Source organism: Acidisarcina polymorpha (genome assembly GCF_003330725.1).
Taxonomy (GTDB): domain Bacteria; phylum Acidobacteriota; class Terriglobia; order Terriglobales; family Acidobacteriaceae; genus Acidisarcina; species Acidisarcina polymorpha.
Window position 1 is genome coordinate 461372 of sequence record NZ_CP030840.1, and the last position, 57671, is coordinate 519042.

46 protein-coding genes, 1 tRNA gene and 1 pseudogene (2 of these 48 running past the window's edge) are annotated in these 57671 nt (G+C 58.1%); 30 read left to right on the forward strand and 18 right to left on the reverse strand.

What is annotated here, in order from left to right:
• A protein-coding gene (locus ACPOL_RS02065) for a hypothetical protein (RefSeq protein ID WP_114205586.1) crosses the window boundary here: on the reverse strand, positions 1–318 show its 5' portion. It extends 261 nt beyond the left edge of the window; only the first 318 of its 579 coding nucleotides appear in the window; the start codon lies at positions 316–318; the stop codon falls past the left edge of the window.
• Positions 319–773: 455 nt separating this feature from the next.
• Here ACPOL_RS02065 and ACPOL_RS02070 point away from each other — a divergent pair, with 455 nt between their 5' ends.
• From ACPOL_RS02070 to ACPOL_RS02080, 3 genes are all read left to right on the forward strand, one after another.
• Entirely contained in the window at positions 774–2009 is a 1236-nt protein-coding gene (locus ACPOL_RS02070; RefSeq protein WP_114205587.1) for a hypothetical protein, read from the forward strand.
• 229 nt (positions 2010–2238) lie between these two features.
• A complete protein-coding gene (locus ACPOL_RS02075) occupies positions 2239–2622 on the forward strand; it encodes a PilZ domain-containing protein (RefSeq protein ID WP_236657176.1) in 384 nt (127 codons plus the stop codon).
• A gap of 17 nt (positions 2623–2639) precedes the next feature.
• Positions 2640–3407 (forward strand): response regulator transcription factor, encoded by a 768-nt coding sequence (locus ACPOL_RS02080; protein WP_114205588.1) that lies wholly within the window; start codon positions 2640–2642, stop codon positions 3405–3407.
• Between the two features lie 46 nt (positions 3408–3453).
• Here ACPOL_RS02080 and ACPOL_RS02085 read toward each other — a convergent pair whose 3' ends face one another.
• Both ACPOL_RS02085 and ACPOL_RS02090 read right to left on the reverse strand, forming a co-directional pair.
• Positions 3454–3927, reverse strand: a complete 474-nt coding sequence (locus ACPOL_RS02085) for a MarR family winged helix-turn-helix transcriptional regulator (RefSeq protein WP_114205589.1) — start codon at positions 3925–3927, stop codon at positions 3454–3456.
• Positions 3928–4021: 94 nt separating this feature from the next.
• Positions 4022–4630: a YceI family protein gene (locus tag ACPOL_RS02090; protein WP_114205590.1), complete on the reverse strand. Its 609-nt coding sequence runs from the start codon at positions 4628–4630 to the stop codon at positions 4022–4024.
• A 156-nt stretch (positions 4631–4786) separates the two neighbouring features.
• Here ACPOL_RS02090 and ACPOL_RS02095 point away from each other — a divergent pair, with 156 nt between their 5' ends.
• The 3 genes from ACPOL_RS02095 (at position 4787) to ACPOL_RS02105 (ending at position 9620) form a co-directional block, all read left to right on the forward strand.
• Positions 4787–6016 carry an MFS transporter gene (locus ACPOL_RS02095; protein ID WP_114205591.1) on the forward strand — a complete coding sequence of 410 codons (1230 nt, stop codon included), beginning with the start codon at positions 4787–4789 and terminating at the stop codon, positions 6014–6016.
• A gap of 218 nt (positions 6017–6234) precedes the next feature.
• Complete coding sequence (locus tag ACPOL_RS02100) at positions 6235–7896, forward strand: carboxypeptidase regulatory-like domain-containing protein (RefSeq protein ID WP_161557139.1); 1662 nt, start codon at positions 6235–6237, stop codon at positions 7894–7896.
• Positions 7893–9620: a carboxypeptidase-like regulatory domain-containing protein gene (locus ACPOL_RS02105; RefSeq protein WP_114205593.1), complete on the forward strand. Its 1728-nt coding sequence runs from the start codon at positions 7893–7895 to the stop codon at positions 9618–9620. Before ACPOL_RS02100 ends, ACPOL_RS02105 begins: the two co-directional genes overlap by 4 nt.
• 137 nt (positions 9621–9757) lie before the next feature.
• Here the strand turns inward: ACPOL_RS02105 and ACPOL_RS02110 are convergent, their stop codons facing one another.
• On the reverse strand, positions 9758–10384 hold the full coding sequence (locus tag ACPOL_RS02110) for a PadR family transcriptional regulator (RefSeq protein WP_114205594.1): 627 nt from the start codon (positions 10382–10384) through the stop codon (positions 9758–9760).
• Positions 10385–10589: 205 nt separating this feature from the next.
• On the opposite strand from ACPOL_RS02110, the gene ACPOL_RS33380 reads away from it, so the two are divergent.
• Together ACPOL_RS33380 and ACPOL_RS02120 are read left to right on the forward strand one after the other, a co-directional pair.
• Complete coding sequence (locus ACPOL_RS33380; protein ID WP_161557140.1) at positions 10590–11807, forward strand: tetratricopeptide repeat protein; 1218 nt, start codon at positions 10590–10592, stop codon at positions 11805–11807.
• Positions 11808–11831: 24 nt separating this feature from the next.
• Positions 11832–13601, forward strand: a complete 1770-nt coding sequence (locus ACPOL_RS02120) for a chloride channel protein (RefSeq protein ID WP_114210561.1) — start codon at positions 11832–11834, stop codon at positions 13599–13601.
• A 110-nt stretch (positions 13602–13711) separates the two neighbouring features.
• Here ACPOL_RS02120 and ACPOL_RS02125 read toward each other — a convergent pair whose 3' ends face one another.
• A complete protein-coding gene (locus ACPOL_RS02125) occupies positions 13712–17674 on the reverse strand; it encodes an Ig-like domain repeat protein (protein ID WP_114205595.1) in 3963 nt (1320 codons plus the stop codon).
• Positions 17675–18212: 538 nt separating this feature from the next.
• Here ACPOL_RS02125 and ACPOL_RS02130 point away from each other — a divergent pair.
• Entirely contained in the window at positions 18213–19838 is a 1626-nt protein-coding gene (locus tag ACPOL_RS02130; protein WP_114205596.1) for a hypothetical protein, read from the forward strand.
• Positions 19839–20106: 268 nt separating this feature from the next.
• On the opposite strand, the gene ACPOL_RS02135 is transcribed toward ACPOL_RS02130, so the two are convergent.
• From ACPOL_RS02135 to trxB, 5 genes are all read right to left on the reverse strand, one after another.
• On the reverse strand, positions 20107–21555 hold the full coding sequence (locus tag ACPOL_RS02135) for a sodium:solute symporter family protein (RefSeq protein ID WP_114205597.1): 1449 nt from the start codon (positions 21553–21555) through the stop codon (positions 20107–20109).
• A 71-nt stretch (positions 21556–21626) separates the two neighbouring features.
• Positions 21627–21932, reverse strand: a complete 306-nt coding sequence (locus ACPOL_RS02140) for a DUF167 domain-containing protein (RefSeq protein ID WP_114205598.1) — start codon at positions 21930–21932, stop codon at positions 21627–21629.
• Positions 21929–22648 (reverse strand): YggS family pyridoxal phosphate-dependent enzyme, encoded by a 720-nt coding sequence (locus ACPOL_RS02145; protein WP_114205599.1) that lies wholly within the window; start codon positions 22646–22648, stop codon positions 21929–21931. Before ACPOL_RS02145 ends, ACPOL_RS02140 begins: the two co-directional genes overlap by 4 nt.
• Positions 22649–22712: 64 nt before the next feature.
• Positions 22713–23156, reverse strand: coding sequence for a hypothetical protein (locus ACPOL_RS02150; RefSeq protein WP_114205600.1), 444 nt, complete (start codon positions 23154–23156; stop codon positions 22713–22715).
• 87 nt (positions 23157–23243) lie between these two features.
• Complete coding sequence (gene trxB / locus ACPOL_RS02155) at positions 23244–24179, reverse strand: thioredoxin-disulfide reductase (RefSeq protein WP_114205601.1); 936 nt, start codon at positions 24177–24179, stop codon at positions 23244–23246.
• A 108-nt stretch (positions 24180–24287) separates the two neighbouring features.
• Between trxB and ACPOL_RS02160 the strand changes: the two genes are divergently transcribed.
• The 5 genes from ACPOL_RS02160 (at position 24288) to ACPOL_RS02180 (ending at position 29239) form a co-directional block, all read left to right on the forward strand.
• Positions 24288–24488, forward strand: a complete 201-nt coding sequence (locus ACPOL_RS02160; protein WP_114205602.1) for an allantoinase — start codon at positions 24288–24290, stop codon at positions 24486–24488.
• Between the two features lie 176 nt (positions 24489–24664).
• Entirely contained in the window at positions 24665–26962 is a 2298-nt protein-coding gene (locus tag ACPOL_RS02165; protein ID WP_114205603.1) for an IPT/TIG domain-containing protein, read from the forward strand.
• The gene (locus tag ACPOL_RS02170) at positions 26913–27596 is read left to right on the forward strand and encodes a hypothetical protein (RefSeq protein ID WP_114205604.1); all 684 of its coding nucleotides are present in this window, start codon (positions 26913–26915) and stop codon (positions 27594–27596) included. Before ACPOL_RS02165 ends, ACPOL_RS02170 begins: the two co-directional genes overlap by 50 nt.
• Before the next feature lie 236 nt (positions 27597–27832).
• A complete protein-coding gene (locus tag ACPOL_RS02175; protein WP_114205605.1) occupies positions 27833–28576 on the forward strand; it encodes an SDR family NAD(P)-dependent oxidoreductase in 744 nt (247 codons plus the stop codon).
• Between the two features lie 90 nt (positions 28577–28666).
• Positions 28667–29239 (forward strand): DUF2062 domain-containing protein, encoded by a 573-nt coding sequence (locus tag ACPOL_RS02180; protein ID WP_114205606.1) that lies wholly within the window; start codon positions 28667–28669, stop codon positions 29237–29239.
• Here ACPOL_RS02180 and ACPOL_RS02185 read toward each other — a convergent pair.
• A complete protein-coding gene (locus tag ACPOL_RS02185) occupies positions 29223–30200 on the reverse strand; it encodes a S1/P1 nuclease (RefSeq protein WP_201759256.1) in 978 nt (325 codons plus the stop codon). The genes ACPOL_RS02180 and ACPOL_RS02185 overlap by 17 nt on opposite strands.
• Before the next feature lie 239 nt (positions 30201–30439).
• On the opposite strand from ACPOL_RS02185, the gene ACPOL_RS02190 reads away from it, so the two are divergent.
• Positions 30440–31501: a 1,9-bis(guanidino)-5-aza-nonane synthase gene (locus ACPOL_RS02190; RefSeq protein ID WP_114205607.1), complete on the forward strand. Its 1062-nt coding sequence runs from the start codon at positions 30440–30442 to the stop codon at positions 31499–31501.
• 54 nt (positions 31502–31555) lie between these two features.
• Here ACPOL_RS02190 and ACPOL_RS02195 read toward each other — a convergent pair whose 3' ends face one another.
• The 4 genes from ACPOL_RS02195 to ACPOL_RS02210 are packed head-to-tail and all read right to left on the reverse strand — an operon-like array spanning position 31556 to position 36393.
• A complete protein-coding gene (locus ACPOL_RS02195; RefSeq protein ID WP_114205608.1) occupies positions 31556–32677 on the reverse strand; it encodes a DegT/DnrJ/EryC1/StrS family aminotransferase in 1122 nt (373 codons plus the stop codon).
• On the reverse strand, positions 32677–33834 hold the full coding sequence (gene neuC / locus ACPOL_RS02200) for a UDP-N-acetylglucosamine 2-epimerase (RefSeq protein WP_114205609.1): 1158 nt from the start codon (positions 33832–33834) through the stop codon (positions 32677–32679). Before neuC ends, ACPOL_RS02195 begins: the two co-directional genes overlap by 1 nt.
• Positions 33831–34982: a polysaccharide biosynthesis protein gene (locus ACPOL_RS02205; RefSeq protein WP_161557141.1), complete on the reverse strand. Its 1152-nt coding sequence runs from the start codon at positions 34980–34982 to the stop codon at positions 33831–33833. The genes neuC and ACPOL_RS02205 overlap by 4 nt, the downstream gene beginning before the upstream one ends.
• Positions 34975–36393 (reverse strand): amidase, encoded by a 1419-nt coding sequence (locus tag ACPOL_RS02210; RefSeq protein WP_114205611.1) that lies wholly within the window; start codon positions 36391–36393, stop codon positions 34975–34977. The genes ACPOL_RS02205 and ACPOL_RS02210 overlap by 8 nt, the downstream gene beginning before the upstream one ends.
• Before the next feature lie 157 nt (positions 36394–36550).
• On the opposite strand from ACPOL_RS02210, the gene ACPOL_RS02215 reads away from it, so the two are divergent.
• On the forward strand, positions 36551–40135 hold the full coding sequence (locus tag ACPOL_RS02215) for a CRTAC1 family protein (protein ID WP_236657178.1): 3585 nt from the start codon (positions 36551–36553) through the stop codon (positions 40133–40135).
• Positions 40136–40137: 2 nt separating this feature from the next.
• Here the strand turns inward: ACPOL_RS02215 and ACPOL_RS02220 are convergent, their stop codons facing one another.
• The gene (locus ACPOL_RS02220; protein WP_114205612.1) at positions 40138–41805 is read right to left on the reverse strand and encodes an adenosine deaminase family protein; all 1668 of its coding nucleotides are present in this window, start codon (positions 41803–41805) and stop codon (positions 40138–40140) included.
• Positions 41806–41869: 64 nt separating this feature from the next.
• On the opposite strand from ACPOL_RS02220, the gene ACPOL_RS02225 reads away from it, so the two are divergent.
• A complete protein-coding gene (locus tag ACPOL_RS02225) occupies positions 41870–44419 on the forward strand; it encodes an amylo-alpha-1,6-glucosidase (protein WP_236657179.1) in 2550 nt (849 codons plus the stop codon).
• A gap of 126 nt (positions 44420–44545) precedes the next feature.
• A tRNA-Phe gene (locus ACPOL_RS02230) sits at positions 44546–44620 on the forward strand.
• 71 nt (positions 44621–44691) lie between these two features.
• Here ACPOL_RS02230 and ACPOL_RS02235 read toward each other — a convergent pair.
• Together ACPOL_RS02235 and ACPOL_RS02240 are read right to left on the reverse strand one after the other, a co-directional pair.
• Positions 44692–45813, reverse strand: a complete 1122-nt coding sequence (locus ACPOL_RS02235) for a tyrosine-type recombinase/integrase (RefSeq protein ID WP_114205614.1) — start codon at positions 45811–45813, stop codon at positions 44692–44694.
• Positions 45814–45826: 13 nt separating this feature from the next.
• Complete coding sequence (locus ACPOL_RS02240) at positions 45827–46051, reverse strand: helix-turn-helix domain-containing protein (protein WP_161557142.1); 225 nt, start codon at positions 46049–46051, stop codon at positions 45827–45829.
• 387 nt (positions 46052–46438) lie between these two features.
• On the opposite strand from ACPOL_RS02240, the gene ACPOL_RS02245 reads away from it, so the two are divergent.
• From ACPOL_RS02245 to ACPOL_RS02305, 12 genes and pseudogenes are all read left to right on the forward strand, one after another.
• Positions 46439–47389 carry a LysR family transcriptional regulator gene (locus ACPOL_RS02245; protein WP_114205616.1) on the forward strand — a complete coding sequence of 317 codons (951 nt, stop codon included), beginning with the start codon at positions 46439–46441 and terminating at the stop codon, positions 47387–47389.
• 121 nt (positions 47390–47510) lie between these two features.
• On the forward strand, positions 47511–47855 hold the full coding sequence (locus ACPOL_RS02250) for a hypothetical protein (protein WP_114205617.1): 345 nt from the start codon (positions 47511–47513) through the stop codon (positions 47853–47855).
• A gap of 15 nt (positions 47856–47870) precedes the next feature.
• Positions 47871–48134, forward strand: a complete 264-nt coding sequence (locus ACPOL_RS02255) for a VirB3 family type IV secretion system protein (RefSeq protein ID WP_114205618.1) — start codon at positions 47871–47873, stop codon at positions 48132–48134.
• Positions 48115–50484, forward strand: a complete 2370-nt coding sequence (locus ACPOL_RS02260; protein WP_114205619.1) for a VirB4 family type IV secretion system protein — start codon at positions 48115–48117, stop codon at positions 50482–50484. Before ACPOL_RS02255 ends, ACPOL_RS02260 begins: the two co-directional genes overlap by 20 nt.
• A 29-nt stretch (positions 50485–50513) precedes the next feature.
• Positions 50514–51347 (forward strand): TrbG/VirB9 family P-type conjugative transfer protein, encoded by an 834-nt coding sequence (locus ACPOL_RS02265; protein WP_114205620.1) that lies wholly within the window; start codon positions 50514–50516, stop codon positions 51345–51347.
• Between the two features lie 2 nt (positions 51348–51349).
• A pseudogene (locus tag ACPOL_RS02270) lies at positions 51350–52680 on the forward strand (TraB/TrbI/VirB10 family type IV secretion system protein).
• Between the two features lie 280 nt (positions 52681–52960).
• Positions 52961–53746 (forward strand): hypothetical protein, encoded by a 786-nt coding sequence (locus ACPOL_RS02280; protein WP_114205622.1) that lies wholly within the window; start codon positions 52961–52963, stop codon positions 53744–53746.
• Positions 53747–53758: 12 nt separating this feature from the next.
• Positions 53759–54007: a hypothetical protein gene (locus tag ACPOL_RS02285; protein ID WP_114205623.1), complete on the forward strand. Its 249-nt coding sequence runs from the start codon at positions 53759–53761 to the stop codon at positions 54005–54007.
• 17 nt (positions 54008–54024) lie between these two features.
• On the forward strand, positions 54025–54942 hold the full coding sequence (locus tag ACPOL_RS02290) for a type IV secretion system protein (RefSeq protein WP_114205624.1): 918 nt from the start codon (positions 54025–54027) through the stop codon (positions 54940–54942).
• 174 nt (positions 54943–55116) lie between these two features.
• Positions 55117–55923, forward strand: coding sequence for a VirB8/TrbF family protein (locus tag ACPOL_RS02295; protein ID WP_114205625.1), 807 nt, complete (start codon positions 55117–55119; stop codon positions 55921–55923).
• Positions 55920–56888, forward strand: a complete 969-nt coding sequence (locus ACPOL_RS02300) for a TadA family conjugal transfer-associated ATPase (protein ID WP_114205626.1) — start codon at positions 55920–55922, stop codon at positions 56886–56888. Before ACPOL_RS02295 ends, ACPOL_RS02300 begins: the two co-directional genes overlap by 4 nt.
• A 531-nt stretch (positions 56889–57419) precedes the next feature.
• Positions 57420–57671 carry the 5' portion of a single-stranded DNA-binding protein gene (locus ACPOL_RS02305; RefSeq protein WP_114210564.1) on the forward strand. Its footprint extends 123 nt past the window's final position, so the window shows 252 of its 375 coding nt (coding positions 1–252); the start codon lies at positions 57420–57422; the stop codon falls past the right edge of the window.

The following is a 57671-nucleotide window of genomic DNA, read 5'->3' on the forward strand; positions in this document are numbered from 1 at the left end:
TGGCGCGGGAAGGCCGGGGCCAGCTATTTCGATCACACTCATGCTGCGCGTTGGAACCTTCGGCGCGGGCAAACCAGGGCCGGCTACTTCCACACCGATGCTACGCGTCGGAACCTTCGGCGCTGGAAGGCCAGGGCCGGCTACTTCGATCACACCCATGCTGCGTGTCGGCACCTTGGGAGCAGGCAGGCCGGGGCCGGCTATCTGGGGTATAGGCCGGGGAGTAAAGTGCGTCTCAGAAGCATCCTTAGGAGAGTTAAACAGCAGAAACGCGCTGACTACGGCAAAAACGCTCGAGCGAACAGTCTTGATCGGCATGGGAATCTCCTCAGGTGATATTGTTGAACTTAGTGGCAAATAGGGATGGTTGCAGCGATGTTACCTGACTAATTAGGGAACCGACGCCTTAGGGAACCGACGCCGGTCTAGCGCATACGTCGGGCAGTGCCGGCAGCCAAGCAGCAGGAAAGTGGAATCGCTATAGCCGAGAGAGGCCGCAACGCCTTCGTTTTTCAGGGATCGTGGCCAAGGTGGCACGGATCTTCAGTCGTTAATGGTAATCTCGTGTTATCAACATGCATGACTCTAGTACTTCTGACAAGAGCCAAATAGACCAATCTTGTAATACTGTATTCCGACTTATATCTACGAAAATTACACATTTCCTCTAACCGGTCTATCCTGGTACTTTGAATTTTCTCTTTATGGAACTTCTCGCGCTGCTCCATAAGGGATATCCGTGGGGCGCCCGCTTGAGGTAATCGGAAAACCTCGTGATCCGGAAATTCCGCCAGGATTTCAATCGTCAATATCGACCCGAACTCTACTCCAACCTCTTGGCCTCGTTGGAAAGAGCAACTGGTGGGCCAATCGAGTTTCGCGTGGCCGAAAGTCCCTGTTTTTTTTCGATGGAATTGATGGAACACATCGCTGCGATCGGCAGTGAACTCACCCGCAGGCTGGTGGATGATCCTGATTATCTCTGGCGCTCCCGAGCTGCCATTCCAGACGCTTACCGGATGCCGGAGCAGTCGGAGCATCCGCACTTTATGACTGCGGATTTTGGCCTGGTGCGCACCCCTCAGGGGGAACTCGAACCGAGGCTCGTCGAACTCCAGGCATTTCCCTCCATCTTTGCCTATCAATGCCTTCTGGCCGAGGCCTATCGCGAAACCTATGCACTCGATGACGGCCTCGATCCGTTCTTGGGCGGCCACACGGAAAACAGCTTCTGGAGGCTTTTTTCTCGTGTCATTCTTGGCGACCATGATCCTGAAAACGTCGTCCTCAGCGAGGTGGATCCGCTCCACCAAAAGACGCTGCCTGATTTTCGGCTCACAGCCGACCGTCTCGGCATTTCCATCGTTGATATTTCGGAACTGGTGAAAATCGAGCAGGCTGGAGGGCCGCCGAAACTTTTCCGCCGCGATGGGCATCGCCTGGTGCCCGTGCATCGGATTTATAATCGGGCGATCGTCGATGAACTCGTTCGAAGGAACATTCAACTCCCGTTCGACTATCGCGAGCCAATCGACGTGGAGTGGGCGGGCCATCCGAACTGGTACTTTCATATCAGCAAATTCTCGCTCCCTTTTCTCCACCATCCCGCGGTTCCTCCTGCCGTCTTTCTCAATGAATGGCTCGAAGGTAGGGAGCGGGATCGTCTACCCGCCGATCGCGATCTCTTGATCTTGAAACCGCTCTTCTCCTTTGCTGGAAAAGGAATCCAGTTCGCCCCTTCGGACGAAGATCTGCTCAGCATTCCTGAGCCGGAACGCGGGGGGTACCTACTCCAGGAGAGGGTCCAGTTTGAGCCAGTCATCGACACCCCTTTCGGCATGACTCAAGCCGAAATCCGAATTCTTTACCTATGGCCCGATGGGGGAGACTTGGATCCGGTTCTATCGTTGATTCGGCTCGGCCGCGGCAAGATGATGGGCGTAGACCATAACCGGGATCAACAATGGGTCGGAGGATCAGCCGCCTTTTGTCCGCCGCGTGCATCCTGACGACGCAAACAGTAGCAACCCTACTCAGCTAAGTCTTTGGGAATTTCTCCGCAGGAGGTACGGCTCGAACACCAGACAGCAGTTATACGGAAAGTGTCTCTCAGGCTTCTACAAACCTGATGGGTGGATGCAGATTGCTTTCCCAATGATAGCCGAATCAATTAATTTTGGTGGCCTTGGTCCACTACATGTAAACTTAGGTAACTCGTGATCAACGAGAAAGACAGTTATGGTAGTAGAAGAGGTCACTTGCTGGATGCTCACCAAAATGGGACCAGAGATAGAACTCGTATCCCTTCCGGAAAATCCAGGAGCGGTGGAAGTGCGTTGTGCGGTGCGATTTCCCTTGTGTCTGCCGATCCAGGTAATTACCGCCAAAGGGGCTTACGACGCAATCACCGAAAATATCTCAGCCAGTGGTGTGTTGTTTCAGTCACGCGAAGATCTAGGCGTCGATAGCCGAGTAGAGTTTCTCCTCAAAATGCCTGCCAGCGTGATTGGCGCCGAAGATGACGTGACCCTTCACTGTGTTGGTAGAGTCGTACGTTCTTATTTGGAACAAGAGCACTATCATGCCGCTGCTGTAATTGACGATTACCGTTTTAGCCACTAACGCTGTCTGGCGAGTTTATGGTAACGACCAATACCGAATTCTTCGAGGAGATTCCATCGGAGGACGGCCTTGCGGCTGCCACCCAGAGTCTTCCATTGATCCGTGTCATTCTCGCCGACTCTCAGGCGATCTACCGCGTCGGCATCCGCAAGATCTTCGCGTTAGAGGACGATATTCGCGTCGTCGCTCAGGTGGATACGCTCGAGAGCCTTCATGCCGCAGTCCAGAGATTTCCTTCGGATATTGTGCTGCTCGAAGGCAGCCTCCTAACAGGCAAGACCGATGCCATTCCGGACCTCATGCGGCTCGCTCCGCAAGCGAAGGTCATCGTTCAGGCCCTGGCGGCGGATGAATCGAATACAGTCGAGTTATACCGGCGAGGGGTGCGAGGCATCATTCCCCGCTCCATTTCTCCCGACCTGCTGGTGAAATGTGTTCGCAAGATCGCCCAGGGCGAGACCTGGATCGACAACCAGTCGGTCAATTGGGTGATCGAGGCGTACCGCTCCAATGCCGCCGCAATTACCAATCCTCGCACTCAGCCCCGGCTCTCTCCGAAGGAACTCTCGATCATCCATTGCATCACGGAAGGAAAGAGAAACAAGGAGATTGCTTTTCAGATTGGAACCACCGAACAGGTCATCAAGAATTATTTACGCAAGATCTACGACAAGCTCGGAGTCTCCGATCGACTCGAACTCGCGCTCTACTGTCTCCATCATCACTTGATACCAGATGGCGCCTCTTCGGCAGCGAAGCCGGCCGACAAGCTGGGAAAGATCTAACCGGTCACGCCGTAAGGCGCTGTATGGTTTGTCCCGCTCTGAATATCTAAGCCGCGATCCCTTGTCGAATCTCTTCCAGCAGTTCTATCAAGCACCGAAGTTTTTCTTCTGTCATGTGGCCCAGCATCGACTTTGCCGAGGCATCGACGACCGGATCCAATTGGGCCAGGACCTCCAGACCGGCCGAAGTAATTCGCGAGTAGACCACCCGCCGGTCCCGGTCATTGCGATGGCGCTCGATAAGCGCTTCGCGCTCCAGGCGCTCGAGCAAACGGGTGATATCCGGATCGCGGCTGACCATCCGTTCTCCAATCTCACTACATCGAAGACCCGGCTCGCCGGCGCCTCGTAAGATTCTCAACACGTTGTACTGCGGCGCAGTCAACCCGCGCGGCTTAAGAATTTGCTGGATCAGGTGCAGCATAAGGCCGGAGGTCCGGTGGATGTTTAGGATCGTCTCTTGTTCCAGACCAGAAAACGGCTTGTTCTGCTTAATTTCTTCCTGGAGTCTGGCTCCCATCCTCTACCCTCGATTGAATCGCCCTACGGAGCAGGCAGAACCCGCTCCGGCGATCTCATACGGCACGCTTTTGATTCAGATTGGAACGTGTTGGTTATTGCTTGACGATCTCGACGTCCAGTTCGACTTTGATGTCGTCGCCAACTACGGAGTCCCCTGACTTCAGGCTGCCGCTCCAAATGAGTCCGAAGTCCTGGCGGTGAATCGACGTAGTCGCTGAGAATGCAATGCGTGTCTTGCCCTGAGGATCAACCTGTTCTTTGCTTGGCCCGTCGAGGTCAAGAGTGACGCTTTTGGTGACGCCATGCATGGTCAAATCGCCAATCAATTGCTTCTTGCCGCCGTCATCGGTCAGTTTCTTGCTCACGAAGTTCATCGTCGGGTATTTGGCTGCGTCGAAGAAGTCGGGACTCTTCAGATGATCATCACGCTTCGAGTTGCCGGTGTCGACGGTGGTCACGTCGATGGTCGCATTGACGCTGGATTTGCCCGGGTCTTTTTCATCAAGGTTGACCGTGCCCGTCACTCCGCCGAATCGACCGTGGACGTTGGAAATTCCCATATGCTTGACGGTGAAATCCGCTTCGCTGTGAGCGGGATCGATCTTCCAGGTCGAGGTTTGTGCCTGCGCGATAGCGGTTCCCGCTACCATCCCAACGATAACTAAAAACTTCGATAAACCAGCCTTACTGAAAACCTTCATCGTTCCAGCCTCCCGCCCCTTGTCTGGTAAGCAACAGGGTGCTTCCTAAAGATGAACCACAGAGATAATCGTTGCAACAATTATTTGCATATTCGCGCGATATTCCTGGTCCTGTGCGTCTCTGGTATGCTTCGACGCATCCCATAGCAATCTTTCATGAAATGGCATAACTACTTTCGCTCCATCAGCAGCGCCCAGCGCCACGCCTTCTTCGCCTGCTTGCTCGGTTGGACGATGGATGCGTTCGACTTCTTCATCCTGGTCTTTTGCGTTTCCGCGATCGCCAGGGACTTTCATGCCCGTGTGCCGGCGGTCACCCAGGCAATTTTTCTCACTTTAGCGTTTCGTCCAGTTGGCGCTTTGCTCTTCGGTGCGCTTGCGGACCGCTATGGGCGGCGTCCTGCCTTGATGATCAACATCGGCTGCTTCTCGGTTCTGGAACTGGCCTGCGCCTTTGCTCCGTCTCTCCATGTTTTGCTCATTCTGCGAGCGCTGTTTGGGGTCGCCATGGGCGGCGAATGGGGAGTAGGAGCGGCCCTCGCCTTGGAGAGTCTGCCGAAGGAGAGCCGCGGTTTCTTCTCCGGTCTGTTGCAGGAGGGATATGCTTTGGGCTATCTTCTCGCTGCTCTCGCCTACACTTTGCTCTTCCACTTCATCGGATGGCGCGGCATGTTCATCGTAGGGGCGGCGCCGGCCGTGCTGGTCGCCTATATCGGCTTGAAGGTGGAAGAATCCCCGGTCTGGGTGGAAGGACGGATTCGACAGGCCGCCGCCACGGTTCGGCCCACCTTCGGCGCCAACCTCCGGCGTTACGGGCTCACGTTCCTGTTTCTCATTTTGCTGATGACCGGCTTCAATGGCTTCTCCCATGGAACTCAGGACTTGTACCCCACTTTCCTGGAGCATGACCATCTGCTCTCACCGGCCGCAACCGGCAGCATCGCCATCGTCTACACCATAGGCATGATCCTTGGCGGGATTACGGTCGGCACACTTTCAGAGCGGTTTGGCCGCAAACCTGCAATCATCGGCGCCGTTCTGCTTTCGATTCCCATCATCCCCCTGTTTGCGCTCTCCCATCCCCTGTGGCTTCTCATTCCAGGAGCATTTCTCATGCAGTTTATGGTCCAGGGAGCCTGGGGAGTGATCCCTGCCTACCTGAGTGAACTCTCACCCGAACCCGTGCGCGCCACCTTTCCAGGCCTGGCCTACCAATTGGGCAACTTGATCACGTCGCGCAACTCGGTCTTGCAGGCTGAGGCTGCGGTTCGCTTCGGCGGATACCGAAAGGTCCTTGCCCTGACCGTGCTGATCGGCGCGGTCTATCTGGCGCTGGTTACCTCGTTCGGACGGGAATCTCGAGGGGCCGATCTGTCCGCCAGCTGAAATGCTTCGGAGCTTGTCGGCCGGTTCCGATACGAATGTGTCGGCTCACAGCCCCCTTCGTTCTTGCGTCCAAAGGATGGTCGAGGTGAAGTAAGGAAGATCGACGGGGCCCGCACGCCGGAGAACCTCGATGTCGCTTCCGATAAACAGTGCTACTCTGACTCCGCTGGGGACCTATTCAGGATGCTGCTGTCATGACACGAGCATGGAAAAGGTGGATGCGCCTCCGCATAGTTTTCCTTGCCCTTGCTGGTTCTCTGACTGCGACTGGACAGGATTCTGGCTCTGGAATCCAACTTTTTGCGATGGGACAAAGTCCCCTACCAGTACAGGGGGAACAAAAGCCGCACACCGTCCAAGGGACAGTCGTCAACAGCGTGACGGGAGAACCGATTTACCGGGCTCTGGTGCAGGTTGGAGGAGAGTTCGCGACGCTGACCGACCACGAAGGTCATTTCGAGTTTAACGATGTCACCTCGCCCGCAATTCCAGCCTGGGCGATGAAACCCGGATACTTTGCCGAAAACCGCTTTCAACGCTCGTCTCCGGGGGCTCAGTCGAACAACGATCCCGTAGTGGTAAAGTTAGTGCCCGAGGCGGTGATCTCAGGCACCGTTACCGGCCAGGATGGCAGCCCGCTCGAAGGCATCCATGTTCAATTGAAGACTCTGACCGTCTCGAACGGACTGAACCGCTGGGTGCAGCGTCAGGGAACCACGACCAACTCCGAGGGCCGGTTTCGCTTCTACGAACTCCCTGCCGGTAAATACGCGCTTTCTACCGGTTTTCATCTGGACGGTCTACCCGACTCCCAAACCGCCGTCGCCTACGTGCCGGCGCAATATCCGGAGGCTGGTGGCGCGACCGAGGCATCCGCGATCGTCGTCGCTCCGGGAGATCATCGCGAAGCCACCCTCAGCCCCAACGTGGAAAAACTCTATCCGGTTACCGGAACAGTCAGCGGATACGGGGAGAGTCGAAACGTCAGCTTCCATATCGAAACCGCGAGCGGTGAAGAAATTACTCCCATAGTCCGTTTCTTCGCGCATACCGGGGAGTTCCGTTTGATGCTTCCCGGCGGCGCATACATGGTGACGGCAACCGCCTACCAGCAAGGGATGAGAGGTCGCGGACAACTTGAATCGACGCGGGCGATCACCGTACCAGAAGGTCCGGTTAGCGGCGTCGGCTTTACCCTGGAGCCAGCTGCAAATATCCCCGTCGATATCGAACTGACGACCGTCAATCAACCCGCGGAGGGCTCCGTACAACAGCCTCCTTCCCCGAACATCGCACTCGTCAATGTCGATCCGCATTCTCCGTACTCGATGCTCTTCGCGGCGCCGCTTCACCATGGCGATTCCTACGAAGTTCCCGGCGGGCCGGGGCCGCGCCAGTTTGAAAGCGTACCGCCAGGACGCTATACGCTGTTCTCGACGCCGGATGGCGGTTGGTATGTGGCATCGGCCTACTGCGGGAGCGTCGATCTGACCCGGGAAGAACTGGTCGTCACCGGAGGAGCGGCGGGATGTTCGATCCGGATCGTGCTGCGGAATGATTCCGGATCCGTCCATGTATCTGTGCGAGATCCGCGCGCCGATAACGGTCAGCCTCAATCAGGCGCGGCGGTCTACCTGTTGCCGCTCGGAGACTTCATCCGCCAGGAAGTCCAGATTCCATCGAATGCTCTCTCTGCGGACTCTACGATGACCGGAGTCGCTCCAGGCCGTTATCTAGCCGTGGCCCTGGATCATCCTCAAGAGTTGGCCTATCACGACCTGGAGGCGCTCCGCCGCTATGCCCCACTTGGCCAGGAGGTGACCGTAACTCCGAACGGAAAGGCCGATGTTGAAGTCAATCTGGTGAATGGCGAGCCATGATTGCCACTCCCCGCAAATGGGTGAAGCTCTTCCCGGGCTGCTTACATCTTTCTCGCGTTCTCAGCGAAATGGCCGTGGCCTTTACAGTAATTGCGTTAATCGCAATGCCGCCCGGCATTGCGCAGCAGCCACCAACGGCCCCTGCCAGGGCGACGAACCGCCCCGCCGCCAGCGGCTACCGGATCACTGGGAAAGTCGTCGATGCACACTCCGGCGCGCCGCTCAGCCGGTGTTCCGTCCAGATCGCCGACGTCAAGGAACGCACTCAGTCGCGCACCCTGATCTCCGGGGACGATGGCAGCTTCGCCTTCAACGACGTGCCTCCCGGAAAGTATTCGCTCACCGCTCAACGCCGCGGTTACCTCACCCAAGCCTATGAAGAGCACGACGATTTTTCGACTGCCATCGCCGTCGGCCCTAGTCTCGAACCGGAGAACCTGGTCTTCCAGCTGACTGCCGAAGCCGTGTTGGCCGGCACCATTGTCGACGAAGCAGGAGATCCGGTCCGGGGAGCGCAGATCCGGCTCTTCGAAGATCAGGACAATAGCGGCAGGCGCAGCACCGTGCAGCGGCAGGCAGTGATGAGCGACGACCGCGGCGCTTATGAAATTGCCGGAATCAAACCGGGCGCCTATTTCCTGGTGGTGACCGCGCGACCCTGGTATGCGCAGCGGCTTCAACGAACAACGAGCGGCGCTCAGGAGGACCAAGCTAACAGCGAGGCTAGCGAGTCTCAGGCGTTGGATGTGGCATATCCCACCACTTTCTACCCCGGCGTGACCGATGAGGATTCAGCAACGCCTATTCCGGTCAAAGGTGGCGAACGGCTTGAGGCGAACCTGACTCTGTCGCCTCAACAAGCCTTGCGGCTGCGAGTGAATCTTCCATCAGGGGAAAGCCGGCGCGGCACCTCCGTGATGCTCTCCCAGTCTCTCTTCGGGCAGGTAGAACCCTCCCCCACGCAAATGACTTTTGGCCCTGACGGAACCGTGGAAGTCGACGGCATTCTGCCCGGACACTACGATGTCGCAGTAAGCCGGTTTGGGGGTGAGGGGCAGCGGGCTTCAGACCCTAAGCACTTTGAAGCGGATGTGAGCGGGGGAGCCACCGAGCTCGCTGAAGACACCGGGATCGGAGAAGTCAGCCTCACCGGCAAGGTCGCCTCCGGCACCGGCAAGTTGCCATCGCCAGCAGGAATATCATTCCGGTCCTCGCATGGACACCGTCAGGAATTCGCCGCCTTGAGTGATGCTGGAGAGTTCACCATCTCCCTCCAGCCGGGAACTTACGAAGTCATCGGTAATGTCACCGGCATGTATATCGCTGGACTCACCGCCAACGGAGCCTCCCTCACCGGCCGTATGCTGACCCTGAAAGCCGGCGACACCCCGAAACTCACGATCATCGCCGGGAGCGGCGAAGGCGAGGTCGAAGGGGTCGCCCTTCGCAGCGGCAAACCGGCAAGTGCGGTCTTAGTGCTGCTTGCTCCCCTCGACCCCAAGAACAACGAGATTCTCTTTCGCCGCGATCAGTCCGACTCGGATGGCACATTCGATTTACAAAATGTCGTTCCCGGGCACTACCGTCTTTTGGCGATCGAAAAAGGCTGGGAGCTCGAATGGGCGAATCCCGCCGTCCTCGAAGCTTTCTGGGCAAAGAGTGTTCCCGTCGAGGTCAAGCCCGGCGATCACCTGAAGCAGCCGGTCGAGGTGCAGTCTCGCTGATCAGCGACGTGCTCGAGTGCCGATCAGAGGTAGCGTCACCTCATCGAGTCAATACCAAACAAAAAGCCATCCTCCTTAGCGAGGGTGGCTTTTTTAGCCTTGCTAGAAAGCGGCTGATGAAATCAGCCTGACTCGGTCTAGCTCTGCTCCACCTGGCGCGCCGCTGCGTCGATCGCCTCAACGATCTTCCGAACTTGCTCTTCGCTGAGTGATCCCTGCGAAGTCTTCAGCCGCAGCGCCATTCTGAAGTTCTCCACCGCCCGCATGATCTGCGGAGCGCGACCCCGGCCAAAAGCAGCACCGGCCTGGTCCATTCTCTCGAAGAGACCATCCACTGCGGCCTTGTTCGTCTCAAGCGCCGCTGTCCCTTCAGGCGTGATGGTATGCAGCTTCTTCGTGCCTTCGCCAGTGGTTACGGTGACGTAGCCCAACTCCTCGAGCAGCGTTAGGGTTGGATAGACGACTCCGGGACTGGGCGCGTACGAACCGCCAAGCCGCTCCTCAATGGCCTTGATAATGTCGTAGCCATAGCGAGGCTTGTCGGCAATCAGCTTCAGGATCACAAAACGCAGGTCCCCGTTGTCGAAGACTCTTCCGCGAAACCGGCCGCCGAAGTGTCTCCCGCCAAAATCGGCGCCAGCTTCGCTGTGCCGTCCACGAAAATGTTTATCACCGCAATGACGTCCGCGACCGAATCCGGACCCTGATCCACAATGCCGGCTGCGTGCTTCCTCTACTTCTCTTGCAAATACCTCTTCAAACATGTTGTATCCTTTCGTTTCGATATGTCTAAAGATATATCTAAATACAGTCTAAGTCAATAAACTTCGAAAATGCTGCAGAATGCTCCAACTTCCGCCACGATGCTCTTTGAAATGAGACTTTGCTGATGCAGAATTCACACCTCCAGCCCGCATCCGACTAGAGGAGACTGTAGATCTGGAGCGTGTCCGATATAGAGTGAAAGTGATGCCGTTCTTGAAGTCGCAACTCGTGCTCACTCCGGAAGAGCGTTCGCAAAAACGAAAGGTAGTACTCAGGGATACAATCGCGCTACTCACTTTGCTGGTGGTCACTGCGGCGCTGTTCACAGGGACCGTCTTCCTGTTTCGCTCCTTCACGAATTTGCGCTCCCGTTTAGCCAAGCGCTGGCTTGCCCGAGGCGAAGCAGCCCTGCACAATGGCCATCCCGAGCTGGCAGTGGAAGACTTGCGGTCGGCTCTCGCGTATTCTCCCGGTCAGCGAACCATTGAGGTTGAGCTGGCAGAGGCGCTGGCGGGAGCCGGGCGGACGCAAGAGGCAACGTCCTACTTCAATACTCTCTGGGAGGCTGAGCCAGGCAGCGGAATCATCAATCTCCAGCTCGCCAGACTCGCGGCCCGTCAAAATAATCAAGATGAGGCGCTGGAACACTACCGCGCCTCGATCTACGGGACCTGGGAAGGCGATGGAACGACAAGGCGCCGCGAGGTCCGCCTTGAGTTGATCGACTATCTCATCGGCATGCGGCGCGACGAGCAAGCACGCAGTGAATTGCTGATTGCCGTCGGCAACGCTCCAGATGATATTCCCACACGGCTCGAGATCGCTGCGCTCATGGAGAAGGCAGGCGACCCCGCCAGCGCTTCTCAGATCTATAAAAAAATCTTGCAGCACGGCGCTCCCAATCTGGCTGCTCTCGAAGGCGCCGGAAGGACCGCATTCGCTTTAGGAAACTATGCTCAGGCGCGCGATTATCTGGAAAAAGCGCTCAACCACCCGGCGATCGCGACCCAATCGGCTCAAGCTCGCCAGGACCTGCGCGATTTGCTAGAGGAGGCGGTGCAAATCCTGCTGCTTTACCCATCCCCATCACTAAGCACCCGCGCTCAGGCGGAGAGAGTGCTACGTGACCGTAACCTCGTCTTCGACAGACTCGGCGCTTGCGGTGTGTCACTTCCCGGGAAGCCCGGGGGGCAGATCACCGGCCCCCTCATCGGTCCGGTGATGGATAAATGGACACAATTACCGAACTGGGCGAATCTCACCGTTGCCCGTTTGCAAAAAGACGAAGCCCTTCGTCAGCAAGTACTCGATCTGGTTTATGAAACCGTCAACGCGGCGGATAGGGACTGTCCTACACCTACTGCGGAGAATGCCTTGCTAAGCCGAATCGCTAAGAATCCCGGAGCAGTGGAAGCCCAATAAATGCCGAATCCTGAAGCTCCGCCCATGGCTGAAAAAACTATCGCGGAAGATCTGGCGCCGCCCCCGGCGGAGGACCGTCCAGCTCCTCGCCTGCATCTCGCAAAACTCGCGCCCAATCGCGAAGATCGACTATTTCTGGTGCTCTCGATCTTCATCGGAGTCATCTCCGGCCTGCTGGTGGTCTGTTTCCGGGTCGTGATTGAGTGGATCAAGATTCTCGGTCTCGGATCGGCTCCCCATGCCGGCCAATACCGCCTGCTGTACATTCCCGCGATCGCCGGTATCATCGTCGGCGCCATGGTGCAGTGGATCTTTCCCCAAGCCCGCGGCAGCGGCGTCAACCAGACAAAAGCGGCCCTCTACATCTACAACGGCTATATCTCCTTCAAGACGATGATCGGCAAGTTCCTCACCGCCGCTATCGCCATTGGCGGAGGCCACTCGCTTGGTCCCGAAGACCCGTCGCTGCAGATCGGCGCCGGGGTCGCCTCGATCGTGAGCCGGCATCTCAATCTCTCCCGCGAGCGGCTCCGGCTCTTTGCCCCGATTGGCGCCGCCGCCGGGCTCGCTGCCGCGTTTAACGCGCCCATCTCAGCCATCCTGTTCGTCATTGAAGAGGTCATCGGCAAGTGGAGCGCGGCCGTTCTCGGCTCGATTGTGCTCTCGGCAATCTCTAGCGTCGTGGTGATGCGTCAGTTCTGGGGTTCGGAGCCGATGTTCCGCATTCCCTCCGTCACTCTTCGCGACCCGCGCGAGTTGATTGCTTACGCCGTGCTCGGCGTCTTCGGCGGGGTTGCGTCGCTCATCCTCTCGAAGGCCTTGGGGTGGCTCCGGCCCCGGCTACGCAATCTCCCCAGGCAAAGCCATATCTTCCAACCCGCCATCGCGGGTCTGCTGGTTGGACTGATCGGTTTCTACGGGTTTCCTCAGGTCATGGGGCCAGGATATGAGGTCATCGACCAGGCTGCGCATGGACAATTCACCTGGACGTTCCTCCTGATCCTGGCCATGCTGAAAATACTGGCGACTACGCTTTCCTTTTCCAGCGGAACACCGGGCGGTATGTTCGCGCCGACGCTCTTCATCGGGGCCATGCTCGGCGCTTCGGTCGGCACCTTTGAAAAGCTTGTCTTTCATCAGCTCACTGGCGGCATCGGCTCCTACGCTCTGGTGGGGATGGGAGTGCTCTTCGCCGGGTTCATCCGGGCCCCGTTGACCTCGGTCTTCATGGTGCTCGAGGTGAGCGGCAACTACTCCATCATTCTTCCCGTGATTCTGGCGAACACGATCGCATACCTCTTGTCGCGAGTCTTGACGCCGGTACCCATCTTCGAAGTCTTCACTCACCAGGACGGCCTCGATCTGCCATCCATGGAGGAGCAGCGCGAGGAAAGCGCCCGGCACATTGAAGATGCTCTGCGGCCCGTCGATGTGCCGGTGGTGAGCGCCTCCGACACGCTGGCCAGAGCAGCGGCAAAGTTGCGGGAACGAACCGGGGAGTCCCCAACGCGCGAGCCCAGCGTCCTTCTGGTGAAGTTCGACGATGGTTCCTGGTATGTGCTTCGCGTCAGCGAGCTGGACGAGGCGCTGGCCACGCTGCGCGAAGACACCGCCGTCAAGGATGTTCTCCGCCCGGAACGGGCGCCGGTCCTCTTTCCCGATCTGCCGCTCGACAGCACTTTGCCGCACTTCGCGCGCTGGCCGCTCTTGCCGGTGCGCAACCGCGCTGTAAAAGGGCTCCTGGAGGGCCTGGTGACCTCGGAGGATGTGTTGAAGACCTACCAGCAGGGGTAACCGGCTCCACGGCGCGAGAATGCCTCAATCCCCTGCGACAAGGGCAGGCACGAGGACGGCCTCTTGTGCCCCCTTTGCAAGTAAGGCCCGTCCTTAGTTCGCAGCTCTTTCTACTTCTGCATTGGCATGACCGTGACGGTGAGGGTTCCGCTCGCCGTCTCCTGCCCGGTTGCTTGATCGACGCCGGTGACCGCGAAAATGTAAGTTCCCGCCGTCGTATTCTCGGTCATGATCTGGTTGAGGTGGACTCCGCATCCGACGCTCATCCCCACCCCAAGAAACAGCAGCAGGCCGAGCATCGTTCTCCAGCTCCGACGCCGGGCTGGAATGCCGAAGAAGACTAGGCTGGCCAGTACAGCGCCCCCGCCGACGTACCAGCGGCTACGATCTGGCGGGGCTTCGCCTGGATGCTGCAACGCATAAGTCAGCGCAGTGGTGGCGACCGTTCCAGTGATGGTCGCAGCGGTTGGGCCAGTAATCGTGACCGAACCAGCAGACAGTGTCAAGGTAGGTGGAGCAAGAGCGCCGGCTGGGCTAGAGACCATAGCCGCCGTCAGGTTTACTTGACCGGTGAAGCCGTTGACCGGGGTCACTGCGATCGTCGATACGTTCCCGGTTGTCTGGCCCGGCATCTGTATCGTCACGTTGGTTGCCGCCACCGTGAATTGCGAGTTTCCCCGGGTGGGCGCGTTCCATGTGACCACTGTCGTACCGGTGGATCCGGTGTAATTCGAATCGCCCGCGTAGGTGGCGGTCAGGGTATTAGCCCCTGAAACCAGCGACGAGGCATTCACGTTCAGGGTGAATGCGCCCACTGGCAACCCCGTCTTTGCGTCGGTCGAGGTGACCAAGGTTGCGGTGCCCAGGGTCGCCCCACTGGTGCTGTCCGTCAGCGTGACCGCTCCAGTCGGCGCTCCCGGATTGGTCGCAGCCGGCGGAGCTACTTCGCCCGTGATCACGGTTGTGCCGCTCACGAGCGCGGCGGGCGTCGCCGTCATCGTCAAAGTGCTCGCCGTCTTGACTAGCAGGGTAATCGTTGTCGTCGCCGATGCTCCGGTGTAGTTAGTGTCGCCCGCATAAGTCGCGGTGACCAGATTCGCTCCAGCTGCAAGCGAGCTGGCGTTTACGGTCGTAGTGAACGCAGCGATGGAGGCCCCGGTCTTCGGATCCTTGCCCGCGACCAGGGTCGCCGAGCCTAAGGTCGTGCCGGTAGTCGTATCGGTTAACGTGATGCTTCCCGACGGGGATGCGCCCAGGTTCGGGATCGTGGGTGTAACTGTTCCCGTCACCGTCGATGTCCCGCTCAAGAGCGATGCTGGCGTTGCCGAAAGCGTCATCCCGGTCGCCGCCTGGGTGATCGCGAAGTGGACCGGGGCAGACGTTGTGCTCGGGTTAAAGCTGTTATCGCCAAGATAAGAGGCTGTAATGGAGTGGCTGCCTGCCGGCCAATAGTAGGTCGGAATTTCCGCGAATCCATCGTTGTTGAGGTTGTTCGAACGGGTGGTCAAGGCCGCCTGGCCATCTTCGAAGTTGACGGTGCCGGTCGCAATTCCAACTTTGGAAAGCCCCTGCGGCGTCGCATCGACGGCTACATAGGTTCCGTAGGGGTAGGTAGCCGGGCCCGTCACCGGATGGATCCCGGACTGATCGCGGGTGTACGCAGCCAGGCTCAATGTACTGTCTTCCTTAGAAACGGTCACTTCTACCGGCGCCGACTGACTTGCCGCATAAGTAAGATCGCCGGCGTAGCGGGCATAGAGGTTGAATGTCCCGCCAGGCGTATCAGGTGCGGGATAGACAAAGGTCCCGTTGGCTCCCAATGCGCCAGCGAAGCCGACATCGTCCCCATAGGTGCCGTTCAGCGGGTCGACGTTCGAGATCACTCCTGCGCGGCCAGAGGGAATACCGCTGGCAGAGCTCACCGTCACCTCATAGGTGACCGAGGTTCCATGCTTGATGGTAAAAGGGCCTGCGCTGCCATTCACGGTCAACACGGTGGTTGTGGGCGTGTAGGAGGCGTCTTTCCAACTGGCGACCAGCGCGCTGGCATCGACGCTGCCAAGTCCAGTTGCGAAATCGTAACCAGCAGCGGCGTTGTATCCGCTCAGGAAGCCGTTTGTCCCGCATTGCGGACTGCCATTGCTACAAACCACCGCATTGTTTCCGCTCTTGATGTCGTGGAAGACCGAGTTGTAAAGACTGCTCTGGTTCGCCAGATTGTAAAGCGGGTAGTTGGCTTGGCCGAGCCGGTTCGACTGACTTTGGCTGACCAGCGCCAGGATGCCGGCAAAGGCCGAGGCGGCCGCTGAGGTTCCTCCGATGCCTTGAATGTTGGCCGAATTGCCGCTATTAGTCGCACAGTCTGCAACCGGATTTCCAGAAGCATCGTAGTCATTCCCGCAGACTGCCCAGGTCGCGCCATACTCGCCGCTACCCGCCATCATTGCCACGTCAGGCACATCGCGCACCGTGTCGTGGGGGATGTTCAGGTTGCCGGCGGTCGCCTGCCAGTCCGGCTTGCCATAGCCATGCGGGGCGTTGCCCGTGCAGGTCGCGCTGCTGGAAGCGCCGTTTTCGCACGTGCTCGGGCCTCCGCCACCCGCGAACAGATTGGTGAAGCCGTTGCTGTCGAGGAACGGCGTATTGCCGGCCGCCAAACCGTTTCCGCCCAACGCCACGGAATTGTTCCACGGAAGCTCGGGAATATATTTCAGCGCCGCGCCTTTGGCGCCGACATACGTGCTCAGGTTTCCGGGCAAGGCGTCAAAGTCGGTCCCGCCAACCGCGATGTTGTAAGCCGTCGAGGCCAACCCGTTTACCGCCGTCCCATCATGCGCGGTTGCGTCATTGGCAGCGGCATCACAGCCGGCCGATCCAGAATCGCCTGCGCCGACCACCACCGTAACCCCCTGCATCGCGGCCAGCGCCCACGCATTCTGAATGAACGAATTGCCGCTCGCCGCGAGCTCGGCCTCGCAACTGCTGAATCCCACCTGCACGATATCGGCAATATTGTCGTTGAGGGCGCGATTAATGGCCAGCAGCATGCCGCTAACGAGGACCGTGTCTTTAGCGGTATACAACATCAACTTTGCGTTCGGCGCCAGCGCGCCCGCCACTTCGAGGTCGAGCAACGCCTGCTGGGTGTGTCCGGTAGTCACGGAATCGACTCCCGGGTCGTTCCCGTCGATCACTACCGTTGGTGTATTCTGCGGCAGTCCGAAGAAGGAGCGATAGGTATCCACGTCAGCGGTATTAATGTTGGCATCGCTTACCTCGGCGATCGTGACTCCGGCGCCCGTGTAAGGTTGCGTACCTTGGTAGTTGGCATTCAGCGCATTCGGCGTGTCGTAAATCGTGGCTGCATCGCTCGGACCCAGGTACAGTAAATTGCCGCCCGCAGTCGTCGAGACTGCTGGTTTGGCGAGGTGGGTGGCGCGGTCATAGGTAGCCGGAATCGGTGAGGTAAGCTCCGCCGCCGGGAAAAAGTCGTTCAAGCCAGTGACGCCGCCGATCACTCCGGCCAGCGCTGCCGGGATTTGCGGATCGGAGATGTTGGCCAGATGCTCGCGGCCATTCACTTGGAAGCGACGCAGACTGGTATGAAAAGCCGTCTGCACCTGCCCGACATTGCCAGAGAACTCGATCGCGGTACGCGAGGCCGCGGGAGGGCTCACGGTGAACCCGTGCGCTTCGAGCCAGGCGGTCAAGGTCTTGACGTCCGATGCCGATGCGCCAAAACGCTCCGCATACTGCGCCGGCGTCAACCACCTGTGATAGTTCTGCGAATTCCGGTCGTGGAGTTCGGAGAGCAGCTGCTGAAAATCCGCCTCCTGAGCGGCGCTCCTCTTCAAGACCAGCATCAGCCGGGCGGCTGGCAAAGAGGGGTCCGCGGGACCACTGTCGAGCGCGCTTTTCGCAGCCGGATGAACGTTTCCCTTTAACGTCACCAGCACCGATTCATCTACCGGCTCCTGGATCGAAGAGACGGCGCCAAAGCTTCCAACTGTAAAGACAAGGAGGCATACGAAGATGGCGAGGCATCTGCGGGACGTAACACCACTGGATTTCATTACCGGGCCCTCAACTTAGACAACGAGAAAGTACATACGACTCGAGCAGAGATCCCTTGGGAAGACTACTTCGGCCTTCGTTCCAGGGAATGACATCAAAACAACAGGTACCAACCGGGGCAAGCTCCGTCTGCCTTTTGCCTCATGCCGGCTTACGCCGGGACTTCCGACAAACGCGTGATCCGAAAACCTAGCTTCCGGCCGGAGGGCACAACGTAGCAAAATAAAACTCTACGCCGCACTTCCGTTATACGGCCCATATTACCGCAAGGCGAGTAACCATGGTTACCACATTCGACAACAGCCTCCATTCGGCTCATCGGCAAAACGAAACAGATCTACACCAGGACGAGAGTGCCGCTGCGAAGGGCTGCTCCTCGTTCAGTCTCCTCAACCCCCTTTTTCGCCAAAGTTGCGATTGCTTCGACCTCCCGCGTAGCGACAAATCTAAGCTCACGCTAGACTTGGATCAGCTCACGCCAGATTTGGATCATAGGCACTGCCGACTAGATCTTCGCCAACTCCGTCTACGCAAGAGATGACTGCGCATGGATTCTTTCGGGACCGCACGGCTGTCCCTAACTCGCGCCGAGCTCCGGACTGTGAGGCGAAACTGAGAACTCCCGTCACCTCCACGAAGCTGACGGGAGCAGGCTCGACGACTCCCCTTTGGCGGCTGGCCCTCTTGACTGCCGCAGCCCTGTTCATCCACGGGTATCATTTGGGAGTCGATGATTCCGGCATTTATCTTCCTGCGGTCAAGAGAATCATTGACCCGCGCCTTTATCCCTTTGGCGCCGATTTCTTCGAGGCCCATGCCAGGCTCTCGCAGTTTGCTGCGGTGATTGGATGGTCGGCCCGCGTCACCCACCTGACTGCCGATTTCACGATCTTCCTTTGGTATACGGGCACCGTCTTTGCTTTCCTGCTTGCCTGTTGGCAGCTGGCATCGGTCTGCTTCGACTCTCCACACGCTCGCTGGTCGGCGCTTCTCTCGATGACGGGACTGCTGACCCTTCCCGCCGCAGGTACCGCGCTGGTACTGATGGATCCCTTCCTCACCGCGCGTTCCGCATCCACGCCGCTTACTATCTTTGCCCTCACGGCATGCTTGTCTCGACGACCGGGGCTGGCCTTCTTCTGGATCATCCTCGCCACCCTGGTCCATCCCCTGATGGCGGTTTACACAGCCGCCTTGCTTGCAATACTGCTGTTGTCTTCGCGCCGGACCGCGGCGGAGCAGGGCGACTCCTCCGCAAGAAAACAAGCGGTTCTGGTTGGCAGCTTGGCCCCGCAAAGCTTCAACTTCGCCCCGGTTTCTCCTGAATATAGAAGAGTTTTAGATATGCGCTCCTTCCTCTTTCTCTCGCGTTGGCGATGGTTTGAGTGGGCCGGGCTGGCAGTACCGATGCTCTTTCTTTTCTGGACCAGCCGAAATCCGCCACGCGGAGCGACCAGCGCGTACGGGAGGCTGGCGCAGGCCGCGACGATCCTGGGAGTGGTCTCGACTCTCACCGGATGTGTATTCTCCGCCAGCAGCTCCTTCGACAACTTCGCTCGTCTCCAACCCCTGCGCACCTTTCAGCTGATCTACATCGTGTTTTTCATCCTGCTGGGCGGAGTTCTCGGCGAGTATGTTCTCGAACGCCGCTACTGGCTCTGGATCGGCACGTTCGCTGCTCTCTGGATCGGCATGTTTCTGCTCCAGCGAAGCGCCTACCCGAACAGCCGTCACCTGGAGTGGCCCGGGGCGACACCGGCCAATCCCTGGGTAGCCGCATTCCTCTGGGTGCGCTCGAATACACCTCTCGATGCGGTCTTTGCGCTCGATCCAGACTACATCGCGCTCCCCGGGGAAGACAGCCATGTCTTCCGCGCCATTGCCGAGCGCTCCGCCCTGACCGATGTCTATAAAGACGCCGGCGTCGTCTCACTCTTTCCCCAATTGGCGCCCGAGTGGTCTCGCGAGCAGCAGGCCCAGCAAGGCTGGAAGCAATTTCAGCTTGTCGACTTTCAAAGGCTAGCCGAGCAGTATCCGGTCACGTGGGTCATCGTGCAAGGCCTGCCGGCAGGGGGCCTCGTATGTCCCTACCGCAACGCAGCAGTGGCCGTCTGCCGCATTCCAGGAGCTGCCGGGTTGGGAGTACGTTTTCCTCCGTCCTGATTTCGAATCGCAAGCTACGGAGGAGCAGAATAAGGGCGAGAAAGGGTGTTTCCGGCAGGGCCGAGATGAGCAGGCGTCGAAGGTCGCTGCGCGAAATCCGTTGGTGGCCTTCTGCTTCCTCGCGTCGGCGCTCAGCAGGGTCGCGGAGCAGCTACAGGCATCCCTCAACCAGCTGGTCGCTAGCCAGGGTGGCGCGGGATCGGAGGCCGGGCATCTCTGCATTACACCCTGAGGCCGTGCTGCGTGCTTGCTAACGCCCGGAAGAGCGTCATTCCGGAAAAAACTGGGCCACTTGTTCCCGGCTCGGCGGACGGGTCGCTGCGCTGACCACTACCAGACACAACAGCGAGACCACCAGGGCCGGGAAGATGGCGTCTCTCGCGGCCAGCCAGGCGGGCAAGTGATGATGCACCAGCGGCAAATCCCAGCAGACCGTAACCACCGTTCCCGCTGCGATCGCTGACACCGCTCCATGCCCATTGGCCCGCCGCGAATAGAAGGCCGCCAGAATTACCGGCGTGAGCGCCGCGGAGTAGATCGTGTATGCATAAAGCGTCTTCTTCAAGACCGACTCGGTATGCAGCGATTGATAGAGCGCCCAGCAGCCTAGCAGCACCACCATTAATCGCGAGATGGCCAGGATTCTTTTGTTCGAAGCCTTCGGGGCGAGATACCGGATAAAGATGTCGTTCACCAGATTTGTTGCCGGAGAGAAAAGGAAATTGTTCGCCGTCGACAGGATCTTGGCAAAGATCGCGCCCATCAACAAGGCTCCTATCAGGCTCAGGATGGGGCTGCCGTTGAGTCCGTGAAGCGCTGTCCAGGCGAGAATTTCGCGCGGGTGATCATGGACCTCGCCGGTCGGAAAGAGCACCGACCCGACCACCGCCAGCGCGACAATGATCGTCTCCAACACCACCGTCCCGATAATCCAGAAGACGACCGCATTGCGGGCAGCGCTCTCCGAACGGGCCGAAAAGAACTTCTGATACATCGCCTGGTTGCCGAGCATCAGCAGGCAGGTTGGCAAAAACAATTCCAGTCCTTGAATCAAGGTGAAATCACCCAGCACCTGAAAATGCGTTGGCGGCAGGGACTGAGTGATATGGGGCCAGCCTCCGGCATGGTGAATCAGGATCGGCAGCGCGATCAGCATCGTCACCGTGGTCAGCGAGCCGATCGCCACATCCATGTATGCCACAGAAGACATCCCAGCGATGGCAGTAAAGAGAATGACGAAGGCGGCAATGATGTACTTTCCCAGATCTGCTGTAATCACGGTGGGAAAGATCAGGTGAAGGATGTCGCCGCCGCCGGTAAGTTGGTAGCTGGTGATCGCTGTATAAGCGAACAGTACTGCGATCACTCCCAAAAGCCGCGCGGTCTGGTTGTAGCGCGCCTCCAGCAGATCAGGAATGGTGAACTGCGCGAACTTCCGCGCACGAGGCGCGATGAAATAAATCAGCAGCAGTCCCGCCCATCCTCCCCCTCCCTGCCACAACGCGGCAAATCCGTGCCGGTAAGCGTTCTCCGCGCCGCCCAACAGCGAGCCCGAGCCGATCCAGGATGACAGCAGAGTGAAGACCAGGACGAACGTCGGCAGCGAGCGGCCAGCGACGAGGTAGTCCGCTTTGGTTTTGACTTTGCCGATTCGTGCAAGCGAAACCGTCAACAGGGTAAGAACGATGATGCCGAGGACAATGGCGTGGAGGGTCATTTGTCGCAGTGTACGGGAGGAAAACGGATCGCGAAACTGCGATCGGTCAATCGAGCGGTTCTCGCTTGGTTCTAGCTGACTCGGCGAATGGCGGAAAGGACGTCTTCCGCCGTCAGCCCTTGAACGCGAATGACCTTCGCTCGGGACTTCTCTCCCGCTAAGATGTTCACCTGTGAGCGGGCCACGCCGAGAAGCTCAGCGAAGAATTCAACCATCGCCTGATTGGCGCGCCCATCGAGCGGAGGAGCGTTCAAGGCAACCTTGAGTACCGAGACCTCCCCGATGCCCATCACACCTGTGATTGCGGTTTTCTTCGCTCGAGGCTGCACCCGGACGCAAAAGGTTGCGCCAGCTGGTGTGTCCCGGACCGCGATCACGGTTCTTCCGGCTTCGCCGGATACGGACGTTTGCCGAAGAGCGCAGTTCCGACGCGAATGCAGGTCGATCCTTCTTCGATGGCGACCGCAAAATCTCCCGACATGCCCATCGATAATTCAGAGAAGTCGAGCCCCGTCCACCGGGCGGCAAGCTGGTCGCGAAGATGTCGCAGCTGAACAAAATACGGGCGAGCGCATTCCGGGTCCTCCGACCATGGGGGCACGGTCATCAGGCCACCCAATCGGAGATTCGCAAATTCCGGCAGCCTTTCGAGCAGTCGGACCAGTTCCAGCGATTCGGGTTCGAGGCCCGTCTTCGACTCTTCGCGGCTTAGCTTGATTTCAAGCAGCACCGGCAGCGTGCGGCCCAGGCGCTTGGCTGCTTCGTCCAAACGCTGCGCCAAGCGAATGGAGTCAAGCGAGTCAACCCCCGAAAATATCTCGGCAGCTTTGGCGGACTTGTTCGACTGCAGCTGTCCAATCAGACGAACTGCAATCTTGGCATCAGCTAACTCCGCCGACTTCTGCTGAAACTCCTGCACCCGGTTCTCGCCAAACAGCGCGACCCCGGCTTCTATCGCTTCCCGAATCGCACTCGCAGGATGGGTTTTTGAAACCGCCATTAGCGCGACCTCGCCACGCGGACGCCCGGCCCGCCGGCAGGCGGCAGCGATTTTCTCTTCCACACGGCCTAAATTGTCGCGAAAGTTGCTCACTCCATCAAGATTAGAGCAAAGTGTGAACGAACGGTTCCCAAGGCGTCAATACACCAGACTGGGCTCACTTGGGCCCATAATAAACTTCTTGTTTGCAGCGCTGATTGCCATCATCCTGCCAGGTGGTGTTGTCTTCGAAACGTGCGCTTTTGAGATAAACAATCTCACCCAGCCGGTGAATATCAACTTTCTCCATATCCAGGCTCCATTCGCTCTTCGTCACCACGCCCGGATCCGCCCCCGCAGTGAAGGTCAGTCCCTGTTCGTAGGGCACCTGATTTCCTTCAGGTCCGGTCACGATGAGCCCGAATTTCGCCCGCACAATCTTTTTTGGGGTGTCATTGGTGAACGCGAGCTCGACCATCGGTGTGGACATGCCGTGTTCATGCTTGTACGGCATCGACAGATGAGAATAGCTGATGGGACATGGCTGTGGAGTCGCAGCGCGGGCCGATGGAACGCCAACAATCAAGACGGTAAATACCAGGTATAGATGCCTGCAACTCATCGGCGAATCCTCCGTGGATCAGTCTATACGGGAAGAAACGGCTCGAATCGACCTAATTCAGACCAAGGCGATTACAAACGACATGGCTCAGCGTCCATGTTCCTCAAGATATTTTTCCACCTCAAGCGCCGCCATGCATCCCGAACCCGCGGCAGTGATCGCCTGCCGGTAGCGCCGGTCCTGAACGTCGCCACAAGAAAACACCCCTGGCACACGGGTGAAGACGTTGTCGTGCGTGCGGACATAGCCATCTTCATCGAGGTCGATCTGGCCGGCGAACATCTTGGCATTCGGCTCATGGCCGATACCCAGGAACATACCGCTCAGCGGCAAAATCGACTGCTCGCTGGTTGCCACATTGCGCAGACGCAGCCCGGTAACTTCCTTTTGTTCAACCCCGAGCACTTCCTCAACGGCCGTATTGGTGAGAAATTTTATCTTGTCATGGCCAATCGCCCGCTCCAGCATGATTTTGCTGGCGCGAAAGCTCTCCCGGCGATGGATCAGCGTTACCTTGGAGGCGAAGCGGGTGAGGAAGAGCGCCTCTTCCATCGCCGAATCGCCGCCGCCAACGACGGCAATTTCCTTGTCCATAAAGAAAAAGCCATCACACGTGGCGCAGGAACTGACGCCATGGCCAATCAAAGCTTGTTCAGAGGGCAGGCCGAGCCAGCGCGCTGAAGCGCCACTGGCGATTATCAGCGTACGGGTGTGGATCGTCGAAGCGCCGAGGTTCAACGCGAAAGGGCGCTTTGACAAGTCGACTGATACCAGATGGTTCATAGCAAAGTCGGTGCCGAAGCGGGCGGCCTGAAGTTTCATATTTTCAATGAGTTGTGGGCCCTGGATGCCCTCCGGCCAACCCGGGAAATTTTCCACCAGGGTGGTGATCGAGAGCTGGCCCCCCGGCTCATGACCCTCTAGAACCAGCGGCTTCAAGTTGGCGCGGGCAGAATAGATCGCGGCGGTGAGTCCGGCGCAGCCGGAGCCGAGGATGACGGTATCGCGTACGGTTTCTGACATGATTTTAGCTTCTCTTTGATTCTAATGGACGGTGCTGGATTCAGGAGCGGCTCACCTCCTCCAGCCCGAGAGAATCCAAATACTGCACAGTCAGACTAAACTTGGACCATGGCGAATTTGACATTGGTATACGGTATGAGGTTGCTCCCGGCTGAGGAGGTCGCCGAAGTTGGCGAAGCTCCGGTGGTGTTAAAGAACGGCAACGCGGCCCGAGTTACGATGCACATTCTAGAGGGCTCGCGCGAAGAAATTGAAGCCCAGCTCCGGCAAAGCATCGATGCGTTCTTTGATTTTTATCCGGAAATCTGACCCAATTTCGGGCGTGGGCTATGTCCTAGCGCAGCAGCTACAGGATTCCACGTAAGCAACATAGCTTGTGTTCCATAACAGGACACCTCTAGCTCCTGCGCCCGCTCTGGAACTCGGTGGTCTTACTTGCTGCTTTTTCCATTCGTCGTGGGCAGCACTCATGGCGGAATGGAAGCATGTTCTTCCGTTCACAGACAATCTCGTGGCTTCTCTGCTTTTTGATTTCGGGGCTGTGTTCCCCGCGCGCAGCCGCCGGCGGACCGCGATGGGTTGCAGGTGGATCCTATTTCGACCCGACGGTTGTCGGCCGTCCCGTGGTTTGGACGAGGGGCATTCTTCGCTACTACACCGACCTGGGCGATTTAAGTGCTACCGTTAGCCAGGCGCAAGCTAATGCCATGGTCTCCGCTGCGGCAGCTCTATGGAGCGGCATACCGACAGCGGCGCTCGCAATCGAGGCTGCCGGAAGCCTGGCGGAGGATGTGAACGGGAGCAATTTTCTCAACGGTCCGGGCGGTCTGGCCATGCCGTCCGATGTGCAAAGCAGCGCCATTGGAGTTCCGCTCGCCATCATCTATGACGCTGATGGAGCAGTGCTCGACGCTCTCCAAGGCGAAGGTGCGAGCGACCCGAATTCATGCAACTTGAACGGTGTAACAACGCTTGTGGATAATTTTTCCACCAACGCTACGATTGCCCACGCATTGATCCTTATAAATGGACGCTGCGCCTCCGATCAAGCTCACATCGCTTTGTTGCAATACGAGCTTCTACGCGGCTTTGGACGCATACTTGGTCTCGATTGGTCCCAGGCCAACGATCAGATGTTTCCAGGCAGTACAACCCCCGACGGGCTGCTCGGATGGCCGCTAATGCATCCGGTGGAAAAACTGTGCAATTCGAATGGAAATCCATGCATGACAGGCACAATTGCACCCCGGACGGATGATATCGCCGCCCTCAATCGGCTTTATCCCGTTACGGAAGGAAATATAGGAAATTTCCCGGGCAAGCTCGTAACTGCGGCTGCGACGATCTCTATTCAGGGGACGATCCACTTTCGCAACGGCCAAGGGATGCAAGGCGTCAATGTCGTTGCTCGTCCCCTAGTTTCCGGAACCGACGTTCCAGACATGCGTTACCCGGCGTCGGCGGTAAGCGGTCATCTATTTAATGGCAACGCGGGAAACTCCATCACCGGGAGATCAGACGGCTTGGGTAGGCCACTTAGAGTATTTGGCACAGACGCTGCGACACTTGAAGGATGGTACGACCTCAGTGGCATTCCGCTGCCCCCAGGTAACAGTCGGGCCGACTATCAGATCTCCTTCGAACCGGTAAATCCACTCTACACCGGCTCTGAATCGGTCGGACCCTACGCTCTTGGACAAGTCGCGCCCTCCGGCACCATGACTACCGTGATCCTGCGCGAACTTACGGCCGGATCAGCTGTCATCCAGAACGAAACCATCGCCGACTCGGCAGAAGACTCTAACTCGGGCGGGGATGGCGTCGAATTTTCGCCCATCGAGGTCCCGATCACCGGCGAATGGCTGGCACGGATCAGCGGCTACGCTCATCAGAGCTGGCTGCGCTGGCATGTAAGGGGTGGGCGGCAGTTGACGGTCGAGGCACAGCCGCTGCAGGAGGAAGGTTTGGAGACGGCCGACAAAGCACGCATCGTCGCTGGGGTTTGGAACGGTGACGATGCCGTGGGAGTCTCGCCCGACGTGAGCACTCCAGACCCATTCAATGCTGTAGTTACGGGACTTACGACCCTCAGTTTCGAAAGCGGCAACGATGGTGAAATTCGCATCGCTCTGGCGGATCAACGGGGCGATGGGCGGCCCGACTACTTGTATCGGGGCCGTATGCTCTATGCGGATGCCATCACGCCTCGACGGGTCGGAATCCGCGGCGGGCCCATCGTCATCGACGGCGTCGGTTTTCGTCCCGGGAGCATTGTCACTGTGGGCGGAATTGCGGCGCAAGTCACCAGCATCGCTCCGATGGAGATCAGCGCCATTGCACCTGCCTCGTCCGGAGGCCAGACCGGAAATGTAGACGTCACGGTTACAGATCCAGTAACGCGAGGGTGGGCGACGATTGAAGCAGCCTCCGGCACGAGTTTGAGTTATGAAGCGGCCATGAGCGACCAAATCAGCATCGTTACAGCGCCAGCCAACGCAGTCCCCGTCGGAGTGCCATTAGCTTTCACGGTGAAGACTCTCGCCGCCAATGGAGTCGCTCCCGCCCCCGGAATATCTGTAGCCTACACAGTTACACAAGGAGATGCATCCCTCGGATGCGGCCAAACCACTTGCACCGTCATCACCCGGGGCGATGGCCTCGCCACCATGACAGTGGCCGCGAGTTCGACGGCACAAGGCTGCCGTGACGGCGTCATTAACCAACAGCTCTCACGTGGAAGCGCTGTTTTCTGGGGCAACGTTTCCAGCGATCGCTCCGGTTAGCGGAACATTACATCTCGCCGCCGGAGCCGTCTTCGACTGGAATCCGCAGGTAATTGTATTGAGCAATGGAGAGCCATTTCCGGGGCAACCGGTCACTTGGACGGCTGGCGCTGGCACGGCATTGTCTTCCACCAGGACTTCGAGCGGTCCGGGTGGAATTACCTGGACGCAATCCACCGTCGGCCCGCTTCCGCTGGCCGGGAACGCCAGCATCAGTGCCTGCATCGCGAGCGGAACTGAGCTTGGCCGCGCATGCGTCGCTTTCACCATCGCCAGCTCGGATCCAGCCTCGGCGGGTTTGACCGCACTGAGCGGCACAAACCAGGTCCTGTCGACCAGCGATTCCCCTGCTCCGCTCGTGCTGAAGGTCGTAGACGCTTTGGCAAACCCGGTTGCAGGAGCTTTCGTCACTTTCTACGAGACCCTCCGGCAGTGGAGGCCCCCTTGTCCCAGCCAGGGCACCTGTCCATTCTCTCCTTTAGTGCAGCAACAGACCGTCCAAGCGATCTCCGACGCAGATGGGTTGGTCAATGTGAACCCCCTTACCGATGGGGTCATAGCAACTCATTTAGAAGTGTTGGCGGTCACTGGAATCAACGGCTCGGTGCTGGCGACTATCGATCGTCATCCTTGAGCACACTAACTACCGGGAGCTACCTGCTGCCTGGTAATGTACTTTTCCCGCATCATGCTATGTCGGCGATCAATTTGGTTCGGTAGCGAGAATGGCGCGTTCACTGCGCTTGGGTAATGTTTCCTATGATCCAAGACTAAAGACCGATTTCCATCGCAGCAAAGTACCTTTCCCCGGCAAGGATCCCGCACTTGTGAATCCCGGTAGGCTTAAGCACGAAGCACCTGGAGCTTTCCATGTCTGAACCACTTGCTTATGTGATTCTCGGCGCCTATGGCGGCATCGGCAGCGAACTCGCGCGCCAACTGGCCCAAAAAGGCGCGAAATTACTGCTGGTTGGCCGGGATGAGGCTCGGCTTGCCGCGCTAACGTCGGAGCTTGGAGCATCCTATGCTGTTGCCGAAGCCACAAGCTCTGCTCAGATCGAGGCTTCTATCGCCCAGGCAGTCGAGAGCTTCGGCAGCGTTTACGGCGTAGCGAATTGCTTCGGCTCGCTGCTACTCAAACCAGCCCATCTCACTTCCGACGAAGAACTCGAGTCGACTTTAGCCATCAATCTCAAGAGCGCCTTCGCCGTGACCCGCGCCACCGGCCGGCTCTTGAAGACAGGGGGAAGCGTCGTGTTTGTCTCGAGCGCCGCTGCGAGGCTGGGGATGGCCAACCATGAAGCCATCGCTGCTGCGAAGGCGGGCATCCAAGGCCTCGCTCTCGCCGCCGCCGCCAGCTATGCGCCGCGTAATCTTCGATTCAACTGTGTCGCCCCCGGTCTCACCCGAACGCCACTCACCGAGCGCATTACCGGCAATGAAACTGTGGCCAAGGGATCGCTTGCCATGCACGCCCTGGGGCGGTTTGGCGAGCCAGCCGATGTCGCCTCGGCCATCGAATGGCTCCTTGACCCGCGCCAGCATTGGATTACGGGTCAAATTCTTGGCGTCGATGGAGGTTTGGCCACTGTCCGCGCACGTGGCGGCGCTTAATGGCCTCGGTGCGAGAGAGGGTAGAATGTCTTTGGCTCCGGAGAGCGGCCACAGAATGCTCGTCATCGAGTCGTTCATCGTCATGAGCGAATGGCGGGCAAAAGGTCGCCCACTCCAGATGTCCGTCGCGCAGCCACTTCGCCAGGAGAGTGGGAGCTGAAAACGTTGCTACTTCCCCATCGATCGATCGCGGGCCGCCTGCTTCATCTTCTCCGCCAAGGCCTTACAGCGCAAAAACTCGCCCTCAGTATCGCCCTTGGCGTCGGCCTGAGCTGCTTTCCCATCTTCGGCACCACTACTATCCTGTGCACTATCGTCGCTGTTGCATTCGGGCTAAACCTGCCCGCCATCCAAGTGGGCAACTATTTGGCTCTGCCGCTTCAACTCGGGCTTTTTATCCCGTTCCTTCGATTGGGCGAACGCGTCGTTCATGCTTCCCGGATGCCACTCTCACCACAGCAACTTCTTCAGCTGGCAAAGACCTCGCCGACGCAGACAGCGCAGATTTTGCTCAGCGGTCAATGGCATGCGATTTTAGGATGGCTGATCGTTGCTCCGCCCATGACGTTGCTGCTCGCCGTGCTACTGCGTCCGCTAATGCGGCGACTGCTGGCGCGGGCTGACCGGCCTCCACTTGCCGCCACAATCACAATCCAGCGCTAGGCTTCCCACTTGCCGGGGTTGTGCCCGGCCGCTCCGGAACAGGCTTTCCGCTCTCTATCCATGCGGTGTAGTACAGATTTCTCAGCTCGCTCGCAGCGGCCGCCAACCTCTCCGCGGTAAACTGCTTCGACTCCACGGTGCCTGGGCCATCGAACCCGCCTAGCTTCTCCAACTGGTACGTGCGCTGAACAAGCGATGCGGAGCGTCGCAGATACGCAACATAGTCGTCGAATACGTCGCCGACTAGCAGCGGCGGTGTCATCAGCGGGGCGACGTCCGCAGCCTTCAGGTTTGTCGCCACGAATGCCGTTTCGAACTTCGAGTGGATGCCGTGGGCCGTCGTGTAGCCACTAGGATTCTCTTTATCTACCCAACCGTCATAGTTCACCGTGACATGCAATGGCTGTGAACCATCCCCGACATAGTGTCCCAGCCAGCCGGCGTAGAACACAATTGCCTGCTCCACCGGCTTCGTGTCTTTACGCGCTGCCGACTGCTCGCGATATTCTCGCATCGCCGCCTTCAGCCGCTGATAGACCTCAGTGGTGACGTAGGGCTGCAGTCCAACCCTTTCCGGCCGCAATTGCTGCGCCAGATCGGGGTGCATGAGGCCTTGCGCGTATAAATCCGCGATGAACTCGAAACGACGGCGCGGCAGCCGACCCACCATATCCGCCAACTCGAGGTCGATGAAATGCTCGGGCGCTTGCGAGTTGCTTAACTCTGGCTCTCCCATTGAGCGCCACCGGTCAGGCTCAGGCCCGAGGTATTCGACTTCATCGATCGCCGCAGCGGTTTGCAGAAAGGCGGGCACCCCGGCAGGAAGCTTTTCCGCCGCCAACCGATTGATCATGCGGTGCCCGTCACTCCCCCACCCGAAGCAGGCCGGCATAGGCAGCAGCAACAAGACGGCGAAGAAGCCTGCGGAAGCACGGAGAATTTTAGGCAAAATGGGCGACATATACCCGGCAGTATACGCGTCCCACTTTTCAACAATTTGAGCGAAACGCTCCGGGTGCTCGTGGCCATAGGGGGCCTGTGTCGGTCGCCTTGCTAGCACGCGCGCAGGGCCGTTCGCGCGGCCGGCGCGACTACTTCGTTCAATTGGCTGCGTCGATCGAAAATGCCTAAGATTCAGACTGCTTTAAATTAACAATTCCCCTGTAAATACGCGGGTTTCCTTGATATCATTAATGGGCTATGACAACGAAAAAAGAACTCCTCACTCAACCCATTCAGCACATCGATATCAAGCAGCACAACGTCGTTGCTCTGGTCGATGCCATGCAGCATATGGCGTTCAGCTCCCGTGATCTCTACCGGGCAGCCTCGATCTACGAGCGCATGTTGCGAGATACCGACTGCGGGGTCATCCTCTGCCTCGCCGGCTCGATGGTCTCTGCGGGGTTGAAGCAGGTCTTCATCGATTTGCTACGCAACAACATGGTCGACGCCATCGTCTCGACGGGCGCAAACATTGTCGATCAGGACTTTTTCGAAGCCTTAGGATACCGCCATTGGATCGCCGACGACCTTTATAAGTCCGGCACTCAGGATAACGAGCTCCGTGAACTCATGATCGATCGCATCTACGACACCATGATCAATGAGGAAGAATTGCGCGACTGCGACGCGATCACCGGAGAGATTGCCGACTCGCTCGACCCCCGCCCCTACAGCTCTCGTGAATTCATTCGCGCCATGGGCGCTTATCTCGAAAGTCATGGCAAGACTCCAGAAAAGGGTGGCGTCGATTCGATCACCTACGCGGCCTATCAGCTTGACGTGCCGATCTTCTGCCCTGCCTTCAGCGATTGCTCCGCCGGGTTCGGTCTGGTCATGCATCAGCATAAGCGCGGCGACAAGCCGAAGATCTCGATCGACTCTGCCAAGGACTTCTACGAAATCACACAACTCAAGATTGCCAATCGCACTACCGGCCTCTTCATGCTCGGCGGCGGCGTCCCGAAGAACTTTGCTCAAGATATCGTGGTCGCGGCCGAGATCCTGACCGAGGATGCTCCCATGCACAAATATGCGATTCAGGTTACGGTCGCCGACGTCCGCGATGGCGCTCTTTCCTCGAGCACCCTGAAAGAGGCGAGCTCGTGGGGGAAAGTCGATACGACTTACGAACAAATGGTCTACAGCGAGGCTACCCTCGCGGTGCCGTTGATCGCAGGATATGCCTATCATAAGAAGGCCTATGAAGCCCGGAAGTCTCGTCACTGGGCGAGGTTGCTCGAGCCGGTCACTGCTTAGTCCCAATACAAAACTCATCTATGGAAGAGGCCCTAGGAAATACTTCGGTCTCTTTCATGGATGGAGTGCCCCTAGCAAATTTTCCGCCACCTCCATTACTTGCGCCTTCGTCAGATGATTAAAAAACGGCAGAGCCAATGTGCGCTCAGCCTCTGATTCCGTCACGGGCAAGTGAAGCTTTTCCAAGAGGATCGAGCGGTACGAGGGTTGCAGGTGGATCGGCGCGAAGTACCTCCCACATCCAATCCCATTCGCTACGAGAGAATTCCTTATCACATCGCGTTGCGCAGCGCTGAATCTTGCGTTCAGGCGCACCACATACACAAACCAGCTGATGATTCGGTCGGGCAAAGAAAGCGGCGGCAACGTTAGCTCGGAGGATCCTCGGAGGAGGACGTCATACTCCTCCGCCACTGCGGCTCGTCGCTCAAGGATCTTGTCGATGCGTTTCAACTGCGAGAGTCCTAGCGCGCAGTTCATCTCCGAAATCCTGTAGTTATAACCGAGATCGGAGTGTTCAAACCAGCTATCTCCTTTGCGTCTGCCTTGGTTTCTCAAGGAGCGAATGCTGGCGGCAACGTCTCCATCCCGCGCCACCACCATCCCACCTTCGCCGGTGGTGATCTGTTTATTCGGATAAAAGGCAAAGGTCCCGGCATCGCCAAATGTTCCTAAACGACGACCCTTATATTCGGCTCCGATGGCTTCGCAAGCATCTTCGATGACCAGGAGCCCATGTCTCTTCGCCAGCTGCATCAAGGAATCCATCTCGGCAGGGACACCGAAGGTGTGTACGATCAGCAAAGCCCGGGTACGCGCGGTAATGGATGATTCGACACGCTCGGGATCGAGATTCAGCGTACTCGCATCGATGTCAACGAAGACCGGTTGGGCGCCCACATAGCGGATCGCATTCGCAGCCGCGATAAAGGTGAAGGACGGTACGATCACCTCATCCCCAGTGCCAACCCCCAGCGCCAGCAACGCGAGATGCAGCCCAGCGGTGCCCGAACTCACGGCCACCGCGTGGGTTATCCCGAGATATTCGGCAACCGCCTGCTCAAAGCTTCCCAGCATGGGGCCGAGACTCAGCCGGGAGCTCCGCAAGACACTCACGACGCCGGCAATATCGTCTTCGTCGATGTCGGGAGAGGAAAGCGGAATTCGCATCTCCATCAATGAGAAATCTCTGTAGCCCGCTTGATCAGAAGACACCGATCGAGTGGCACAGTGGTGAGCACATCGACGATCCTCTGCGAGGCATGGCCGTCGCCATACGGGTTTTCCATGCCAGCCAGTAATTCCTTGAATTCAGGGCTCCGCGCCCGCTGAATCGCGGCAACGATGTCCTCCGAATTCGACGCAACATCGATGACATTCTGGGCGCGTTCGCGACCCTTCTGGCGTATTCCGACATTGACCGTCGGCAGCCGGAACGAAGCTGTCTCCATAATTCCGCTACTGGAGTTACCAAGTAATAATTCAACCTGCGCAAGCAGACTCCAGTAGGTTAGGGCATCGAGGTTGGTGAAGATGCGACTGTGGCTACGACTTGCGGCGAACGCTCGCGAGCGCTGGATCAGGGTGCGGCTGCCAGCGTCGGCGTTCGGATAACAAAACAGGACGTGCCCCTCGATCGCGGCTAAAGCCCCAAACAACGCATCAGACTCCGCGGTTGTCTGTTGCAGCAAGGTAACGGGATGATACGCCACCAGCAGTGTATCCCCACCCAGTCGGATGTCCAGGCGAGATTCAAGTTCTTGCTTGGAATACAGCTTGCGCTCTATCAAGTGATCGAGTGAAGGAGCGCCGGCCCGATGCACGCGCCACGGCTCTTCGCCCATCGCAATCACCCGCTCTCGCGCCATTTCAGTGGATGTGAAATGCACATGGCTCATCTTGGTCAATGCATTGCGCACCGCATCGTCGATAGCGCCTTCGCTTACCTCGCCGCCCTCAATGTGGGCGATTGGAATCCGTAAGGCCAGCGCTACCGAAGCGGGCGCCAGCATCTCATAGCGGTCGGCAATAATTAGCAGGATGTCCGGACGCATGCTGCCCAAGAGGTCGGCAAAGCTCAGCGTGGCGAGCCCGATCGTCTTCGCCATGCCGACATCGGTATCCGAACTAAGCAGACATTCGATGCGGCCATCGATCGGAAAACCGTCTCTCTCGATCTCCTGGACAGTCAAGCCGAATTCCGGGGAGAGATGGGCCCCAAAGACAATCAACTTCAGTTGCACATCGGCATGTTCGGCAAGTGCCCGGAGCGGCCAATAAAGATGGCTGTAGTCGGCGCGAGAGGAGGTTACGACCGCAATCGTCCTGCTCATCGCGCGCCCATCCTAGATACTTTAGATCCCGTAATATCCGGCTGGTAACCTGGCACCAGATTCTGAACTGCTTTAATCATGTCCGGGTAATCGTATTTAAAAATTGCCTCTTCGAGTTGCTTTATCGTCTGAATCACGAACTCTGACGAAGGAAGGAAGCCATCCACAACCCGCATCCCTCCGAAGAGTTCGGGAGCGACCCGCTCCTCCTGCGCTATCAATTCTTCGTGCAACTTATCTCCGCGCCGCAGACCAATGTAGCGGATATTCGCGGCCGGACCTCCGATGTATTTTGCCAGATCGACAACCCGTATGCATTCGCCGCAATCAGCGATATAGATCTTCCCCGAATCCGGGCTCGAAGCTGCATTCAAGATCGCCACTTCTGCCTCGGATTGCGTGAGAAAGTAACGGGAGGCCTCGGCATCGGTAACGGTAAGCGCACAACCAGGCCCGGCTTGCTTCTGCCCGGATTGCTCCTGCCTGGCTTGCTCCTGCGTGGCTTGCTCCTGAAAGACGAGAGCAACGCTGCCTGAGGAGCCAAGAACGTTGCCCAATCGGACCACATTCATCCTCAGCGATTCGGTTGCATGCGAAAGAACGACTAGCTCCGCGAGCCGCTTGGAAGCGCCCATAATACCTCGCGGCCTGACCGCCTTATCGGTGGAAAGTAGAATGAGGCTGGCGACCTCAGCCTCCTGTGCAGCCTTGACGAGCTTGTAAGTGCCGATAGAATTGTTCGCGATCGCGCTGAAGGGATTGCTCTCCATCAAAGGCACATGTTTGTAGGCGGCGGTATGGAGAATGAGGTCGATCTGATATCGGTGAAATAGATGTTCGAGCAGGCGCTCATCGCTAACGTTGCCGGTCACCGGAATTACCTCAACATCGCGAAGCAGCGAAGAGCTGGAAACACTTCGAAAGCTCTGATGGAGCGCACTTTCGGAGACGTCAAGAAGCGCCAGTAGTTCGGGCTGCCCAAGCAACGCCGCCTGCGCCAGACCGGACCCGATTGATCCTCCCGCACCAGTAATCAAAACACGTCGTCCGCCGACAGCCAAAGCAGCAAGCGCCTCATCGACAGCTACCGGAACTCTGCCGAGAAAATCCGCCCACTCCGGTCCTGCCTTCACCGAGGTGCTAACCAACCAGCACCGCCATCGGAGGAGCCACGTACCCGAAGTCCTCATCGAGGAGAGTTGCAATTTTTAAGACTGACTCATCTTCATAGGGACGGGCTGCCACCTGAACGCCGATCGGAAGCCCGTCTCCCGACCGGCCAACCGGCACGGAAGCCGCCGGAGCGCCTAGCAAATTGAACCACTGTGTAAAGCGCATTGCGTTGAAATACTCCAATCGCCGGCCCTCGACGATCCACTCCCGTTCCCCATGCCGGAACGCAGGAATGCTCGAGACCGGAGTGATCAGCGCGGCATATGGAGCTAACTCCTCCAGTAACTTCGACCGGACAACATCGCTATCTGTCCAAGCCTCCAGTAACTCGTCCCCGCTGAGGATGGGTTCGCTCCGGGCGGCTTCCAGGAAGTAGCGAAAGGTGCTGCTCAGTTGCTCTTCCCTTCCCCGAATCAGCGGCTCCAGCAGCATTCGCCCGCAGCGAATGAAGAATGCCCACCACAGCCGGCGCGCTGCTTCGAGTGAAGCCGAATGGAAGGTCTCGACGGCAAACCCCCTCGACTTCAGAGCCCTAGCCGCGGAACGCACGGCCGCGCGAGTCTCCTCGGTCACCGGGACCAGGCCATCATCCTCAAGCACCGCGATCGGTTTAGTCCGAAGTTCTGCATCTGCCATCTTTCGAAAGACAAGCGGTGTGCCTGCCGGATCGAGAACGTCTCTGCCCGACAATACCTCGAAGAAGAAGCTAACGTCGGTCATCGTCCTCGCCATCGGCCCGACCGAGCCGAGCAGAGAGAATGGGCCCCCGCCAGGAGGAAGATGTCCCCGGCTTGGCAAGCGTCCCGGAGTCGGCTTGAACGAACAGATGCCGGTGAAGTGGGCAGGTAGGCGCACCGAGCCGCCGCTATCGCTGCCGATACCCCCGGCCGATAGACCGGACGCAATGGCAGCCGCTTCCCCGCCGCTCGAGCCTCCAGCCGAATGAGCAAGGTTCCAGGGATTCGCCGTCTTCCCGTAGAGCAGGTTGTCGGTCTCGTAGGCCATCAGGAATTCAGAGCAATTGGTCGTTCCTAAAATCGTTGCACCGGCGGCTTTCATGCGTTGCACGACCACCGCGTCCTCGGTTGCGACCGAACCCTGGTTGAGCAAGCTCCCCAACTCACATCGATAGCCTGAGGTCGCAATCGAGGCCTTCACGGTCATCGGCAATCCCAGCAGAGGAGTGGCGGCGCCGGCAATTCGGCTGTCCGCATCCTTTGCGGCCAGCAGGAGTCGTTCAGGGTCAAAGTGGGAAAAAGCATGGAGCGAAGGATCCAGACGCTCAATCTCGCGAATGTGCTCCCCGGCGAGCTCCACTGCCGAAAGACTGCGCTGGCGCAACATTCGGAGAAGTTCTAAAGCAGGCTTAATTGTTAGTTCGCTCAAAAGTTCCTTCTAGGCCGCTGGCGCTTCGCTTGTGACTGCTGTCATTCGACATTTACATTACAAGGGTACAAGCCGGCGGGATTTGTCGGAATACGTCCAACAAGATGCAGCCACGAAATCTGCAGTGCGATCGCAGGGGCGAAAGAAAGCTTATCCGATGACAGCAGTACGCAAAACCTGGCTGCGAGTGAAGGCCAGCGCTGTTTCCGATTTGATCGCGCTTCGATTTTCAGAGTTAGCGAGTTCTCGCATGCTTCGGTCCGCATGGCGGTTCATGGTGATCCTGGCGGCCGGTTCGTTCCTGGGGGCTCTTCCGGCGCGATCGGCTGATGTAGCGCCAAACCTGAAAGAAGTTGCCCGTCCTAACAATCTCGGCGTGGCTTATATGAACCAGCAGCGCGGCGAGGATGCGCTCGCGCAGTTCAAGCTGGCCATCGCCGCCGACAAATCTCTCGCCATCCCTCACCTCAATGCCGGGATCGTCTTACTCATCCTGCAACGGCTCAGCGATTCGAAGCAGGAGCTCGACCAGGCGGCCAAGCTCGACCCACAGAATCCTCGTGTCTGGTACAACCTCGGTCTCCTCGAACGGGCACAAAGCAACTGCGAAGGCAGCATCCATGCCTTTGAAGAAGTAGTTAAGCTCGATCCTTCTTCGGCAGATGCGCACTATTTTCTGGGATCCTGCTATCTCGAAAAACAGCAATTTGCCAAGGCCGCCGACGAATACCGCGAGGCCATCCGTCTGAACCCGATGCATCCGTCGGCGGAGTTCGGTCTTGCCCGCGCCTTACAGCGTTCCGGCAATCCGACAGAAGCCCGCGTCCACCTAGCCCGTTTCGAGCACATCACCCACCAGAAGCTCGGGCCGGTGATGGCGCCGACCTATGGCGATCAGGGCGCATACTCGCTCGCGGAGGAGATCAAGTCCGCATCGCCGCCGGTCGGGCCGATGATACCGATTACGTTCGCAAGCGTTTCATTGCCCCCCTTCGCGGGCGCTGCGACTACCCCAAGTTCTGCGGCTGCTTCGAACAGCAGCTTAGGCGGCGGTATGTGCATGATCGATCTTGAGGAACACGGCAAGCCTGATCTGCTCGTCATGGGTGAAGGGGAAAGCGCAATCGGCTACTATCACTCTCAGCAGAATGGCGGCTTCGAACTCGGCTCCGCCAAGAAGCTTGGCCTTACTGCCTCAGGGCACGCGATCGCCTGCGCGGTTGGAGACTTCGACAACGATACGCATCCCGATTTAGCCATCGCGATGAGCGATCGTGTGATTCTCTACCGAAATATGGGCGACGGCACCTTCTCCGATGTCACTGCCAAGAGCGGCATCACCCAGTGGAACACCCCAGCCGGACTCACGTTTATCGACTTCGACCATGATGGCGATGTCGACTTGTTCATTACCGGCTCACCACGCGAAGGGACTCCATCGCCCACCTCGAACGTGCTTTGGAGAAACAATGGCAACCAGACGTTCACCGAGTGGACGACTCCGACCGCGCTCAATGGCAAGGGACACACCGTCTCGGCGATCCTCTCCGATCTGAACAACGATCGTGCTGTTGACTTCGCCGTCGCCGGCGATCAGGGGGTCAGCCTCTATTTCAATCCGCGGGAAGGGAACTTTCTCGAGCAGCCGCTCTATCCTCAAGGCGATCTTCCGCCGGCCCTGGGTCTCACTGTCCTCGACTTCAACAAGGACGGCTGGATGGATATTGCCGTGACTCATGATGGATCCCCCGGGATCACTCTCTGGAAGAACATCGATGGCAAAAGGTTCGAACGGGTGCCGCTGCCGTTGGCCGACGTCCAGCGCGGCTGGGGCGTCTCCCCCATTGATGTGGATAACGACGGCTGGATCGATCTGGCCGTGATCGTCGAGACGTCTTCGGGAAGCGCGCTGCGGGTCCTCAGGAACAAAGGGAACGGCAGCTTCGAGGATGTCACCGCCGCCTTAGGCCTCAACAAACCGCTGCCCACCTCCGCGCGCTCGGTCGAGGCGCTCGACGTAGACGGCGATGGCGACGCCGATTTGCTAATCTCTTCGCTGGACGGCCCGCCGGCGCTGCTGCGCAATGATGGCGGTAATCGCAATCATTCCGTGCTCATCCATCTTGAGGGCAATGCCGACAACAAGACCGCGCTGGGTACCAAGCTCGAGGTCTTCGCAGGCGGCCTTTGGCAGAAATGGGAAGTCCCGGGCGCCAGCGGGTTTCTCAGCCAGGGACCTACCAGCATTCTTGCCGGACTCGGCGACTGGGATCAGCCGGTCATTGTCCGTCTCCTATGGCCGACGGGCGTCCCTCAGGATGAGTTGAATGTCGCCGCCAAAGGCGTGGACAGCATCAAGGAACTCGATCGGCGCGGTAGCTCCTGTCCCGTTGTTTTCGCCTGGAATGGTGACCGGTACGAGTTCATCACTGACACGATCGGGGCGGCCGTCATCGGTCATTGGGTCTCTCCCTACTCACGAAACATTCCTGACCCCGATGAATGGATCAAGATCGATGGCTCCCAGCTCCAGTCGAAAAATGGCTATCTGAGCCTACGAATGGGGGAGCCGATGGAGGAGGTCAATTTCGTCGACCAGGCTAGGCTAGTGGCCGTCGATCATCCCGCTAACTCGAAAGTCTTCCCCAACGAGCGCTTCAAGAACGATCCTCCGTTCGCTGAGCGGAAGACCATCTTCACCGCGGAAAGTCATCCCGCCGCGGGAGCATGGGATAGCAATGGCAACGACGTTCTGGCGACCCTCACCAAGCTCGACCATCAGTATGTGCGCGACTTCACCAACCTTCCCTATGCTGGTTTCGCCAACCCTCACCAGTTGACCCTCGACCTCGGACCATGGTCGGCCGATAAGCCGCTTCGGCTGCTGATGCACGGCTTCATTGAATACTTCAGCGCGACTTCTCTCTACTCCGCATGGCAGGCAGGAATTGGACCTATCTCCCCTTACGTCGAGGCGCAAATGCCTGATGGCAGCTGGAAGCGGATCATCGAGGATATGGGCTTCCCTGCCGGCCTGCCGCGCACCATTGTCACGGATCTCACCGGCCATCTGCCCGCCGGAGCTACCCGCATTCGCATCACTACCAATCTTCAGATCTATTGGGACCAGGTGCTGATCTCGAATGAATCAGAGCCGGTCGGGTCGATGCGCGAAACAGAGATCCCGCTTGCCTCTGCATCTCTCGGTTTCCGCGGCTATCCCCGGCAGATCGACGGCGCGACCCCTGGCGATCTGACTTACCACTACGACGAAGCCAGCGCCACTGGTCCGTTCGTCCGGCAGCGCGGCCCCTACACTCACTACGGGGACGTCACGCCGCTGCTCACCGCCATCGATGACCGCTTCGTCATCTTCGGCAGCGGAGAAGACATGGATCTGGAATTCGACAGCGCATCGCTTCCGGCGCTTCCCGCCGGTTGGACGAGAGATTACTTCTTCTACGCCAACGGCTATGTGAAAGACATGGATTACTACGAGGCCATGCCCTTTACGGTCGCGGCGATGCCCTTCCACGCGATGAGCGGATATCCGTACTCTGCCAAAGAGCATTTTCCGGATGATGAACAATCAGTCGGCTATCGACTCGATTGGAACGACCGCTTCGAGACCGGGGCAAATTCACCGAGCTACCGCTTCGAATACCTGCCTCGCCATGAGCTTCCACTCACACCGCACTGGTCACCAGTAAGAGAAGAGCCGGCGCGTAGCGGCAGCCGTTAGCTCTAGAAGGTGGCTTCGAACACCCGAAACCTCCGCTCTAATTCAAACTGCTGCTGTGCCTTTTCACTGCCCTTCAGGAACTCCGCGCATTTACCGGCTGGCTCGTCTTTGCCCAACTGTCCGGCGCAGACGGCCACCGGGCGCGCGAAGTCATCGCCGATCTTGGCCGCTTGCCAGAGGCTTTCGCCGGGGAGGAAGTTGTGTTCGAGGCCGGTGCGAACCAAGTCCTTCAGTTCGGGATAGGTAAAGTGGTAGGTGTCGACGGCGCGGACATATTCGTGGGTGAGGTCAATGCGGGAGACGCCTTCGTCGTCGGTTGAGAGCGCGACGGGAACATGATACTTGCGGTAGATCGGTAACGGATGATCGCCACCCTTCACGTTGAGGATGACGTCGTTGCTAGTGAGATTGATCTCAACCATCACCTTCTTTGCGGCCATCTCCTGGAGCAGGTTGTAGGGCTTGTCCTCGTCCATCACATCGACGCCATGGCCGATGCGCTCGGCGCTGCCGATCTCGACGGCTTCGCGGATGTGGAACTTCAGACCCTCGGGCGGAACCAGCCCAAGCGCGATTTCTCCGGCGTGGAGAGTGATGTGAACCTTGGGATAGATCGCATGCAGAGCCTCGATCATCTGCATGTGCAGGTGGTAGTCGGTCATGGCGACGTAAGAGTCTTCCGGTTGAACCAGGTTCAGACCGACGATTCGCGGATCGGCCGAGGCTAGTTCAAAGCCAAGTAGAATCTGCGCGAAAACGCTGTCGGGGGTCATCGCGCGCAGCACCTGGTCGAGGTAGCGGATCTGGACCGTACAGGCTGGTCTGGCTTCGGCTGTGCCGCAGCCTTCGAGTTCCCTGCGCTCGGCCTCCGCCTTATCAAATTCGGCGCGAATCGCCGGGATTGCGTCGCGAAATCCGCCGTCGAGCAGCAGCTGGCGGTACTCCGCGAAGTCCGCATGGTAGCCGACCTTTTCGGCGAGGTCGGCCTCCTGCTTCCATTGCGAAGGGGTATGCATAATCTCGAGATACTGCTCATTCTGCGCGGCGGCGCGGGTAGCGACCTCATCAAGCCAAAGGCCGACGTGATGGCCAGCCGGATCAAAGCGTTCGAAGGTATCGAAAAACTGATCGTGGCCGGATTTCCCGGAGACGGGAATGAACGTCCGCATCGAGAATGAATCGATCAGCTCGTCGTAGAGGTGCTGGTCTTTGGTCACCGAATCAGCCCTCACCCTGCCCTCGCCGCAGACGGGCTGGGGTGGGATGCTGCGCGTCTGGGCCATCGCTTTCACGAAAGCTAGAGACGCGGAATCGACGCACAAGCCATCTTTGGCGGCGGCACTGATGAACGACTCGGCGTAGACTGCTCCGGTCAGATGCATGTGCAGATCGGCGCCTTTTGGCATCGCATAGAGGAAGCCGCGCAGCGCGGCCGGTCCGGTCTTGGCGGCTTCGTCAAGGGCGCGAGCGGCGCGAACCTCGGGATTGGCGGGCGGAGCGGCTTTTGCTGCATGGACAAAACCGGGATTGAGGATCGAAAAAAGTGCGGATATAGCCGAAACAACAGTTACCGTTCGGCCTCGCTGAAGCCAGGCAAATCCGAGCTGAGGCGCTCGCCCAGGATGGCGGGTTTGATGAATTCGCCGGAATTGATAATGATTCAGTAACATAATGCCCCGTGAGGTTTTGTTGAGAATGCAGTTTCTTCGCTTTGGGATAAGTGTATGGCATGGGATGAAATATGCAGCAATGTTGCTTGCCTTAACGACGTTGATCGTCAGTGCTGAGGCGTTAGCGCAACCGCAGCATGGTGAGCTGGACTGGTTGAAGCCGCTGCCGCAGTTCCCGCTCGCATCGAGCGGCCTGAACATCCATCAACATGCCGAATCTGGCAAGCCTTTCACAGTTGCCGGCCAGTGTGGCGCCTTCATGGGCGAGCAGAATGGCAGCTTCGAGGCGTGGATCTTTCCGGTGAAGCTGCTCAGCCATTTTACGATTGCGGCGTCGGTTGAAGGCTATCCGGTGCCCATCGACTTGAATGCCGATGCTGCCGAGATCGACGTCGCTCCCGACCACACGACGATCACCTATTCGCATATTGCATTTACAGTGCGGGAGATCCTCTTTGCCACCCGCTGCACCAGCGCCGCTGATGCGGGGGCGGGGGTGATTGCGCTCTTTCAGATCGATGCAGTGCGTCCGGTAACGCTGACTTTTTCCTTTACGCCGGAGGTCCGCCGGATGTGGCCTGCACCCAACTATGGGCCGCCTTCCCCAGAATGGGTAGGCACCGCAACCAGCGGCTACTACCTGCTGCACGAAGACTTCCCTGACTTGGCTGGTGCGATCGCAATGCCGGGAACACGCCCCGGCATCCTCGCGCCGTTTCAGGAGAAACCAAAGACTTATCCGCTGCAATTGATCCTGGATTTCGATCCGAAACGCGATGCCGGGAAATATTTTCCGCTGACTATGGCAATCGGCACGACTTCTCAGACTGCCAACAAGGCGGCGCTCGCCGAGCGGCTCGCCAGGTTGAATACTGACGCAAAACAGCTTTACTCGAAAACGGCGGACTATTACGCCCACTTCTTCGACAAGAAGCTGACAGTGGAAACCCCCGACAAACTACTTGATGAAGCGCTCAAGTGGGCAGAGATCTCCATCGACCAGGTGCAAGTGCGGCATGGCGATGAAGTCGGATTGGTCGCTGGATTTTATTCTTCCGGAGACTCAGCACGGCCGGGGTTCGGCTGGTATTTCGGCCGTGACACGCTCTATACGCTTTATGCGGTCAACAGCTATGGAGATTTCGCGCTGACACGGGAGGCGCTCGATTTTCTCCTCAAGCGACAGCGAGAGGATGGCAAGATGCCGCATGAGTGGTCGCAGACCGCGGACCTGGTGGATTGGAAGCGTTTCCCGTACGAATACGCCGCCGCTGACGCAACACCGCTGTTCCTCATGGCGATGGAGGATTATGTCGATGCCAGCGGAGATGTCGACTATCTGCGCAAGAACTGGCCGGCGATCCAGAAAGCATGGGACTTTGAACGGACTCATGATTCCGATGGCGACGGCATCTACGACAATTCTCAGGGCACGGGATGGGTGGAGAACTGGGACCCGTTTCCGATGCCTCACCAGGAGATCTACCTTGCCGCCCTGGACCAGCAGGCGAGCGGCGCGATGAGCCGAATGAGCAAGAAGCTTGGAGACAGCTCGATCGCGCAGGCGGCAGAAGCCCGTGCTGCTTCGGTGGCGGCAAAGATCGAGCAGGAATATGCGGGCAGCATGTATGCCTTCAGCTACAACGGCAATGGCTCGCTCGACAAGACGGCAAGCCTCTATCCGGCCATCGCGTGGTGGGATGGACATTACGCTCTGAAACAGCCGGACGCGATGTTCCGACGGTGGGATTCTCACGAATTCTCAACCGACTGGGGCACCCGCGACGTCGGCGAACATGAGCAAATTTATGATCCGATTAGCTACCACCAAGGCTCGGTGTGGCCGCTGTTCACGGGCTGGGCATCGATCGCCGAATACCGCACCGGCCGGCCGCTCTCCGGCTACGCACACTTGATGCAGAATGCCGAGCTCACCTGGCAACAGGACCTCGGCGCCGTCACCGAGCTACTCTCCGGGGCCTACTTCGTGCCGTTTGGACGCAGCACATCGCACCAGATGTGGTCTTCGGCTATGGTCATTATCCCGTCGGTTCGGGGACTTTTTGGCATCACTCGTGACGCTGATGACAAGCGGCTCATCGTCGATCCGCGCTTGCCCGCAGAATGGACCGATGCCACTCTGCGCAACCTCGCCGTCGGGACGCAGTTGGTGGATCTTAGGTTGAAGCGGCAAGGTGATTCGCTAGTCGTCAGCATGAGCCAGTCTTCTCCGCAGATCCTGCTGGAATCGAAAGCAGGAGTGAAGGCAATTGCGAAAGCTGGAGGCGCGGCCGAGTTAAAAATTGCTCTGCCTGCGGTCGAAGTTGGAATTCCCGCCGGGCTGCCGCTGCCCGGCTCTGTGACCTCGCAACTCAAAGTGCTGAGCGAGAGCTACGGGACGCGCTCGCTCACGCTCGAGTTGGAAGCGCAGGCGGGCTCAAGCTTCGATCTGCCGCTTCGGCTCAACGCGAAGACTGCAAAAGCCGCCGCCGAACCCCGTGCGGAGAGAGCGACCATCCTGGCGAATCCAGACAGCTCAGAGTTGCGAAGCCTGCATATCGTCTTTCCTTCCGGCGAGGGTTACCAGCAGGCGACCGTGCGCCTCAGTTGGTAATTACGAGGATTGAAAGAGGCAGTTTGGCGCATGCCGTTCCGGTTGCTATACTTCATAAGGCGGCCGGTTTTGGCGTCTTCATGGAGTGGTCTCCCGGCCGTTCCCCAGCATTCCTTGGATTCCCAAGGCCAGATAGCTCAGTGGTAGAGCGCGGCCCTGAAAAGGCCGGCGTCGGCGGTTCGATCCCGTCTCTGGCCACCACATTCTAAAGCACTTAGTGGCAACCAAAGAGTTAATGTTTTAGCCCGACGTACAAATAGCGTACATCTCGGCTACGCGAACTTTCCTACCTGTACTGCTCCCTGCTCTACCGGCTTCGACTCCATCATGCTCCAGAGCACCTTGGCCGTTGTTCCGGTCTTGGTGATATGAGCGCGTCCAAGCTTCGCGTAACGCTCTGTCATCTTGATGTTCGAATGACCGAGAAGCTTGGCGAGTTCGTAGAGATCGCCGCCATTCATCATGTACCAGGACGCAAAGGTGTGGCGCAGATCGTGGAACCAGAAGTTTCGAATGCGAGCCCGTGTCAGAACATCCTCGAAGCTCCCTTCCAGTCTTTGCCTTCCACTCTTGTCACCCCTTGTCGGCGGGAAGATGCGATCTTCACCGATCACCGCAGGGCACCGCCGAATCTCTTCGGCCAGCTCTGACGTCATGGGCACGTAGCGTTCCTTACCCTTTTTCAACTTTGCTCTCACAGCAATCAGCTCTTCGCGGTACAACACGTCCGACCAGCGGAGGCGATGAACCTCGGAGGAGCGCATCCCGGTGGAGACAGCGATCAATACGATCAGCCGCATCCGTAGATTGGTCTGATTGAGGTCCTTGGTCCCTTTCCGAAACATCTTCTCGTCCAGGGCGACCTTTAACCTCTCGAGTTCTTCCTTCGAGAGGAAGCGTTCCCGTGAATCATCGGGTCGCCTTACCTCAACCATGTCGGCTGGATTACGTTCGAGGCCAGTCTCCTTGGACCAGATTGTCGAAGCCTTCTTCATCAGGTGATGCATGACGTTGAAGTGGCGTACGGCAGTGTTCTCCGCCAACCCCCGCTTGCCCGTGAGGTTTTCGTACCAGCGCTGGACGTCAACACCGTCCACCTCCCGCACGAACATCCGACCCAACTCAGCCCGAATGCCCTCCACGATGCTCTTCTCTCGATCCGCAGAAGCCTTCTTGCTTCCGTAATGCAGCCAGTACCGATCAATCAAATCCGACATGCTGTAATTGACCTCTTTCCTTACATCGAGGTGCCGGTTCTCATCGCGCAGCGAGAGCTTCTTACGCTCTACCTTCTTCGCGAGTTCGTCTGAGCCGTGAACCTTTGCGCTCTTGTGGCGACCTCCTTCGCGCCAACGAACTTCATAAACGCCCTTTTCCTTCTTCAGAACAGACATATCTGCTTCTCCTTTAGTCAATGGTTTCGATTGTGTGTTGCTCGATGTAGCGTTCTAACGCCCGCATATCGAACCGCAACGCACGACCGACCTTGACGCAAGGGACCTCCCGCAACCGAGACTTTCTGTAGACCGTGTCTACTTCAAGGCCCAGGTATTGGGCTGCCTCCTTGACGTTCAGGAGCCGCCTTCCAATGACTCCATTTGACACCAACTCAGTCGTCTTTTGGTAGAGCATTGTGCCTCCAATCCGTCGCTTGAGACCGCACACGGATTTCTTCATCCACGCGAACGCCTGCGGTTGTCGAAGTTGCTGGGGTGACGATTGAAGGACGGAACGAACTCTGACGTATTTCCCATGCGGCACCTCGCGTTGTCGATCAGCTTCGAGCGTGAGGTCTCCGCGAACTTCAGTCCAATACTTCTATTCGATTTCGCCACAGTTTTTGTCTATGGCTCCAGCGAAGCTGCATCTGCGGACGGTTACCTGGAGGAGTCCGGTCACCGCGCGGAGCCTAATTGACATTTGTGATTTGTTACCAACAATGGGTTTAAGCGCAGGTTTTTCCACAGCCGATGCTTGGGCCTGTGGGATCGACGAAAGCCAAGTGGAGTACCAAGGCCGATGTCAGATTCCCTCACATTCCGTCTCCTCCGATACATCAAGGCGGCCGCAGAGACGCTGAACTTTACCCGTGCCGCCGAGCAAGTCTTCGTTGCACAGTCGTCACTCAGCTCTCAAATCGGAAAGTTCGAAGACACCGTTGACCTCTTGCTTTTCGTCCGTTTGCAGAATGGTCTTAAGCTCACCTCGGCGGGCCGCATCGTTGCGACCTTTGCAGAGAACACGCTAAGAGAGTGGGACCAAACTCTGGTAATGGCCCTCGCTGTCCAGCGCAATGAGGTGCCACCGTTGCGCCTCGGCTTTTCCTCTTTCATCAATGCGAAGCTCCTTGAGAGATTTCGAGAGAACTATGAAGGGATGTTCCCCGGATGCGCCATTCAACTGTGGAGCGGCGATCCTCTGCTGTGCCTGCAACGACTCGATGCCAGGGCGCTCGACTGTGCGATTATTCCCCTGCCAGTGGATGCGACTCTCTACAACGTTCAGCAGATCGCTCAGTCTCCCTTAGTGATTTGCATGCGGTCCGATGATGTACTCGCTGATCGCGCGCAACTCGACATTCATGAAGTAGCGGAACGCATCACAATATTCCGCGACCCAGAGCTGCATCCCTCGGCACATACACGACTGGTAGAAATGTTCAAGGAAGTAGGCATCCCGATTCATTTAGCCTGCGCCGCTCGCACTCCCTCAGAGATTCAATGGATGGTGAAAGAGCGCTACGGTCTTGCGCTGATCGACCAGCTAACGCCTCTTGATCCTGGCTTAATTACGCGACCGATTGCGGGTGTCAATTGGACGGCAGATACCGCCTTTGTTCATGCGAGCCACATGGATCATGTTGCGCTCCCATTCATCGAACGATTCTTTCAGCAGACCTGGTCAGCTTCGAGGAGAAGCAAGCGTCCGTCGAAGACGCGACATCCCGAGCAACTAGAGTTGCTCGGTTGAGCCCGTGACCGTAGCCATAGACAAAATGTGTGGCGAAATAGATAGGAACTGTTGGACGAGGAGATGAAGCGGCTTTAGGTTTCACTCATGGCGAAGCGAATACGCCATCAGGAGAATGCCAATGCCACTTCGTTCATGCTTCCGAACACACAATCTTCATCGAAAACTACTCCACGCAGCGCGTGTGATGGGGCCAACGCTTGTCGCGTTCGCCTTCGCAGGTGTTGCTCACGCCCAGGGAACGATGGACTTCTCAGGAGCGCAAACGCTCATGGGAACGTTTAAGACCTTCGCAATTTATGCGGGTGCTGTTATCTGTTTCGGCGGTCTGATTTTCGCCGGAATCCGCATGATGAGCGGTCGGTTTCAGGATGCCATTCCAGGGCTCTTCGGCGCATTGTTCGGTGCCGGAGTTCTCGGTTGGGGAGCTGGCTGGATCGGATCCTTAACCGGGCAGTCGATGTAGGAGGTGACATCGACCATGACCAAGCGGGGAGAGCCGTTACCAATCAATCAAGCGCTGAATCGACCGAGAGCCAAGCTTGGTCTCGATCTTACAGCATGGATGGCGATCGTATTCGTCTGCGTAACGGTTTTCCTCGTTGGTTTTCGCCTGTTGGCGATGTTGGCCTTCCCGACGCTTGCGGTCGGCGCATGGCTCATCGTCCGTAAACACCCGAAGATGTTCCAACTGTGGTGCCTCAGCCTCAACCAGAAGAGCTACTATGACCCGCGTAAACACTGAGCAACTCAAACATACTCCGTGGTTCGCCAAGGCAGGAGCGGCGTGCAGCATCGTTCCGATTGCGCGCTTTGTCGGGCCATACATCTTCGCCCTCAAGGGCGGCGGTTACGGATGCCTGTTCGCTCTCACCGGCATCGACGAAGAGGGCTTGACCGACCAGGAGCTTGAGTCGCGAATGCGATCCATCGAAGGCTCGTTGCGCGGCCTGCCCGAAGGCTCGTGCCTTTACCAGTACACCCGTGTGATGTCGGGGTTCGATCTTCCGCGTCAGGCCAAGTACGCGAACCCCGCCACGGAGGTGTTCGCGAGCGACCGTCTCACGTTCCTTGAGAACACTGCGGGCTTCCGCCGTATCGACCTGCACTGGTGTCTAACCCTAGAACCGTCGAAGGTGAAAGCCCTTGAGCGCAAACCGCAGGAGAATGCGGCCGACACATCGCGGATGCTTGCGGATCTTGAGAAGACCGCAACCATTCTTCAGAGTCATCTTGGCAGCGCCATTGGCCTGCAGCTTCTGGGTAAGGACGAAACCTTCCAGTTCTTCAGCTATCTATTCAACCTTGAAGAATGGGCGCAACAGGATCACCTTCGCAGCGATGCCGGTGTGGACCGGCAGATCGTGAAAACTCCGATTGCATGGCACAGTGATTATCTCCAGGTCGGCAAGCGCCACGTGCAGATGTTTTCGCTGAAGACCACGCCGGAAGCGTCGAGGCCCTGCCTCTTCTCCAGCCTGTCGACGCTCGATTGCGACAGCGTCCTGTGCTCGACCTGGAGGGTGAAATCCACCACCTCCGCCCGCAGCGAGATCGACGCACAGGAGAAGTTCATATCGTTCTTCAAAGTCGGCGTATTGACGCGCGTGATGAGCGGGCGCGACACCGCTTCGCTCGAAACTGGCGCGGGCGCGAAGGCTGCAAATAACAATGTCGATGACCTCAGCGAAGTCATCCGCTCGCTCGATAAGAAGGCCCAGGGCGAATATTCGCTGCGGCTACTGCTGGCAGCTCGCAGTCAGGAACAGTTGCGTAACACCGTACCGGCTGTGCATCGCATCTTCGTCGATGCCCGAGCGCAGGTGATGGAAGAGACCTTGGGCAATCTGTCCGCGTTCTATGCGATGTTCCCCGGCAATCACAAATTCAATGTCTTTCCGCTATGGCTCGCAGAGGACCATCACGCGCGGCTCTCCTCTGTGTTCGCTCCGCACATCGGTCATCCTCACTCGGAAGACCTCGACAACGAGTACCTCAATATCTTCGAGACCCGTACCCGAACGCCCTTCTTTCAGGATGTGTATGTGGATGGCGTACGGGTCATGCTTATCATCGGTCCTACAGGGTCAGGAAAAAGTGTGGTGGGTAACGCCACCGTCGCACTCGAGCAGAGATACGGCGGTTTTACTTACATCTTCGACATCGGCGGTAGCTACGAGAGCGTCGTGGAGCTCTATGGCGGGCGCGTAGACAGAGTAGGTAAAGACGGCCCGCGGGTGAATCCCTTCGCCCTGGAGCCGACCGAAAGCAACATCAAGTTCCTGTATTCATTTATTAAGCTTCTGCTCACCAACGGCGGCGCAGAGTTGGAGCCGGAAGACGATGATGTGATCCACAAGGCCGTGCAGGATATGTACCTGCTCGATCCGGAGAACCGCCGCCTGTCCAATCTGTTTCTGCCTAAGAAACTCGACCGTTATCTGTCGAAGTGGGTTGGGAAAGGCATCTATAACGCCGTCTTTGACAACGTCGAAGACAGTCTCTCGCTCTCGCGCCTGCAATGCTTCGACTTCCAGGGCGTGAACAATGAACAGTATGCCGACCTGATCGAGCCGCTGATGGTATGGCTCCTCCGGCGCATCAACGACGTTCTCTATAACCCCGCCAATCTCGGCGTTCCCAAGCACATCCTCATCGAAGAGATCTTCTCTTCGATGAAGAACAAGCAATTGCTTGACGGCGCTCTCGCTTCCATCAAGACCGTTCGCAAGAACCTTGGCGGCGTCACCATGATTGGCCAGTCCGCCGATGACCTTGGGGCCAACGCCGACAGCATCGTGAACTCCTGCACATCGTTCCTGTTCCTGAAAGACGCAACGTTCAATCGGAAGCGTTATGCAGAGCTGTTCAAGATGAACGAGCAGCAGATCGCACTCTTTGAGGGTTTGCAGGACCGCGAGGCGCTGTACATGCGGCGCGACGGCATTACGAAGGTCGTTACGTTGAACCTCGACAAACGCAGCTACGCCACGTTCTCCACCAAGCCAAAGGACCGGGTGCGACGGTCGAAGCTGATTGAAAAGTATGGACTCACCGAGGGCATCGATCGCTTTGCTCAGGGAGAGACTGTGTAACCAATCCCCAAACCAGAAAGGCCAGTGCCATGAAACCACTCATCCCCATCGTCGTCTCCGCCGGACTTGCGCTGGCCTCCGCCGTTCCTTGCCACGCTGCCGATAACCATCCTCTCCAACCGAATGCGCCGCGCACCGTCACCGTGTCCGAGGCGGACACGCCTCCTGTGATTCGCGCCGGCCTGCTGCAATCGACACTGATCGTCCTTCCCGCTGAGGAGAAGGTTGCCAATGTCTTCGCCGGTGACACTGTCGATTGGGTCTTTGACGGCGGCCATGTCGCCAGCCGCTTCATCAGCGTCAAGCCTAAGGTGGCGAACGGATCGACGGACATTCACATCGTCTCTGATCACGGCAACGAATACACCTTACAGCTCCATGAAATTTCCAGTGAGTCAGATGCCCACTTCGATTCCAAAGTCTTCATCGCTCCCGGCGACCAAGCGGCAAAAGACCGGCTGACACAGCTTCCCGTGTTCGTGCCCGCCGCCGAGCTGGACAAGGCCAAGCAGGAGGTCGCTACTGCCAAAGCAGCCCAGGCAGCGGAGCTGAAAGCCGAGGAGACGAAGGACGAGCAATATCGGAGCCAATATCCCGGCAATCTCCACTTCGACTACACCTGGGATCAATCGAAGGGCAAATCTCTTGGCCTCCAGCAAATCTGGCGCGATGACAAGTTCACCTACCTGCGCGGACAGTTCCAGGAAACGCCCGCGCTGTATGAGGTCAAGGACAAGAAGGGCTCGCTCATCAACTTCGATTTCAGCAATGGCCTTTACACCGTGCCCAAGCAGTTGGACAACGGCTATCTCGCCATCGGTAAACAGAAGGTGGACTTTCACCGCGTGGGAGGGGCGAACTAGCCATGACCGAGCCAAACCAGAATCCGCCCGCAACCGTCCCTGAACAGCCGGAGGCGAAGTCTCCCCTCAAAAAGGGTATGCCGGTGGTGATCGTCCTCGTTGTCATCATTGCCCTCATCGGCGTTGCCAATGTGTCGAGTTTGTTGAGCGGCAACAAGAAAGCAGCCCCGGCAAGCGCAATGACCATGCGCCCCGCTTCGCCGAATGCCCAGCAGGTGAATAGTTTTTCAACCCAGCAACAGGTACAGGCGCAACGGGACGCGGAGGAGAGCCAGCATCAGCAGGAGTTGGCCGCTGCGATGCAGCAGCTCCAGGCCGAACAAAGTGTCCCCGGCCCAGAAGCCGCCGGGACACAGCCGATGACTGCGGCGCAGCGCGATGCGATTTATGGCAATAGCCCGAATGCGCCGCAGCACACCTCGAATATCTCGCAGGCGCAGGCAGAGGCAAAACAGAAGCAGCTTGCGAAGGAGAACAGGCGCAGGACGCCATCAACAGCGATACGGTCGCTATCGACTTTGCCCACGCGGGCGCAGCGCCCGGTGCCGCCGTCCCTTCGCAGCCGGCAACGGCTGTCATGGGGGAGCGTGAGGAGGCACATTCCCAGACGGTCGCGGAAACTCCCACCAGTCCGTCTCTCACTAGCGCGAGCGACAAGCCCGGTGTTGTGCAGGTGCCCTCCGCTCAACAGGCCAAAGCTACTTCCAAGGCCGACGCGATGGCTGGATACGACTTCGATAACTATCAGGGCCGTCTCTATCGCATCTTCGAGGGCACGGTATTTGAAGGGGTTGTCACCAACCACATCGACAGTGGGTTGAGCGGCCCGATCCTGGTCATGCTCACCACCGACTACTACTCGCACGACCATCAACAGCTTCTTATGCCGCAGGGTACTCGCCTGATCGGCACAGTACAGAGCGTGGGCAATACGCAGCAGCGCAAGATGTTCGTCACCTTCCATCGCGCCGTTTGCCCCGATGGATTCTCACTGGACTTCGACAAATACATCGGCCTTGACCCGCTCGGCACCACCGGCCTCGCCACCAAAGTAGACCACGGGTACTTGATGGCGTTTGGCGCGGCGGCTGCCGTGGGCGGTTTAGGCGGTCTGGCGCAGATCGGCAACAACGGAAGTGTGCTTACAGCGTCGTCCCAGATCCGCAGCGGGATCTCCGAACAGTCGGCCACCGAGGGTGAGCAGGTCCTGAACCACTTCCTGAACCGCCTGCCTGTCATCACGCTCAAGGAAGGCTCCCGTGCCCGCGTATACGTCGGGCGCGACATCCTTATCCCGTCTTACGCGGAACATCGCGTCGATCCAACAATGTAAATGTCCTTGTGAGAGAGGAAGACCGCATGACCACACTCACGATTACAAGACGCAACAGGCTCATTGTCTCAATCAGTGCATCCATGCTGGCTCTCACTTTTCTCCTCTCGCCTGTCGGACGTAGCTCTGTAGCCAGCACGCTCGATTGGTTTATCCAAACCGCTGAAGCCGTGACGGAGTTTCCATGCAAGATCGTGACCGACATCCGTCACTTTTCCCTGGATAGGTTAGACCCAACCTGCCCGCAATGCTTCTAGCTTTTTCACCCAAAGGAGGCTGTATGAAACTCGTGATGACCAAACGCAACAAGTATCTTCTAACCGGCGGTCTGCTCCTGTTGACCGCGACACCTAGCTTCGCTCTCTTCGGGATCGGCGACATCGTCTTCGACCCGACCAGCTACGCCAGTCTTGTCTCGCAGCTCACGACCCTGGAGTCGCAGTACAAGATGCTCCAGAACAACATCACACACTTCTCACTCAAGCAGCAGTGGCAGACGACCTTGAATGCCATGAAGAACGCCAACGTCGCGAATATGTTTGGTGAGACGAGCGGGATGAGCATCGCGCTCAATACGAACTCGCCCAGCGCGTCGTCCACGGCCTGGACTGCCGGGACGATCAAGGTAAGCGGGAACACAACCACATACCTGCAAGGGCAGATGCCGGGGAGCTCCCAGCTCTCGCAGCTCGCCATGATCGAGGCATCGGACTCCATCTCTCCCGATTGCCTTACCGCAGTCGGCCAGTACAGGGGCGCGAGGACGCAGAACGTCACCGCAAACACCACGCTCGCCTCGCAGCAGGTCGACGGCAGCGATGGCACCAATACCGAAGTCGAACAGCTCAATCTCCTGAATGCAGCGGAAGCCCAGAAGATGTCCGAGATGCAATCGCAGGGCGTCTTGCAGGCTTGCCTCGCTTCACAGATGACCGTCACGAATATGGAGCGCAGGAACGCTGGGGCACAGGACCTCAACACCGCCGCCTTTGTTCAGCAGCAACGCTCGACCAATAACGTGAGTGCGGCGAATGAAAGCAACACCTGGCAGACCTATCTTCCCTAATTCGGAGACGCGATGCTGAAAGCGATCAACACCAAGACACTCATCGCAATTCTTGCGGCGCTGACCGCCATCGGCAGCGCCGTGATTTACCAGAGTCACGAGGCTCACAAGGCCGCCGCCATTCTTCAACAGCAACAGCACGATGCCGAGGAGCGCAACAAGGAAGATGAAGCGTTTCGCAAAAAGGTAGAGCAGGACAAGAAGCGGCACAACTCTGCCGCTGGTAACGAAGGCAAGACCTGGAAGGGCTATATCCCCTGATTTCACCGGAGACCGATATGAGCATCGCCGTTCTCGCACAAGCACTGCCGTCCGCATCGTCGGGCATGGACTGGCTCTACCAGTTCACCAACAACTTGACCAACCTCACCACGCAGAATGGCGGCGCGTTGACCCAGTTCGGTTGGACGGAGCTGAGTTGCATCTCTCTCTTCACCCTTGTGAACATGGTCATCAACTGGAACACCAGCACGATGACGTTCCGGCTCCATCACCATCCCGTGCGTGCGGGCGACCTTACCCACTTTCTGCTCAAGCTCATCGTGTGCAGCTTGCTGCTGAACTATTGGGTGAATCCGTTCCCAGGTGCCAGCTTCGGCATCAATCACTTCTTTAGCTACATCGCGCAGGCGATGGTCGCAGCCTTCGATCAGCACTCGCTTGACCAGCTCCTGCAACTTCTGAAGACGGCTGGCGATGGAACGTCAATGCCGTCCTTAACCGCACCCGTTCAGATCCTCTGCTATGTCCTCGTACAGATCATGCTCGGACTCGCTTCCGCCATCTTGTTCGTCATCAATTGCAGCGCCTTCATCCTCTACGGTGTGACCGCACTCTTTGGCCCTGTATTTGTGCCGTTGCTCATGACGCAGACCTTCAAGGCAAAGTTCTTCCACTTCCTTGACGTGATCATCAGCTTCGCTATGATTCGCGCTGTTGCAGCCGCCTTCATCTACGTGTGGGCCGGATTCATGAATGGGTTTCTGCAGCAGACCTTCAATGGCAACTATTCGATGGATATGTGGATCGCCAATCTAATCCCTTGCTTAATGGTCTTCGTCGCTTTCATCATTAATATGCTGTTCATTCCGAGCATGACCCAAGCGATCTTCGGAGGTGCTGCTGGAATGGCAGGGTCGGGCACCGGAGTCGTCGGTAATGCACTGAGAGTTTTCGTAATGATGGGAGGGGCATAAACATGAGTGACTTGTGGAATGGTTATGGATTTGGTGGCGCGTTCGGAGCATCACGCTTTGGGCGACGAGTAATCAAGCCGGTGCTTAAGCTCTTTGTCCTTGGAGTCGTCATCGCTGGGCTGATCTATACCTATGTTGTTTTGAACGCAGTTCGCGAAAGGAGCCAAGCCCGTCATGTCCACACACACAGCACACATTGAAAGCGCGCTGACGCCGGAGCAAGCACTCCTCACCGATCACATCGGAAATGAGGTCTATGCCTCCCACTATGCCGAGCGCAAAGCCTACCGTCTCGTCATTGGTTGCGGAACAGTAGTGCTACTTGGTTCGATGTGGCTTAACTTCTCACTCGCCCATCGCCCAACTGCGAATCGCTACATCCGCATCGATGAGATGGGCCGCGCCCAGGCAATCCAATACAGCGACCTCAACTACAGCCCCCGCGAAGGCGAAGTACGGACATACCTCACTGATTGGGCCAACTATCGCTACACCATTGGGCGGGACACCATCGCGAAGAAGTATCCGCTCAACTACTACTTTCTGTCGCAGACGCTCGCCTCGCAATTGATGACCGCAGACAACGCGAATCATCTTGTCTCACAGGTGGTGGCCGGGCAGATCGAGACAAGCGATGTGCAGGTGAAGAACGTCACCATCACGTCGATGTCAGATGAGACTGTTCAGGGTACCCGAATCGCGCGTGGAACGGCTCTTGTATCCATCGACAGGTTCTACTCTGCCCAGAACTCCCGCGAGCCCCGCACCGAGCATTGGATGCTGAGTATTACCTACTATCTGAATCCCAAACAGGTTAGTGACCAGGCCCGCATCTTCCCGCAGTTCGAGACGATCAATCCGCTTGGATTGACCATCACGGAATTCCACGAGAACCGGCTCTCCGTCGATCCCATCGCGCCAGGAACCAATGCAACGTTGCCGGCGTTACCGGCGATGCCAGCAACAGGAGCGACGCGATGAGCTACCACCTGATCCTCCCGTTCTTCCCCGAGGAGTTGCGTGCGCTTTTACTCGACCCTTCCATCTCGGACCTCATGGTAAATGGCACCACGGGCGTCTATGCGGATCGGAACGGGGTCATCGAGCATATCCCCTTGGCGACGCCGTATTCGAATGACCGGCTACAGGCTGCAATTGAGCGGGTCGCTCGCATCCTTGGGCAAGACCTCACGACGCAGAATCCGATCCTGAATACACGCTTGCCGGACGGCTCGCGTGTGGCGGTTGTGGGTGCTCCATCCTCTATCAATGGGCCGACACTTACCATCCGCAAATTCAATCGCTGGTATACCTCCGATGAGTTGATTGCCGCAGGCAGCTTGCCGGAGTCCGTTCGGGACGAAGTCATCAACTTCATCAGCGAGAGAAAGAATGGCATTATCAGCGGCGGAACCAGTTCGGGGAAGACGACCCTAATGAAGGCGCTGCTTGACCATGTTCCGCAGCATGAACGTCTGGTGGTCATCGAGCAGCCCGCCGAGTTGAAAGTGAACCATCCGAATGCCGTCCGCTGGGAGGCCGTCGAGGCGATTCCTGGTCAGGTCGGCATTACTCCGAGCCAGCTCTTGGCCGCCGCTCTCCGCCATCGTCCCGACCGCATCATCATGGGCGAGATACGCGACGAGTGCGGTTACGACCTGCTGCAGGCAATGAATACAGGGCATGGTGGGACGCTTTCAACCATCCATGCAAAGTCCGCATGGGACGCCCTGAATCGTCTATCTGATTTGGCCCTTAGTGCCAAGGCGAATCTCAACCACGCATTCATACGCTCGGAGACAGCGGAGGCCATCGACTTCGTTCTGTACTGCGAGCGCGATGCCACGGGCCGCCGCCGGGTGCGCGAGCTGATTACCGTCAACGGATACACCCACGCAGACCAGAGCTTCCAGACGGAGGACATCTATCGTGCTTCCGCCGCCTGAGCATCAGGCATACAGCTAGAGAACCCAACCCGAATCGAGGTCACTCCGATGTACCGTCATGCTGCCAAATCGGCTGCACAGCCCAACTCGTCTCTAAAAGCGCCCAGCGTGGCGTTCCGGCATCGCCGAGAGCGGAACGGCGAGTGCTCTGAGCCGTTCTTCTATAGAGCCTTTGCCGCTCGAAACAGAGCTGCGGTTTGGGCGAAGATCAGCCGCCGAGATCGAGAGTTTGACTTCAGTGCATCGGGGAGCCTTCCGCCTCGTATCCCGTCCTCTGCTCGGGGTCACGCTTCGGGGCCAAACCGGCGCCCTGCGGCTCGGCGTCGTTCTGCTTCGACTACGTCGCCCCTACGGGGTCTCGGTTCCTCCCAAAAGAAGTTTGCGAACCGCGGCAAAGAACACCGCGCAAACTTCTTTCGGGCCCCACCAAGAAAGCACTCCTTGGCGCTTGGGAGCCGGGCCCACTCGCTGGCTTTGCCAAGTGTGACCCGAGCAGGATACGGGAAATTCAACGAAACGGAGATCACCACCATGTACTCAAACAAAGTCACCCTCATCGGATTCACCGGCGCTGATGCAGAAGTTCGCACCAACAACGACCGCAGCCTAACCACTCTCCCGCTGGCAACCAAGTCCTCCTACAAGAAGGACGGCAAGTACATCGAGCACACCGAATGGCACCGTTGCGTGGTCTTCGGCAAGCTCGGAGAGTTTGCAGCCACGCTCAAGAAGGGCGCTCATATCCAAGTCGAGGGCGAGCTGCGCAGCCGGAAGTATGACAGC

Excerpts from the sequence above, each read along its gene's own strand:
- ACPOL_RS02075 (WP_236657176.1), top strand. The coding sequence starts at position 2,239 with ATGGTAGTAGAAGAGGTCACTTGCTGGATGCTCACCAAAATGGGACCA.
- ACPOL_RS02080 (WP_114205588.1), top strand. The coding sequence starts at position 2,640 with ATGGTAACGACCAATACCGAATTCTTCGAGGAGATTCCATCGGAGGAC.
- ACPOL_RS02085 (WP_114205589.1), bottom strand. The coding sequence starts at position 3,927 with ATGGGAGCCAGACTCCAGGAAGAAATTAAGCAGAACAAGCCGTTTTCT.
- ACPOL_RS02090 (WP_114205590.1), bottom strand. The coding sequence starts at position 4,630 with ATGAAGGTTTTCAGTAAGGCTGGTTTATCGAAGTTTTTAGTTATCGTT.
- ACPOL_RS02095 (WP_114205591.1), top strand. The coding sequence starts at position 4,787 with ATGAAATGGCATAACTACTTTCGCTCCATCAGCAGCGCCCAGCGCCAC.
- ACPOL_RS02100 (WP_161557139.1), top strand. The coding sequence starts at position 6,235 with ATGCGCCTCCGCATAGTTTTCCTTGCCCTTGCTGGTTCTCTGACTGCG.
- ACPOL_RS02105 (WP_114205593.1), top strand. The coding sequence starts at position 7,893 with ATGATTGCCACTCCCCGCAAATGGGTGAAGCTCTTCCCGGGCTGCTTA.
- ACPOL_RS02110 (WP_114205594.1), bottom strand. The coding sequence starts at position 10,384 with ATGTTTGAAGAGGTATTTGCAAGAGAAGTAGAGGAAGCACGCAGCCGG.
- ACPOL_RS33380 (WP_161557140.1), top strand. The coding sequence starts at position 10,590 with ATGCCGTTCTTGAAGTCGCAACTCGTGCTCACTCCGGAAGAGCGTTCG.
- ACPOL_RS02120 (WP_114210561.1), top strand. The coding sequence starts at position 11,832 with ATGGCTGAAAAAACTATCGCGGAAGATCTGGCGCCGCCCCCGGCGGAG.
- ACPOL_RS02125 (WP_114205595.1), bottom strand. The coding sequence starts at position 17,674 with ATGAAATCCAGTGGTGTTACGTCCCGCAGATGCCTCGCCATCTTCGTA.
- ACPOL_RS02130 (WP_114205596.1), top strand. The coding sequence starts at position 18,213 with ATGACTGCGCATGGATTCTTTCGGGACCGCACGGCTGTCCCTAACTCG.
- ACPOL_RS02135 (WP_114205597.1), bottom strand. The coding sequence starts at position 21,555 with ATGACCCTCCACGCCATTGTCCTCGGCATCATCGTTCTTACCCTGTTG.
- ACPOL_RS02150 (WP_114205600.1), bottom strand. The coding sequence starts at position 23,156 with ATGAGTTGCAGGCATCTATACCTGGTATTTACCGTCTTGATTGTTGGC.
- trxB (WP_114205601.1), bottom strand. The coding sequence starts at position 24,179 with ATGTCAGAAACCGTACGCGATACCGTCATCCTCGGCTCCGGCTGCGCC.
- ACPOL_RS02160 (WP_114205602.1), top strand. The coding sequence starts at position 24,288 with ATGGCGAATTTGACATTGGTATACGGTATGAGGTTGCTCCCGGCTGAG.
- ACPOL_RS02165 (WP_114205603.1), top strand. The coding sequence starts at position 24,665 with ATGTTCTTCCGTTCACAGACAATCTCGTGGCTTCTCTGCTTTTTGATT.
- ACPOL_RS02175 (WP_114205605.1), top strand. The coding sequence starts at position 27,833 with ATGTCTGAACCACTTGCTTATGTGATTCTCGGCGCCTATGGCGGCATC.
- ACPOL_RS02180 (WP_114205606.1), top strand. The coding sequence starts at position 28,667 with ATGGCGGGCAAAAGGTCGCCCACTCCAGATGTCCGTCGCGCAGCCACT.
- ACPOL_RS02185 (WP_201759256.1), bottom strand. The coding sequence starts at position 30,200 with ATGTCGCCCATTTTGCCTAAAATTCTCCGTGCTTCCGCAGGCTTCTTC.
- ACPOL_RS02190 (WP_114205607.1), top strand. The coding sequence starts at position 30,440 with ATGACAACGAAAAAAGAACTCCTCACTCAACCCATTCAGCACATCGAT.
- ACPOL_RS02195 (WP_114205608.1), bottom strand. The coding sequence starts at position 32,677 with ATGGAGATGCGAATTCCGCTTTCCTCTCCCGACATCGACGAAGACGAT.
- neuC (WP_114205609.1), bottom strand. The coding sequence starts at position 33,834 with ATGAGCAGGACGATTGCGGTCGTAACCTCCTCTCGCGCCGACTACAGC.
- ACPOL_RS02215 (WP_236657178.1), top strand. The coding sequence starts at position 36,551 with ATGACAGCAGTACGCAAAACCTGGCTGCGAGTGAAGGCCAGCGCTGTT.
- ACPOL_RS02220 (WP_114205612.1), bottom strand. The coding sequence starts at position 41,805 with ATGTTACTGAATCATTATCAATTCCGGCGAATTCATCAAACCCGCCAT.
- ACPOL_RS02225 (WP_236657179.1), top strand. The coding sequence starts at position 41,870 with ATGAAATATGCAGCAATGTTGCTTGCCTTAACGACGTTGATCGTCAGT.
- ACPOL_RS02235 (WP_114205614.1), bottom strand. The coding sequence starts at position 45,813 with ATGTCTGTTCTGAAGAAGGAAAAGGGCGTTTATGAAGTTCGTTGGCGC.
- ACPOL_RS02240 (WP_161557142.1), bottom strand. The coding sequence starts at position 46,051 with ATGCTCTACCAAAAGACGACTGAGTTGGTGTCAAATGGAGTCATTGGA.
- ACPOL_RS02245 (WP_114205616.1), top strand. The coding sequence starts at position 46,439 with ATGTCAGATTCCCTCACATTCCGTCTCCTCCGATACATCAAGGCGGCC.
- ACPOL_RS02250 (WP_114205617.1), top strand. The coding sequence starts at position 47,511 with ATGCCACTTCGTTCATGCTTCCGAACACACAATCTTCATCGAAAACTA.
- ACPOL_RS02255 (WP_114205618.1), top strand. The coding sequence starts at position 47,871 with ATGACCAAGCGGGGAGAGCCGTTACCAATCAATCAAGCGCTGAATCGA.
- ACPOL_RS02260 (WP_114205619.1), top strand. The coding sequence starts at position 48,115 with ATGACCCGCGTAAACACTGAGCAACTCAAACATACTCCGTGGTTCGCC.
- ACPOL_RS02265 (WP_114205620.1), top strand. The coding sequence starts at position 50,514 with ATGAAACCACTCATCCCCATCGTCGTCTCCGCCGGACTTGCGCTGGCC.
- ACPOL_RS02280 (WP_114205622.1), top strand. The coding sequence starts at position 52,961 with ATGAAACTCGTGATGACCAAACGCAACAAGTATCTTCTAACCGGCGGT.
- ACPOL_RS02285 (WP_114205623.1), top strand. The coding sequence starts at position 53,759 with ATGCTGAAAGCGATCAACACCAAGACACTCATCGCAATTCTTGCGGCG.
- ACPOL_RS02290 (WP_114205624.1), top strand. The coding sequence starts at position 54,025 with ATGAGCATCGCCGTTCTCGCACAAGCACTGCCGTCCGCATCGTCGGGC.
- ACPOL_RS02295 (WP_114205625.1), top strand. The coding sequence starts at position 55,117 with ATGTCCACACACACAGCACACATTGAAAGCGCGCTGACGCCGGAGCAA.
- ACPOL_RS02300 (WP_114205626.1), top strand. The coding sequence starts at position 55,920 with ATGAGCTACCACCTGATCCTCCCGTTCTTCCCCGAGGAGTTGCGTGCG.